Source organism: Mesoflavibacter sp. (genome assembly GCF_964226795.1).
GTDB classification, from domain to species: domain Bacteria; phylum Bacteroidota; class Bacteroidia; order Flavobacteriales; family Flavobacteriaceae; genus Mesoflavibacter; species Mesoflavibacter zeaxanthinifaciens.
Genome location: NZ_CAXQQP010000007.1, coordinates 1 through 57,671 on the forward strand (window position 1 = coordinate 1; position 57,671 = coordinate 57,671).

58 protein-coding genes (1 of these 58 running past the window's edge) are annotated in these 57,671 nt (G+C 31.4%); 34 read left to right on the forward strand and 24 right to left on the reverse strand.

All coding sequences use genetic code 11. The features are described from left to right. Positions 1 to 123: 123 nt before the first annotated feature. Together ACEQT4_RS05200 and ACEQT4_RS05205 are read right to left on the reverse strand one after the other, a co-directional pair. Positions 124 to 1,668: a ribonuclease E/G gene (locus ACEQT4_RS05200; protein WP_027880826.1), complete on the reverse strand. Its 1,545-nt coding sequence runs from the start codon at positions 1,666 to 1,668 to the stop codon at positions 124 to 126. Positions 1,669 to 1,974: 306 nt separating this feature from the next. Continuing rightward, complete coding sequence (locus ACEQT4_RS05205) at positions 1,975 to 2,265, reverse strand: HU family DNA-binding protein (RefSeq protein ID WP_019386001.1); 291 nt, start codon at positions 2,263 to 2,265, stop codon at positions 1,975 to 1,977. A gap of 139 nt (positions 2,266 to 2,404) precedes the next feature. Between ACEQT4_RS05205 and mutY the strand changes: the two genes are divergently transcribed. The 4 genes from mutY (at position 2,405) to gldD (ending at position 5,906) form a co-directional block, all read left to right on the forward strand. Next, positions 2,405 to 3,445, forward strand: a complete 1,041-nt coding sequence (gene mutY / locus ACEQT4_RS05210; RefSeq protein WP_370226390.1) for an A/G-specific adenine glycosylase — start codon at positions 2,405 to 2,407, stop codon at positions 3,443 to 3,445. 92 nt (positions 3,446 to 3,537) lie between these two features. Then, on the forward strand, positions 3,538 to 3,993 hold the full coding sequence (locus ACEQT4_RS05215) for a single-stranded DNA-binding protein (RefSeq protein ID WP_106679689.1): 456 nt from the start codon (positions 3,538 to 3,540) through the stop codon (positions 3,991 to 3,993). Positions 3,994 to 4,003: 10 nt separating this feature from the next. Further along, positions 4,004 to 5,308 carry a gliding motility-associated protein GldE gene (locus tag ACEQT4_RS05220; protein WP_370226391.1) on the forward strand — a complete coding sequence of 435 codons (1,305 nt, stop codon included), beginning with the start codon at positions 4,004 to 4,006 and terminating at the stop codon, positions 5,306 to 5,308. Between the two features lie 16 nt (positions 5,309 to 5,324). Further along, a complete protein-coding gene (gldD, locus tag ACEQT4_RS05225; RefSeq protein ID WP_370226392.1) occupies positions 5,325 to 5,906 on the forward strand; it encodes a gliding motility lipoprotein GldD in 582 nt (193 codons plus the stop codon). Between the two features lies 1 nt (position 5,907). On the opposite strand, the gene ACEQT4_RS05230 is transcribed toward gldD, so the two are convergent. The 4 genes from ACEQT4_RS05230 to ACEQT4_RS05245 form a co-directional block, all read right to left on the reverse strand. Then, on the reverse strand, positions 5,908 to 6,735 hold the full coding sequence (locus ACEQT4_RS05230) for an alpha/beta hydrolase (RefSeq protein WP_370226394.1): 828 nt from the start codon (positions 6,733 to 6,735) through the stop codon (positions 5,908 to 5,910). Positions 6,736 to 6,824: 89 nt separating this feature from the next. Continuing rightward, complete coding sequence (locus ACEQT4_RS05235; protein WP_370226395.1) at positions 6,825 to 7,676, reverse strand: HAEPLYID family protein; 852 nt, start codon at positions 7,674 to 7,676, stop codon at positions 6,825 to 6,827. Between the two features lie 62 nt (positions 7,677 to 7,738). Then, on the reverse strand, positions 7,739 to 8,137 hold the full coding sequence (locus tag ACEQT4_RS05240) for a hypothetical protein (RefSeq protein WP_370226396.1): 399 nt from the start codon (positions 8,135 to 8,137) through the stop codon (positions 7,739 to 7,741). A gap of 131 nt (positions 8,138 to 8,268) precedes the next feature. Continuing rightward, positions 8,269 to 8,781: a heavy-metal-associated domain-containing protein gene (locus ACEQT4_RS05245; RefSeq protein ID WP_370226397.1), complete on the reverse strand. Its 513-nt coding sequence runs from the start codon at positions 8,779 to 8,781 to the stop codon at positions 8,269 to 8,271. Positions 8,782 to 8,880: 99 nt separating this feature from the next. On the opposite strand from ACEQT4_RS05245, the gene ACEQT4_RS05250 reads away from it, so the two are divergent. Further along, positions 8,881 to 9,777: a DMT family transporter gene (locus tag ACEQT4_RS05250; protein ID WP_370226398.1), complete on the forward strand. Its 897-nt coding sequence runs from the start codon at positions 8,881 to 8,883 to the stop codon at positions 9,775 to 9,777. A 35-nt stretch (positions 9,778 to 9,812) separates the two neighbouring features. Here ACEQT4_RS05250 and ACEQT4_RS05255 read toward each other — a convergent pair whose 3' ends face one another. Continuing rightward, positions 9,813 to 11,891, reverse strand: coding sequence for a M16 family metallopeptidase (locus tag ACEQT4_RS05255; RefSeq protein WP_370226399.1), 2,079 nt, complete (start codon positions 11,889 to 11,891; stop codon positions 9,813 to 9,815). A gap of 49 nt (positions 11,892 to 11,940) precedes the next feature. Further along, complete coding sequence (locus ACEQT4_RS05260) at positions 11,941 to 13,263, reverse strand: pitrilysin family protein (RefSeq protein WP_027880835.1); 1,323 nt, start codon at positions 13,261 to 13,263, stop codon at positions 11,941 to 11,943. 191 nt (positions 13,264 to 13,454) lie between these two features. Here ACEQT4_RS05260 and ACEQT4_RS05265 point away from each other — a divergent pair, with 191 nt between their 5' ends. From ACEQT4_RS05265 to ACEQT4_RS05285, 5 genes are all read left to right on the forward strand, one after another. Further along, entirely contained in the window at positions 13,455 to 13,907 is a 453-nt protein-coding gene (locus tag ACEQT4_RS05265) for a DUF4199 domain-containing protein (protein ID WP_027880836.1), read from the forward strand. 97 nt (positions 13,908 to 14,004) lie between these two features. Further along, on the forward strand, positions 14,005 to 14,658 hold the full coding sequence (gene rplU, locus ACEQT4_RS05270; RefSeq protein ID WP_027880837.1) for a 50S ribosomal protein L21: 654 nt from the start codon (positions 14,005 to 14,007) through the stop codon (positions 14,656 to 14,658). A 64-nt stretch (positions 14,659 to 14,722) separates the two neighbouring features. Next, the gene (gene rpmA, locus ACEQT4_RS05275; RefSeq protein WP_027880838.1) at positions 14,723 to 14,983 is read left to right on the forward strand and encodes a 50S ribosomal protein L27; all 261 of its coding nucleotides are present in this window, start codon (positions 14,723 to 14,725) and stop codon (positions 14,981 to 14,983) included. Between the two features lie 194 nt (positions 14,984 to 15,177). Further along, positions 15,178 to 18,036, forward strand: coding sequence for a TonB-dependent receptor (locus tag ACEQT4_RS05280; protein WP_370226401.1), 2,859 nt, complete (start codon positions 15,178 to 15,180; stop codon positions 18,034 to 18,036). Then, positions 18,036 to 19,049, forward strand: a complete 1,014-nt coding sequence (locus tag ACEQT4_RS05285) for a phytase (protein ID WP_370226402.1) — start codon at positions 18,036 to 18,038, stop codon at positions 19,047 to 19,049. Before ACEQT4_RS05280 ends, ACEQT4_RS05285 begins: the two co-directional genes overlap by 1 nt. Before the next feature lie 127 nt (positions 19,050 to 19,176). Here ACEQT4_RS05285 and ahcY read toward each other — a convergent pair whose 3' ends face one another. Then, entirely contained in the window at positions 19,177 to 20,493 is a 1,317-nt protein-coding gene (gene ahcY, locus ACEQT4_RS05290) for an adenosylhomocysteinase (RefSeq protein ID WP_106679707.1), read from the reverse strand. A gap of 133 nt (positions 20,494 to 20,626) precedes the next feature. Between ahcY and ACEQT4_RS05295 the strand changes: the two genes are divergently transcribed. From ACEQT4_RS05295 to ACEQT4_RS05330, 8 genes are all read left to right on the forward strand, one after another. After that, positions 20,627 to 21,253: a 4'-phosphopantetheinyl transferase superfamily protein gene (locus ACEQT4_RS05295; RefSeq protein WP_370226403.1), complete on the forward strand. Its 627-nt coding sequence runs from the start codon at positions 20,627 to 20,629 to the stop codon at positions 21,251 to 21,253. Further along, positions 21,253 to 21,975: a geranylgeranylglyceryl/heptaprenylglyceryl phosphate synthase gene (locus ACEQT4_RS05300; RefSeq protein WP_370226404.1), complete on the forward strand. Its 723-nt coding sequence runs from the start codon at positions 21,253 to 21,255 to the stop codon at positions 21,973 to 21,975. The genes ACEQT4_RS05295 and ACEQT4_RS05300 overlap by 1 nt, the downstream gene beginning before the upstream one ends. Before the next feature lies 1 nt (position 21,976). After that, positions 21,977 to 22,237 carry a hypothetical protein gene (locus ACEQT4_RS05305; protein WP_370226406.1) on the forward strand — a complete coding sequence of 87 codons (261 nt, stop codon included), beginning with the start codon at positions 21,977 to 21,979 and terminating at the stop codon, positions 22,235 to 22,237. Then, positions 22,221 to 22,853 carry a nicotinamide riboside transporter PnuC gene (pnuC, locus tag ACEQT4_RS05310; RefSeq protein WP_370226407.1) on the forward strand — a complete coding sequence of 211 codons (633 nt, stop codon included), beginning with the start codon at positions 22,221 to 22,223 and terminating at the stop codon, positions 22,851 to 22,853. Before ACEQT4_RS05305 ends, pnuC begins: the two co-directional genes overlap by 17 nt. Further along, complete coding sequence (locus ACEQT4_RS05315; protein ID WP_370226408.1) at positions 22,814 to 23,395, forward strand: AAA family ATPase; 582 nt, start codon at positions 22,814 to 22,816, stop codon at positions 23,393 to 23,395. The genes pnuC and ACEQT4_RS05315 overlap by 40 nt, the downstream gene beginning before the upstream one ends. Next, positions 23,379 to 24,932 (forward strand): DUF4301 family protein, encoded by a 1,554-nt coding sequence (locus ACEQT4_RS05320; protein ID WP_370226409.1) that lies wholly within the window; start codon positions 23,379 to 23,381, stop codon positions 24,930 to 24,932. Before ACEQT4_RS05315 ends, ACEQT4_RS05320 begins: the two co-directional genes overlap by 17 nt. Then, a complete protein-coding gene (gene arfB / locus ACEQT4_RS05325) occupies positions 24,932 to 25,339 on the forward strand; it encodes an alternative ribosome rescue aminoacyl-tRNA hydrolase ArfB (protein ID WP_370226411.1) in 408 nt (135 codons plus the stop codon). The genes ACEQT4_RS05320 and arfB overlap by 1 nt, the downstream gene beginning before the upstream one ends. A gap of 333 nt (positions 25,340 to 25,672) precedes the next feature. Beyond that, on the forward strand, positions 25,673 to 27,805 hold the full coding sequence (locus tag ACEQT4_RS05330; RefSeq protein ID WP_370226412.1) for a TonB-dependent receptor: 2,133 nt from the start codon (positions 25,673 to 25,675) through the stop codon (positions 27,803 to 27,805). 68 nt (positions 27,806 to 27,873) lie between these two features. Here ACEQT4_RS05330 and ACEQT4_RS05335 read toward each other — a convergent pair whose 3' ends face one another. Then, positions 27,874 to 28,317 (reverse strand): hypothetical protein, encoded by a 444-nt coding sequence (locus ACEQT4_RS05335; protein WP_370226413.1) that lies wholly within the window; start codon positions 28,315 to 28,317, stop codon positions 27,874 to 27,876. A 159-nt stretch (positions 28,318 to 28,476) separates the two neighbouring features. On the opposite strand from ACEQT4_RS05335, the gene greA reads away from it, so the two are divergent. Next, positions 28,477 to 28,950 (forward strand): transcription elongation factor GreA, encoded by a 474-nt coding sequence (gene greA, locus ACEQT4_RS05340; RefSeq protein ID WP_027880851.1) that lies wholly within the window; start codon positions 28,477 to 28,479, stop codon positions 28,948 to 28,950. A 108-nt stretch (positions 28,951 to 29,058) separates the two neighbouring features. Next, complete coding sequence (locus ACEQT4_RS05345; RefSeq protein WP_370226414.1) at positions 29,059 to 29,448, forward strand: HIT family protein; 390 nt, start codon at positions 29,059 to 29,061, stop codon at positions 29,446 to 29,448. Here the strand turns inward: ACEQT4_RS05345 and ACEQT4_RS05350 are convergent. Then, entirely contained in the window at positions 29,439 to 29,789 is a 351-nt protein-coding gene (locus ACEQT4_RS05350) for a hypothetical protein (RefSeq protein WP_370226415.1), read from the reverse strand. The two genes, ACEQT4_RS05345 and ACEQT4_RS05350, sit on opposite strands and share 10 nt — an antisense overlap. 2 nt (positions 29,790 to 29,791) lie before the next feature. Continuing rightward, positions 29,792 to 30,943: a sensor histidine kinase gene (locus ACEQT4_RS05355; RefSeq protein ID WP_370226416.1), complete on the reverse strand. Its 1,152-nt coding sequence runs from the start codon at positions 30,941 to 30,943 to the stop codon at positions 29,792 to 29,794. A gap of 121 nt (positions 30,944 to 31,064) precedes the next feature. Between ACEQT4_RS05355 and ACEQT4_RS05360 the strand changes: the two genes are divergently transcribed. The 3 genes from ACEQT4_RS05360 (at position 31,065) to aat (ending at position 33,072) form a co-directional block, all read left to right on the forward strand. Then, positions 31,065 to 31,919 carry a flavin reductase family protein gene (locus ACEQT4_RS05360; protein WP_370226418.1) on the forward strand — a complete coding sequence of 285 codons (855 nt, stop codon included), beginning with the start codon at positions 31,065 to 31,067 and terminating at the stop codon, positions 31,917 to 31,919. Positions 31,920 to 31,965: 46 nt separating this feature from the next. After that, positions 31,966 to 32,340, forward strand: a complete 375-nt coding sequence (locus ACEQT4_RS05365; protein WP_370226419.1) for a DUF3127 domain-containing protein — start codon at positions 31,966 to 31,968, stop codon at positions 32,338 to 32,340. A 105-nt stretch (positions 32,341 to 32,445) separates the two neighbouring features. Beyond that, complete coding sequence (gene aat, locus ACEQT4_RS05370; protein ID WP_370226420.1) at positions 32,446 to 33,072, forward strand: leucyl/phenylalanyl-tRNA--protein transferase; 627 nt, start codon at positions 32,446 to 32,448, stop codon at positions 33,070 to 33,072. 10 nt (positions 33,073 to 33,082) lie between these two features. On the opposite strand, the gene ACEQT4_RS05375 is transcribed toward aat, so the two are convergent. Further along, positions 33,083 to 33,646: a DNA-3-methyladenine glycosylase I gene (locus ACEQT4_RS05375; RefSeq protein WP_370226422.1), complete on the reverse strand. Its 564-nt coding sequence runs from the start codon at positions 33,644 to 33,646 to the stop codon at positions 33,083 to 33,085. A 77-nt stretch (positions 33,647 to 33,723) separates the two neighbouring features. On the opposite strand from ACEQT4_RS05375, the gene ACEQT4_RS05380 reads away from it, so the two are divergent. After that, complete coding sequence (locus tag ACEQT4_RS05380; RefSeq protein ID WP_370226424.1) at positions 33,724 to 34,338, forward strand: thioredoxin family protein; 615 nt, start codon at positions 33,724 to 33,726, stop codon at positions 34,336 to 34,338. A 199-nt stretch (positions 34,339 to 34,537) separates the two neighbouring features. On the opposite strand, the gene ACEQT4_RS05385 is transcribed toward ACEQT4_RS05380, so the two are convergent. From ACEQT4_RS05385 to ACEQT4_RS05400, 4 genes are all read right to left on the reverse strand, one after another. Continuing rightward, entirely contained in the window at positions 34,538 to 35,254 is a 717-nt protein-coding gene (locus tag ACEQT4_RS05385) for a hypothetical protein (protein WP_370226425.1), read from the reverse strand. Positions 35,255 to 35,326: 72 nt separating this feature from the next. After that, positions 35,327 to 36,022, reverse strand: a complete 696-nt coding sequence (gene truB / locus ACEQT4_RS05390) for a tRNA pseudouridine(55) synthase TruB (RefSeq protein WP_370226426.1) — start codon at positions 36,020 to 36,022, stop codon at positions 35,327 to 35,329. A 5-nt stretch (positions 36,023 to 36,027) separates the two neighbouring features. Next, positions 36,028 to 36,822, reverse strand: a complete 795-nt coding sequence (locus tag ACEQT4_RS05395; protein ID WP_370226428.1) for an undecaprenyl-diphosphate phosphatase — start codon at positions 36,820 to 36,822, stop codon at positions 36,028 to 36,030. Between the two features lie 38 nt (positions 36,823 to 36,860). Then, positions 36,861 to 37,883, reverse strand: coding sequence for a LacI family DNA-binding transcriptional regulator (locus tag ACEQT4_RS05400; protein ID WP_336068476.1), 1,023 nt, complete (start codon positions 37,881 to 37,883; stop codon positions 36,861 to 36,863). A 116-nt stretch (positions 37,884 to 37,999) separates the two neighbouring features. Between ACEQT4_RS05400 and ACEQT4_RS05405 the strand changes: the two genes are divergently transcribed. The 4 genes from ACEQT4_RS05405 to ACEQT4_RS05420 all read left to right on the forward strand — a co-directional run bounded on the left by ACEQT4_RS05405 (position 38,000) and on the right by ACEQT4_RS05420 (position 44,907). Then, positions 38,000 to 40,666 (forward strand): TonB-dependent receptor domain-containing protein, encoded by a 2,667-nt coding sequence (locus ACEQT4_RS05405; protein ID WP_370226429.1) that lies wholly within the window; start codon positions 38,000 to 38,002, stop codon positions 40,664 to 40,666. 84 nt (positions 40,667 to 40,750) lie between these two features. Then, complete coding sequence (locus ACEQT4_RS05410) at positions 40,751 to 42,061, forward strand: trehalase family glycosidase (RefSeq protein WP_370226431.1); 1,311 nt, start codon at positions 40,751 to 40,753, stop codon at positions 42,059 to 42,061. 11 nt (positions 42,062 to 42,072) lie between these two features. After that, a complete protein-coding gene (locus ACEQT4_RS05415) occupies positions 42,073 to 43,779 on the forward strand; it encodes a sodium/solute symporter (RefSeq protein ID WP_370226432.1) in 1,707 nt (568 codons plus the stop codon). Between the two features lie 3 nt (positions 43,780 to 43,782). Beyond that, entirely contained in the window at positions 43,783 to 44,907 is a 1,125-nt protein-coding gene (locus tag ACEQT4_RS05420) for a glycerate kinase (protein ID WP_370226433.1), read from the forward strand. An 8-nt stretch (positions 44,908 to 44,915) separates the two neighbouring features. Here ACEQT4_RS05420 and ACEQT4_RS05425 read toward each other — a convergent pair whose 3' ends face one another. From ACEQT4_RS05425 to ACEQT4_RS05435, 3 genes are all read right to left on the reverse strand, one after another. Further along, positions 44,916 to 45,173, reverse strand: a complete 258-nt coding sequence (locus ACEQT4_RS05425; RefSeq protein WP_027880868.1) for a DUF3098 domain-containing protein — start codon at positions 45,171 to 45,173, stop codon at positions 44,916 to 44,918. A 40-nt stretch (positions 45,174 to 45,213) separates the two neighbouring features. After that, complete coding sequence (locus tag ACEQT4_RS05430) at positions 45,214 to 45,357, reverse strand: hypothetical protein (protein ID WP_155912670.1); 144 nt, start codon at positions 45,355 to 45,357, stop codon at positions 45,214 to 45,216. A 138-nt stretch (positions 45,358 to 45,495) separates the two neighbouring features. Then, positions 45,496 to 46,371 (reverse strand): ABC transporter permease, encoded by an 876-nt coding sequence (locus ACEQT4_RS05435; protein WP_027880869.1) that lies wholly within the window; start codon positions 46,369 to 46,371, stop codon positions 45,496 to 45,498. 127 nt (positions 46,372 to 46,498) lie between these two features. Here ACEQT4_RS05435 and ACEQT4_RS05440 point away from each other — a divergent pair, with 127 nt between their 5' ends. The 3 genes from ACEQT4_RS05440 to ACEQT4_RS05450 all read left to right on the forward strand — a co-directional run bounded on the left by ACEQT4_RS05440 (position 46,499) and on the right by ACEQT4_RS05450 (position 51,541). Next, positions 46,499 to 49,513: a leucine--tRNA ligase gene (locus tag ACEQT4_RS05440; protein WP_370226435.1), complete on the forward strand. Its 3,015-nt coding sequence runs from the start codon at positions 46,499 to 46,501 to the stop codon at positions 49,511 to 49,513. 512 nt (positions 49,514 to 50,025) lie between these two features. After that, a complete protein-coding gene (locus ACEQT4_RS05445) occupies positions 50,026 to 50,736 on the forward strand; it encodes a zinc metallopeptidase (protein WP_370226436.1) in 711 nt (236 codons plus the stop codon). Positions 50,737 to 50,833: 97 nt separating this feature from the next. After that, entirely contained in the window at positions 50,834 to 51,541 is a 708-nt protein-coding gene (locus ACEQT4_RS05450; RefSeq protein ID WP_370226437.1) for a Bax inhibitor-1 family protein, read from the forward strand. A 191-nt stretch (positions 51,542 to 51,732) separates the two neighbouring features. On the opposite strand, the gene ACEQT4_RS05455 is transcribed toward ACEQT4_RS05450, so the two are convergent. Next, complete coding sequence (locus ACEQT4_RS05455) at positions 51,733 to 52,203, reverse strand: Lrp/AsnC ligand binding domain-containing protein (protein ID WP_027880874.1); 471 nt, start codon at positions 52,201 to 52,203, stop codon at positions 51,733 to 51,735. 191 nt (positions 52,204 to 52,394) lie between these two features. Beyond that, a complete protein-coding gene (locus tag ACEQT4_RS05460; RefSeq protein WP_027880875.1) occupies positions 52,395 to 53,759 on the reverse strand; it encodes a saccharopine dehydrogenase family protein in 1,365 nt (454 codons plus the stop codon). A 109-nt stretch (positions 53,760 to 53,868) separates the two neighbouring features. Here ACEQT4_RS05460 and ACEQT4_RS05465 point away from each other — a divergent pair, with 109 nt between their 5' ends. Further along, positions 53,869 to 54,258 (forward strand): DUF423 domain-containing protein, encoded by a 390-nt coding sequence (locus ACEQT4_RS05465; protein WP_027880876.1) that lies wholly within the window; start codon positions 53,869 to 53,871, stop codon positions 54,256 to 54,258. Between the two features lie 66 nt (positions 54,259 to 54,324). Then, positions 54,325 to 55,941, forward strand: coding sequence for a phosphoenolpyruvate carboxykinase (ATP) (gene pckA / locus ACEQT4_RS05470; RefSeq protein WP_336129665.1), 1,617 nt, complete (start codon positions 54,325 to 54,327; stop codon positions 55,939 to 55,941). An 80-nt stretch (positions 55,942 to 56,021) separates the two neighbouring features. Here the strand turns inward: pckA and ACEQT4_RS05475 are convergent, their stop codons facing one another. Then, the gene (locus tag ACEQT4_RS05475) at positions 56,022 to 56,771 is read right to left on the reverse strand and encodes a uroporphyrinogen-III synthase (RefSeq protein ID WP_027880878.1); all 750 of its coding nucleotides are present in this window, start codon (positions 56,769 to 56,771) and stop codon (positions 56,022 to 56,024) included. Positions 56,772 to 56,793: 22 nt separating this feature from the next. Continuing rightward, positions 56,794 to 57,438 carry a DUF4271 domain-containing protein gene (locus tag ACEQT4_RS05480; protein WP_370226439.1) on the reverse strand — a complete coding sequence of 215 codons (645 nt, stop codon included), beginning with the start codon at positions 57,436 to 57,438 and terminating at the stop codon, positions 56,794 to 56,796. A gap of 108 nt (positions 57,439 to 57,546) precedes the next feature. On the opposite strand from ACEQT4_RS05480, the gene ACEQT4_RS05485 reads away from it, so the two are divergent. Beyond that, positions 57,547 to 57,671, forward strand: partial view of a polyprenol monophosphomannose synthase gene (locus ACEQT4_RS05485; protein ID WP_370226707.1) — the beginning only. Its footprint extends 601 nt past the window's final position; only the first 125 of its 726 coding nucleotides appear in the window; it begins with the start codon at positions 57,547 to 57,549; its stop codon lies beyond the right edge, outside the window.

A 57,671-nucleotide genomic window follows, 5' to 3' on the forward strand; every position in this document is an offset into this window, starting at 1 on the left:
ATGGTAGTGGCATCCTTTTTTTGCTTCCATATAAGGCAAAAAAAGATATAACGAACAGCCTGTTAAAACGCCCAAATCTTTACAATAAAAAAAGCCTCACTAATTAATTAGCAAGGCTTTGGGTTATTTTATTAAATCACCATTTTTATCGTAAAAATGATATTCTAAATATGTGTAAGCATCTCTAGGTTGTATTTTTACCCATTTTTTGTGTTCAAAAAACCATTTTGAACGTACAGATGGAAAACCTTTTGTTAAAAAGGCTGCTATAAAAGGATGTGTGTTTAAGGTCACCTTTTTATAGTCTTTTTTAAATAGTTGTTCTAAGTCATGAGTTATTTTTTGTACCAATACTATTGGTGCTTCGACCTCTTCTCCATTATCACCATTAGGGTTAACTTCTCTGGTTTTAATGTTCATTTCTGGTCGTACTCTTTGACGTGTTATTTGAATCAATCCAAACTTACTAGGAGGTAATATTTTATGTTTGGCTCTATCATCTTTCATTTCTTCACGTAAGTGATTGTAAAGTTTTTTTCTGTTTTCGGCAGAGTTTAAATCTATAAAGTCTACTACAATAATACCGCCCATATCGCGTAATCTTAACTGTCGTGCTACTTCTGTTGCAGAGATAAGATTTACTTCTAGCGCAGTATCTTCTTGTGAGTTTGATTTGTTAGATCTATTACCGCTGTTAACGTCTATTACATGAAGTGCTTCAGTATGTTCTATAACAAGGTAGGCACCTTTAGCCATAGATACTGTTTTTCCAAAAGAAGTTTTTATTTGTCGTTCTATCCCAAATTTCTCAAAAATGGGAACTTTAGATTGATAGAGTTTGACAATTGATTCTTTATTTGGTGCAATTTCTTGCAAATAATCTTTTATTTGAAAATAAAGCTCTTCATCATCTACATGTATACCTGTAAAAGTGTCGTTAAATATGTCTCTTAAAATTGAAGAGGCTTTATTTAATTCTCCTAATACTTTGGTAGGATGATGGGCTTTGTGTAGCTTTTTACACATTGTTGTCCAACGACTTAACAAATGCTGTAAATCTTTGTCTAGTTCGGCTACTTTTTTGCCTTCAGCTACTGTTCGTACAATAACGCCAAAACCTGGTGGAGTTATACTTTTTACCAATCGTTTTAAACGGTCTTTTTCTTCTCTATTTTCTATTTTTTGAGAAATAGATATACGATCAGAAAAAGGGACTAAAACAATATATCTACCGGCAATAGAAAGCTCTGAGCTTATTCTTGGACCTTTTGTAGATATTGGTTCTTTTACGATTTGTACTAAAATAGACTGATTTGATTTTAAGACGTTGTTTATTTTACCGTCTTTATCAATGTCTTTTTCAAATGGGTAATCTTTTAAAGAAAAGTCTTTTAATTTACCTGTGCTTACACGTTTTGTGAATTTTAAAAGTGAAGAAATTTTTGGTCCTAAATCATGATAATGCAAAAAGGCATCTTTTTCATATCCTACATTAACAAATGCAGCATTAAGACCTGGTACAGCTTTTCTTATTTTGGCGATAAACACATCGCCAACAGCAAACTTATTACCATCTTCATCTTTATGTAATTCAATTAGTTTTCCATCTTTTAATAAGGCAAAATCAACAGCTTCTGGACTAGACCTAATAATTAATTCTTTATCCATTTAGGTTAATTTTTATCCATACGATTAAGTATAGATGGATTATACAATTTTCACAGGATTTTTAATCCGGCTGAGTTTATTTTTACGCAAGGTTATAACGTAATTTTTTAAACTCTATTTTCAAAGAACGAAATTTTAAAAAACCAAAAAAGTAGTTAAAAAACTACTTTTTGGAATTATTTTTTCTTTTTGTGACGGTTAGCGCGTCTACGTTTTTTACGCTTATGCGTAGCAACCTTGTGTCTTTTACGTTTCTTACCACTTGGCATAGGTTAATGTTTTTAAATTAATAATTCGTTTAAATTTTTACTTTACGTCAACATTTGTCTTAACGCCTTCTACAAATACTTTTGCTGGCTTAAATGCTGGAATATTGTGAGCTGGAATCTTTATTGTTGTGTTTTTAGAAATATTTCTTCCAGTTTTTTCAGCTCTAGTTTTGATGATGAAGCTACCGAATCCTCTTAAGTACACGTTATCTCCACTCTCTAAAGATGTTTTTACTTCTTCCATAAAAGTTTCAACAGTCGCTTGAACATCTCCTTTTTCAATTCCTAATTTCTCAGAAATTTTTGCTACTAAATCAGCCTTAGTCATTTTCTTTTATTATTTGGGTTATTATATTTTTTTTAAGGGTTGGCAAATATAGGCATTTAATATTCAATATTTCAAACCTAATTCATTAAATTTTAATGCTATAAACTTTACTTTTGCATTTCTTGTAGTTTTTAGCCCTATGAATTTTTCAACAAAGTTAATTAATTGGTATACAGTAAACAAACGCGATTTACCTTGGCGTAGTACGAATAACCCTTACTATATCTGGCTTTCTGAAATTATCTTACAGCAAACGCAAGTTGTTCAAGGTACACCTTATTACCATGCTTTTACAAGTCAATTTCCGACAGTTTATGATCTTGCAAAAGCTAATGAAGAAGACGTTTTAAAATTATGGCAAGGATTGGGTTATTACTCACGCGCACGAAATTTACATTGGTCTGCAAAATATATAGTAAACGAGCTTGATGGTGTTTTTCCTGATACATATAAAGATATTTTAAAGCTAAAAGGTGTTGGAGATTATACTGCTAGCGCAATTGCTTCTATTTGCTTTAATGAAGTAACTGCAGTGGTAGATGGTAATGTTTATAGAGCTTTATCAAGAATTTTTGGAATCGAAACACCAATAAACTCTACGTCAGGACAAAAAGAGTTTAAAGCGTTAGCACAACAATTAATAGATAAGAAGGAACCTGCTATTTTTAATCAAGCTATAATGGAGTTTGGCGCAAGACAATGTAAACCTAAAAATCCAGATTGTAGTGTTTGTCCTTTTAAAACAAGTTGCTTAGCATTAAAAGAAAAAAAAATTGATGTATTACCTGTTAAGCTTAAAAAAACTAAGGTTACTAAAAAGTACTTTAATTTTATAGTTATTATTTCTAAAAACGAAAAAACTATTTTAGAACAACGTATTGGAAGCGGGATTTGGCAAAACTTATATCAATTTCCTTTAATTGAAACTGAAAAACCTTCAACTTATAATAATATAAAGTCTAAGATTGAAAATTTAGATGTTTTAGCAGATATGAATTTTGATGTTCATTTATATAATGATACAGATATAATACATAAACTATCGCATCAACATTTGTACACAAAATTTTGGATAGTTAGTATAGATAAAAGTATTGAAAATGGTATTGATATTTCTAATATAGAAGACTTTCCTGTACCTATTCTAATAGGTAACTTTATTGATAAATTTAATTTTTAAAATTTATAATTCATTCACTTCAAAAAAAATTATTAATTTTAATAACATACAGACGCAATTCTGTAATTTTGCGTCCTTAATATTAAATAATTATGTCAGGAACACTAAATAAAGTAATGCTGATTGGGCATTTAGGAGACGAAGTAAAAATGCACTATTTTGAAGGTGGTGGCTGTGTAGGACGTTTTCCTTTAGCAACTAACGAAACTTATACCAATAAGCAAACTAACGAGCGTATTAGTAATACAGAATGGCATAATATAGTTGTACGTAATAAAGGTGCAGAAATCTGCGAAAAATACTTGTCAAAAGGAGATAAAATATATGTTGAAGGTAGAATAAAAACTAGAAAATGGCAAGATGATTCTGGTAACGACCGTTATAGTACCGAAATACAAGTGACAGATTTTACGTTTTTAAGTAATAAAAACGAATCTGAAGCTATGCAAGGTAATGCACAAGCAAAACCGATGCAACAACAAGCACCAAAACCTGAAACACCAAATACACAAACAGTAGAAGACGATAATGACGATCTTCCTTTTTAAGTAATATTATATGGATCCTGAACCCTCGTGTTTTATCTTACTTTTAGCTAGTACTAATATAAATATAGTACTAGGATTTGTACTTTTAATAGTTCTTTTAATTGGTTCTGCATTAATTTCTGGAGCAGAAGTTGCTTTATTTTCTCTGTCAAGAACAGACTTAGAAGACGAAGAATTAGCTGCAAAAAACCAAATAAAAATAATTACCAAGCTTTTAGAACGACCAAAAAAACTACTGGCAACCATATTGGTGGCAAATAATTTTATAAATATTGGTATAGTAATTCTGTTTGCTTTTTTAAGTGAGTTTATGTTTAAAAGTATTACATCTACTTTAATAAAATTTATAGTTGATGTAGTAGTTGTTACCTTTCTAATATTACTTTTTGGAGAAATTTTGCCAAAAATATATGCTAGCCGTAACAATTTAAAATTTGCCACTTTTATGGCATATCCTTTACGTGTTTTAGATGTTGTTTTTTCTCCGTTAAGCCTACCAATGCGTGCTATAACGCTAACAATACATAGCCGATTAGGAAAACAAAAATCAAACCTTAGTGTAGATCAATTATCTCAAGCATTAGAGCTAACAAGCGAGCATGATACAACCAAAGAAGAGCAAAAAATACTACAAGGGATTGTAAGTTTTGGTAATACAGATACCAAACAAGTGATGCAGCCACGTATTGATGTGTTTGCATTAAGTATAGATCAAACTTATGCTGAAATTGTAGAAGAAATTGTAGCCAACGGTTACTCCAGAATACCAGTTTACCAAGATAATATGGATAACATAAAAGGTATTTTGTACGTAAAAGACTTGTTGCCTTATTTAAATGAAAAAGAATTTGATTGGACATCGCTTTTACGTGATCCATTTTTTGTGCCAGAAAACAAAAAATTGGATGATTTAATGTCAGAGTTTCAAGAGAAAAAAGTACACCTTGCAGTTGTAGTTGATGAGTATGGAGGAACTTCAGGTTTAGTGTCTTTAGAAGATATTATAGAAGAAATTGTTGGTGATATAAGTGACGAGTTTGATGATGAAGACCTAATCTTTTCTAAATTAGATGACAAAAATTATGTCTTTGAAGGCAAAACAGCATTAAAAGATTTTTATAAAATTATAAAACTTGAAGACGATACCGTTTTTGAAGACAATAAAGGTGAAGCCGAAACTTTAGCTGGGTTTATTTTAGAAAACTCTGGAGGTTTTCCTAAGCGAAATAGTAAAATAAAATTTGAAAATTACGTTTTTACTATAGAGTCTTTAGATAAAAAACGAATTAAGCGTGTTAAGGTAACTTTACCCTAACCAAAATGTAGAATTGATGATACAAAAACTAACATATTTACTTTTAGGTTTACTCTTATTAACCAGTTGCGCAGAAGATCCTGTACCAAAACCAAAAGGATATTTAAGGTTAGAGTATCCTGAAGCTACTTATAAAAGTTATAATAAACAATTACCGTTTTCTTTTGAAAGAAATAAGCTTAGTGATACCGTTAAAATTAAAACCATTCCTAATGATCCTAGTAGTTTTGGATTAAACTTAGAGTATGAAAAATTAAAAGGAACAATTTATCTTACTTATAAAACCATACACGACGAAGATGAATTAACTAAGTTTTTAAAAGACGCACAAAACTTTACACAAGAACACACACGCAAAGCTGATGAAATTGTAGAGCAAGTTTATGATAATAAAGAACGAAAGGTTTACGGAATGTTTTACGAAGTTGGTGGTAATGCAGCAAGCCAATCACAATTTTATGTCACAGATAGTACAAAACACTTTTTAACAGGTTCTTTATATTTTTACGCAAAACCCAATTACGATTCTATCTTACCTGCTGCTAACTATCTGCAAAAAGATATTAAACACATTATGGAAACTTTAGAGTGGAAATAATTTATTTTTTAGAACTATAAATTTTCTCAAAAGCATCATATACTGCAATATGTAAAGCATCTCCGTGAGTTTTGTTTTCTAAAAAGTTAAAAAACAACCTTGTGTTTTGTTTTTTATTAGAGTTTAGTTTTTCGTAAAGTTGTTTGGCTGTACGTTCCATAACTTGCCCTTCTTTACCAACTGCTATGTAAATAGCTTTATTATTGTTATAATTAATAGGTTTGAAGTTTAATAAATTTTCATCATCCCACCACAAACTAGGACTAACAATAATATAATTGTCAAAAAGATCTGGTTTTTTAAATAATATTTCTGTTGCTAATAAGCCGCCTAAAGATTGACCAATAATTGTTTTTTCTTTACTAGTTTTAAATTTAGAGTTAATGTAAGGCTGAAGTTCTGATTCTATAAAACTTATAAATTTTTCAGATTTTCCAGATGAAGGAAATTCTTTTTGATCAAGTTCATTTTTAGATGGGTAAGTAAAATCTCTTTTTCTGTCTACATTAGCAATTCCTACAACAATAGACTCTGGCAACATATTAATCCAAGAAAACGAACCAAATTGTACAATTCCTGAAATATGTATAAAATCTTCGTCTTTAGAACCGTCTAATAAATAGATTACAGGATAGGTCTTTAAACTGTCTAGATTATAAGATGCAGGTAAATAGATATTTAATTCTCTGTTTTCGTTTAATATTTTAGACTTAATTTTTACTGTTTTACCAATTGTAAAAGTTGTATCGCTAATGGTTTGAGGTAATGTTTGAGCTTTTATAAAATAAGCACACAAAATTGTAATGAATAAGAGAATTTTATTTTTCATCTTTAATAAATTTTATCCAAAATATGAATATTTAATGATTTTAAAGCATAAAAAAGCCTCGAATAATCGAGGCTTTTTTTAAATATTGATTAATGGCTAGGTTCCCAAATAAGTCTTAGAAAAGAACTAAATCTTTCATTTTCTCTACTAACAGGTATACCTGCAATAATTCCTATTAGTAAGTTGTCTGCAACGCTTACACGCATTTGAGGTCTAATAGTCATATCAAAATCTTTATGATCTAAAGTCTTATTAAACTCGACACCAATAAAATTTCTAGTATCACTAATCATATAGTGGAAACTTGTGTTTATATCATAAGTAGTATGAAATTTATTGGTTATAAAGTTTTGTTCAATCATTGGTCCAGTATAAATTAAGGAATGAAAATTACTGCCTAATCTTTTCGCTACAACTAAAAACGGATTGTATACATTGCCTTTTATAAGAGGTTTACCGAAGTCTCTAAAACTAGATAGTTCAAACTCGTTGATATATCCAATAGCCATAGATGTTGCTGCTACTTCATTAACGTAAAACGACCATTGTGCTGCTACTTTTATACTATTTAATTGGTTGGAAGGGATATCTGCTTTTTCTGTTCCATTAACTGGAGAATAGAAGGTAAAAGGTAATTCTACTTCTAAACCTAATCGATCTGCAGGAGCCCATTCGTATTCAATTAAAGCTTCATAACTATCAAATTGTAAATTGTCTGTTAGACCTAATCCTAAGTTCCATTCTTTTTCGCCTTTTCTTGCACCGAGATCCCTTATGAGGTCAATATATAATGGTTCTGCATGTAGTACTTTTGCAGGTTTTTTATCATTTTCTACTTCTTTAATATATAAACTGTCTTTTTTTATATTTTTTATTTGAGCATTAGCATGCTTGCTCAATACTAATACAAGTATTAGTATTAATATTTTTTTGATATTCATTTTTGATTTGTTTTATAGATTATAAATCATCCAGTATCTATTTTAAACTGGATTTTAAAAGTCTAGGAGAACAAATCTAATTTAGGAGGAGGAGAATCAATTTCTTTAAAACCAGAAGTAAGTTGGTCTTTGGACCTTATAAATAATTGTTTTTTATTTTTAAGGTATTTTATAATACTTTCTGTTTTGTTAGATTGATAAACTAAAAAATCTATTTTTACGTTTTTCTTTTTGTTATGATCTTCGGAATCATGATCATCATATTCTTCAATAGCATTTTCAAAACCTAAAACTTTTTCAATAATTATCTCAACTATACTTTCTTGATCATTATATGACAAGTCTTCTGGTATATAGTCTGGATATGGGTCTGCAGTGTCTACGCTTATATTTAGTAGGTAGATGCCCATTAACCCAAAAAGGACTTTGGTAAAAATACTATTTCTTAATTGACCAAGCATGTGTCCAAAAGTAGTTTTTTAAAACGTGTAAATTATATAGTTTGTGTTTAATTTAACTTTAATTATTAGGTTTTTGTGTATTAAAAAAGCCTCGACTAATCGAGGCTTTTAATTATGAATCTTTAAATGTCTTAGGCTTTTTTAGCTTTTTCTGCACAAGTTTTTTTGCATGCTTCTTTACAAGCCATTTTTTCTGCATCTGTTTTGTTTGCACATTTTTCTTTACATGTTGCAGAACATTCTTTTTTGTCTTTAGTAAAATTTTCTACAGTTTTCATGTCTTTTACACTGTATTGATCTGCAACACTTGTAACTGTGTTTTCTAAACTTTCTGGTGTTACTTTAGCGTCATCATATTCTACCATTGCTAATTTTTTGTCAAAATCTACTGTTGCAGATTTTACACCTTCCATTTTAGCCATTTTCTTCTCGATAGTTTTTGCGCAACCCATTGCACAAGTCATTCCTTCGATAGTGAATTCTGCTTTAGCATAATTAGCGTTTGGATCTAATTTAGCTACTTCATTATTAGTTGTAATTTCAGAGTTTGGAGAAGTTACTACTTCTGGCTTAGCTTCATTTTTACAACTAAACGCAAAAAGAGTGATAATAGCTAAGGCTAATATATTTTTAAATAATTTCATTTTATATAGTATTTAATTATTACTGAATAGATTACAAAACTAAGAAATATTGTTAATTATTGTATTTATTATTCCATTTTTGTAGTGTAAAAATTGACTATGCAAAATAATGATTATTTAAAATGGGTTTACCTATTGGTGTTGTCTTTAATTTGGGGTACATCTTTTATCCTGATAAAAAAGGCATTGATAGGATTAAATGCTTATCAATTAGGAGCTTTACGCACGATTATTACCGGTGTGTTTTTGTTTATTGTTGGTTATAATAAATTGAAGCTTATCAAAAAAGAAGACTGGAAATGGATAGCGCTTTCCGGTTTTGTAGGTTCATTTTTTCCTGCGTTTTTCTTTGCTATAGCAGAAACTGAAATTGATAGCGCTGTGGCTTCTATTTTAAATAGTTTAGTGCCTTTAAATACGGTTTTGTTAGGAGCTGCTGTTTTTAAAATAGCGACAAATACTAGGCAAGTTATTGGGATTATAATTGGTTTTGTAGGAACTTCTATTTTGATCCTTGAAGGAGCTGATCTAAATCCAAATCAAAATTATTGGTATGCAGGTTTTGTTATTGCATCTACAATTATGTATGCAATTAATGTAAATGTTATAAAAACTTATTTGCAACATGTTAAACCATTAAGTATTGCAGCAGGTAATTATGTTATAATTTTTATTCCTGCATTATTGGTGTTGATTTTGACTGACTTTTTTAATGTTGAAAACTTAGACCAATCAGAATTTGTAAGTTCTATTGGTTTTGTAGTTGTTTTATCTTTTTTTGGTACCGCTTTAGCTAAGGTTTTATTTAATAAGTTAGTGCAGATGTCAACACCTGTGTTTGCATCTTCTGTAACTTATATAATGCCAATTGTAGCATTAATTTGGGGACTATTAGATAATGAAACCTTTAGTTGGACACAAGGTTTGGGAAGTTTGATAATATTATTTGGTGTGTTTTTAGCAAATAGAAAGCAAAAAAAAATCCGAAGTAATTAAACTTCGGATTTTTAATAAATATCATAAACAATTAATTATTCAAAGTCTGCTTCTGTAACACCTTCGTTAACTTTAATTGCTTTAAAATTCATAGATATAGTTTGAGGTCCAGAAACAATTGTTTGACCATACGGTAACTGTACTCCGTTAACAGGAGAATAGTTGTTGTATGATACAACTGTTTTAATTTCTTGACCTTGTGCTTCGGTAGTGCTTTCTACTTGAGTTAATAAGTTAGTAGACGTATTGTAATAACGGAAGATTTCATTATCTCCATTCACTACTTTTACTTTGTAGTTATCCTCTCCGTTAATTGAAACAATACTTTCTAAGCTTACATTGCTCATGTCCAAATCAGTTTCTGGGAATAATGCTGGGCTAGCTTTTTTCTCTGCAATTTGATCTTCTGTCATATCTCTTTTCATTCCTTGTTGCTCCATATATCCAGTTGTTCCATTCCACTTTTGCTTCATTAAAGTACCCATACCTTCAGCGTTCATTTCTAAAGATTCTTTGTTAGGCATCATGTATTTTACTTCTGCAGTTAAAGGGATTGGCACACCTTCAATTTTTACATCTCCACTCATGTGTACTGTTTTTACAGACTTAATGTTCTCTAATCCACCAACAGCTGTTAAATAATTATCAACTACTGTTTTTGCAGTAACACCATCAGGTATTGGTTTAGAAAATACTGGCTTTTCTACAGGGTTTGCAAATTTGTCAAAATACTTAATAGGTAATCCTGTTTTTTCTAAGTTAGGTATTACTTCGCTTCCTTTACCAACTATAATAACTCTTGCATTTTCAGGCTTAAAATATTTATTAGCTGCATCTTTAATGTCTTGAACTGTAAGTGCATTAATTCTTGATAAATAAGTCTTGTAGTAATCTGCAGGAAGGTTGTTTAGTTTAATATTTAGAGCATTTCTTGCAATAGTTTGAGGTTGTTCTAAAGACATGATAAAGCTACCTACATACTTAGCTTTTGCATTTTTTAAAGCTTCTTCAGTAATCGTTTCGTTTTTAATACGGTTTACCTCTTTAAGCATTTCTACTACAGAGCTATCTGTAACCATATTTCTTACTTCTGCAGTAGCTTCAAATCTTGATGCACCATATTTATTTGCTCCTATACTAGAATAAGATCCATAGGTATAACCTTTATCCTCACGAAGGTTTAAGAATAAATAACCTTCACCACCACCACCAAGGATGTAGTTAGCAACTTTAGCAGCTAGGTAATCGTCATCATTCATTTTTAAGTCTACATTGTTAGTTAAAGCAATGTTAGATTGAACTGCGTTTGGCATATCAACAAAATTGATTTGCGTAGCAGGTACATTAGGATTTGGTTTAATTACATTAGTTGTAACATCTATACCTTTTTCCCAATTTTTAAAATATTTCTTTACGTTTTTTTCAACGGTTTTAAAATCTACATCTCCAACAATTACAAGGTAAGCATTGTTTGGGTTAAAGTATTTTTGGTAAAAAGCTCTAACATTATCTAACGTAATATTATTTACAGTTTCTTCTGTAATAAATTCTCCATAAGGATGTTTTTTACCGTAAGCAAGTGCAGATCCAACTCTACCAGCTACAGCAGATACGCTTTTTTCTGAGTTTTTAAGTCCTTCTAAAACTTTAGTTTTTTCTTTGTCAAACTCTTCTTGTGTAAATAATGGGTTAATTGCTGCATCTGCCATTAACTCCATAATACGCTCAGAATATTTAGATAAACCAGAAGCGTATGCGCTACTAGATCCAAAACTTAATCTTGCTCCTAAAAAGTCAATTTCATCATTAAATTCGTCTTTAGATATATTTGTAGTTCCATTGCCTAACATAGCTCCAAGCATACTAGATACTCCAGCTTTGTCTCCTTCTACAATTGGATTGTTGTCAATTGTTAAAGAGTAAGATACGCGTGGTAATTTGTGGTTTTCTACAACTAAAACTTTAAGTCCATTTTTAAGTTGAAATTCTCCTGGTACTTCTAGAGTAATGGTTGGAGCAGGACCTGGTTTAGGTTGTACAGATCTATCAATTTGAGCTGTTGCAGAAATTGATAAGAACAATACGGCTAATAAGGCTGTTATTTTTGTTTTCATTATGTTTTATATTTTAAATTGAAAAATTGCCGAAGCTAATCTTCATTTCTTATTTGTTATCTTTTTCCTCTGGTAAATACTCTAATACAAGACGCTTATTAGGTTGTAAGTATTTTTTAGCTACTTCTTGCATGTCTTCTCTAGTAATAGATCTGTAGATTTCAATTTCTGAATTGATTAAATCTGTATCACCGTAAAGCATGTAGTATCTAGCTAAAGAGTTAGCAATACCTGAGATACTAGAATTAGAATTTACAAATTGATTTTCAAATTGATTTTGAAGTTTTTGATAATCTCTTTCTGAAATTAATTCGTTTTGAACTTTAACAATCTCTTCATCAATTTCTTTAATTAGATCAGAAAGTTTTACATCTCCTAAAGGAAGACCAAAAAGGATATAAGTACCGTAGTCTTCTTGGCTGTTGTTAAAAGCACCAACTTGTAAAGCCATTTTCTTTTCGTCAACTAACTTTTTGTAAAGTACAGAAGATTTTCCGCTACTTAAGTAAGTAGATAACATATCTAAAACGTAAGCGTCTCTATCTTTCATAGATGGTGTACGATAAGCAGCTACAACAGCAGGTATTTGGATGTTAGCGTCGTAAGCTTTAGCATTTATTTGTTCTGTTATTGGGTCTTCTTTTGGGAAGTTTCTTGTGATTTCTTCACCTCTTGGAATTGGTCCAAAATAATCTTTAATCATTTTTTTAACCTGAGGTACATCTATATCACCAGCTACAACTAAAACAGCGTTGTTAGGCACATAGAATTTTTTGTTAAATGCTTGAAACTCTTCTAAAGTTGCTGCATCTAAATGTTCCATCTCACCAATTGTAGTCCAACGGTAAGGATGTTTTTTAAACATGTGTTTTTTTACGTTTTCAAAAAACTTACCATAAGGAGAGTTATCTACACGTAAACGTTTTTCTTCTTTTACAACTTCATTCTGTGTATCTACACCAATTTGATTAATTACAGGATGCATTAAACGCTCAGATTCCATCCATAAACCTAATTCTACTTGGTTAGAAGGAAAAACTTCGTAGTAGTACGTTCTATCATCTGTAGTATTAGCGTTGTTGCTACCACCATTTGATGATACTATTTTAAACCAATCTCCACGAGGAATGTTTTCTGTACCTTCAAATAAAAGATGCTCAAAAAAGTGAGCAAATCCTGTGCGTTCTGGGTTTTCGTCTTTAGCACCAACGTGATACATTACAGAAGTAGTAACAACAGGTGCAGAATTGTCTTGATGTAAAATAACGTGCATGCCGTTATCTAAATCATACTCTTCATACTTAACTTCTTGAGCATTAGCGGTAAAACCAGCCAACACTAAAGCTGCTAATGAGAATAAACTTTTTTTCATGTTTAAGATATTTAATTGTCTATTTTTTGGTATTAGTATCAAATCTTAAAGATTTGTTACACTTTTTAACAAAAATAACAATAGAAATGGCTTAACATCCTTTAAATCAGAAAAATTAACATCAAATTATAAAAAAACAGTTTTTTTTTCACGAAATTAAATGGACTATTTAACCAATAAAATAAAAAACTATGAAAAATATCTCATTACCTATTAAATATGGGTTTGCCATAAGTGCAGCCCTTATTGCTTATTTTTTAATTTTAGCATTATTTAATTTACACACAAATCCTTTTTTTAGTTTGTTTAATGGCTTTATAACGGGATTTGGTATTTACGAAGTTATTAAGCATCAAAAACTAAAACAAGATGAAGACTTTACTTACTCTAATGGATTTACATCAGGCTTAGTAGCAGGATTCTTAGCTGCTATTGTTTTTACAATATTTTTTACGTTATATGCTACCGAAATTAATCCTGATTTTTTAAGTCAACTACTTACTGTATTTAAACAAGATTACAACGTGCACATAGGATTAGTGGCTTTTGTAGTTGCAATTATGGGATTTGCTACAACAGTAGTCTTAACCTTAACTTGCATGCAAATGCTAAAAAAGAGCAGAAATATGCTTCAAAATGCCTAAAACGTTTGTAGATTAATTAATTAGAAGTATATTTGCATCCGCTTTCTGAGAAAACAGAAGCAAATAGTAATAATTAAATTAATAAAAACGTTACGCTATGTACGCAATTGTAGAGATAGCAGGGCATCAATTTAAAGTTGAAAAAGACCAAAAAGTTTTTGTTAATCGTTTAGCAGTAGAAGAAGGTAAGCAAGTTGATTTTGACAACGTACTTTTATTAGCAGACGGTAGCAATGTAACAGTAGGCGCCCCAGCTATAGATGGAGCACAAGTAAGTGCAAAAGTCTTAAAGCACCTTAAAGGTGATAAAGTTATTGTTTTCAAAAAGAAAAGACGTAAAGGTTACCGTGTAAAAAATGGTCATAGACAAGCCTTAACTGAAATCGTAATTGAAAACATAGTAGCATCTGGAGCTAAGCCAGCAAAAAAAGCTGAAAAAGCTGCTCCTAAAAAAGAAGCTAAAGCAGAAGCACCAAAAGCAGCTGCAAAAAAGTCTACTGCTAAAGCAGACGATTTAAAGAAAATTGAAGGTATTGGACCAAAAATTGCTGAAACTTTAGTAGAAGCAGGTATTGCAACTTACGCAGACTTAGCAAAAGCTAAACCAGCAAAAATTTCTGAAATCATCGAAGGTGTTCGTGGTAATCACGTACCAGACACTTGGCCACAACAAGCTCAGTTAGCTGCTGATGGTAAGTGGGATGAATTAAAAGAGTTACAAGACAAATTAGACGGTGGAGTAGAAAAATAATCTACAACACTTAAGTATAACACAACGTTACTGCGTAAAGCAGAAACTTTAAAACCTTAAAATTATGGCTCATAAAAAAGGAGTTGGTAGTTCTAAAAACGGTAGAGAATCAGAATCGAAACGATTAGGTGTTAAGATTTTTGGTGGTCAAGCAGCTGTTGCAGGAAATATCATTGTAAGACAAAGAGGTAACACACATCATCCAGGTGAAAACGTATACCAAGGTAAAGACCATACGTTACACGCTCAAGTAGATGGTGTTGTAAAATTCACAAAGAAAAAAGATAACAAATCTTATGTTTCTATAGAGCCTTTTCAGGCTTAAGAATTTTTAGCCCAAAAAACAAAAAACCCTTTCTAAAATTAGAAAGGGTTTTTTGTTTCTTTAATATTACCTCAAAGTTTTGTTAATATTAAAAAGCTTATTTTTTCATTTAAAAATAACTCAACCTTTAAGTTTATCTAAATTCACTTAGATGGGTATTTTATTATTTAGCGTTGAACAAAAATCAACAAAATATGAAATACTTTTACACCTTATTACTGCTGCTAACTATCTCTTTTAGTGGCTATTCTCAGTCAGGAAATATTCAAGGAACATTAACCGATGAAAATGGTATATCTATACCAGGAGCTACTATTTTAATAGAGACATTAAATAAAGGAGCAATCTCTAACTTTAATGGTAAATATACTCTAGTAGATGTACCAGAAGGAAATTATACTGTATTGGTTAAATATTTAGGGTATTCTGATGTTTCAAAACCTGTACAAGTAACAGCTAATACAACTACAACGCTAAATATAAATTTAAACTCAGAAAATACCGAATTAGAAACGGTTGTATTAACTGGATACGGTATTGGTAGTCAAGCAAGAGCTTTAAATGCTCAAAAAAACAAACAAAACATTACAAATATTGTATCTACAGACCAAATAGGTAAGTTTCCGGATGCCAATGTAGGAGATGCTGTAAAGCGTATACCAGGTATTACAATGCAAGTAGATCAAGGAGAAGCAAGAAATATTATTGTTAGAGGTTTATCACCTCAATTAAACTCGGTAACTCTTAATGGAAGCAGAATTCCTTCTGCAGAAGGAGATAATAGAAACATACAAATGGATTTAATTCCTTCTGATATGATTCAAACTATTGAAGTTAATAAAGCAGTTACACCAGATATGGATGCAGATGCACTTGGAGGATCTGTAAATTTAATTACAAGAACATCGCCACAAGGATTTAGATTGTCTGCAACAGCTGGTTCTGGTTTAAACTTTATTACAGATAAGCGTATTTTAAATGGTTCATTTTTAGTAGGAGACCGTTCTAACGATGGTAAATTTGGTTGGATGGTTTCTGCATCTATCAATGATAATGATTTTGGAAGTGATAACGTAGAAGCAGAATGGACAGATGAGTTTGAATATAATACAGGAGTCCAAGACATAGAAGGTGATGATATCCTTGAAGAAGTAGATGTAAATCCTTACGCTAATGTTTTTGAAATTAGAGAATACTTAGTACAACGTGTTAGAAGAAGTTTTTCTGCAAATTTTGATTACGAGTTAGATAAAAATAATACGGTTTACTTCAAATCAATTTACAACTGGAGAGATGATCGCGAAAACAGATTTAGATTAGAACATGAAATATTAGATGGAGAAGATATTGGTTTAGGCGATTTTAATGTTGATAGCAATGGAAATTTAACCATGTTTCCGGTTGAGGCAAAAAGACAATCTAAAGGCGGAATTGATAATAATAGAAATAAAAACAGACGTTTAGAAGATCAACGTATGTTTAACTTTAGTTTAGGTGGAGATCATTTATTAGGTAATGTAGAATTTGATTGGATGGCTTCATTTGCTAAAGCATCTGAAGAAAGATTAAACGAGCGTTATCTAGAATACGAAAGCGAGTACATGGTTAACTTTAATAACAATCAAGATAAACCAAACTATTCACCAGTAAATGCTGCTAATTCTGATTTTTCAATTTTTACGTTTAATGAGTTATCAGAAGAAAATCAATATACAGAAGAAGAAGATTTTAACTTTTTTGTAAACGCAAAATTACCAGTTTCTATTGTTGAAGATAGAGATGGGTTTTTGAAGTTTGGAGTAAAAACTAGATTAAAAAATAAAAATAGAGATAACGATTTTACAGAATACAGTGATGCAACAGGAATGTTAGATGAGTTAGGAATGATTCCTACAAAAAACTACTCTGATTCAGATTTCTTAGCTGGTAGTCAATATCAAATAGGGACATTTGCTTCAGAAGAATTTTTAGGAGGACTTAATCTTAACAACACAAACCTATTTGAAAGTGAAGATTTGCCAGAAGAATATATTACAGCTAACTACGATGTTAATGAAAACGTATACGCAGGATATGTTATGTTAAATCAAGATTTTTCTGATAAATTTAGCGTGTTAGCAGGTGTTAGGTTAGAGCATACTTCTATTGATAGTGAAGGTAACGAGTTAACTTTTAATGAAGATGGAGATGTAGATGGTATTCAAAAATTAACAGATAAAAATTCTTACACAAACCTTTTACCAGGTGTTCATTTAAAATATAACGTAACAGATAATACTGTTTTACGTTTTGCTTGGACAAATACTTTAGCGCGTCCAAACTATGTAGACTTAGTGCCTTATCAAGAAATTAATAATGAAGATGAAGAGATTTTCTTAGGTAATTCAGAGTTAGACCCAACTACATCTATGAACTTTGATATTATGGCAGAGCATTACTTTAAATCTGTTGGTATAATTTCAGGAGGTTTATTTTATAAAGATATTCAAGATTTTGTTTACGTAAGACAAACAGAAAACGAAAATGGTTATGAAGTTTACCAGCCATTAAACGGAGATGGAGCATCAGTTTTTGGAGCAGAATTTTCATTTCAACGTCGTTTAGATTTCTTACCAGGTTTTGCTAAAAACTTTAATATTTATTTAAACTACACGTATTTAACTTCAAATACAGATGGTATTTATAACGAAGACGGAGAAGAGCGTACAGATTTAGATTTACCACAAACAGCTCCAAATATGTTTAACGGATCTTTAAGCTATGATGCTAAAAAATTCAGTTTACGTTTATCAGCAAACTTTTCAGACGATTATATAGATGAAATAGGAGGAAATGCTTTTGAAGACAGATACTATGACGAGCAGTTTTTCTTAGACTTTAATGCTAATGTTGCATTAAGTAAAAATCTAACCTTATATGCTAATTTAAATAACATTACTAACCAACCATTACGTTATTATCAAGGTGTAAAAGGAAGAACCATGCAAATGGAATACTACGAGAAGCGTTTAACCTTTGGATTAAAGTACGATCTATTTAAAAGCAAAAAATAATGAAACAATTTTTAATACTATGTTGCGCAATTACAATGGTAGCTTGCAAAACTAACTTACCAGAAATACCGCCAACATTAAAAACAGATAAAGTACCTCACGATAGTGATGATCCAGCAATTTGGGTAAACAAACAAAACCCAGAACAAAGCATAGTTTTTGGTACAGATAAAGACGAAGTTAATGGTGGTGTTTACGCTTTTGATTTAAACGGAAAACTAATTAAAGACAAAGCAATTACAGGTGTAAGTTATCCAAATAATGTAGATGTAGAATATGGTTTTAAGTTAACAGATAGTACAGAAACAGATATATTGATGTTTACAGAAAGAGAAAAAAATCAAATACGATTATTTTCTGCACCAGATTTAAAACCACTTGATAATGGAGGTTTTAAAGTATTTGAAGATGAAACTGATAAGCTTCAAAAAAGACCAATGGGAATTTCAATTTATAAAAACCCAAAAACTAATGAAGTCTCTGTATTTGTTAGCCGAAAAGCTGGTCCAAGAGAAGGTTATTTATACCAGTATGGATTAGAATCTGACTCGACAGGAGTTTCTGCAAAATTACTTAGAAAATTAGGCACATTTAGTGGTCAAAAAGAAATCGAAGCCATAGCTGTAGACGACGAGTTAGGTTTTGTATATTTTTCTGATGAAGGTGTAGGTATAAGAAAGTATCACGCCAACCCAAAAGATGGGAATAAAGAAATATCCATGTTTGGTTCTGAGTATTTTAAAGACGACATAGAAGGTATTGCTATAGCAACTTATCCAAACGGAGAAGGTTATATAATAGTATCTAACCAACAAGATCATACGTTTAACTTTTTTACAAGAAGTGATAATGCTTTCGTAAAAACTTTAAACTTAGGAACTTTAGAAACCGATGGTTGCGATATTACGACACAAGCATTGGGTGATAAATTTCCCAACGGATTATTTGTTTCAATGAATGATGAGCAAGATTTCTTTTATCATGCAGTAGATTCATTACAATTGAATAAATAATAATTTTTTCATAAATTAAGAAAACCCTTTCTTTTACAGAAAGGGTTTTTGATTTTTAAAATGTACAATAAAAAAATCCCAAACATTTCTGCTTGGGATTTGTAATTTTTCTGCTGTTACAGAAATTTTAGTATCTATAGTGTTCAGGTTTAAAAGGACCTTCAACTGTTACACCAATATATTCTGCTTGATCTTGCTTAAGCTCGGTAAGTTCAACACCAATTTTCTCTAAGTGTAATTTAGCTACTTTTTCATCTAAATGTTTTGGTAGCATATATACTTCGTTTTCATACTTGTCAGAATGATTCCAAAGCTCGATTTGCGCTAATGTTTGGTTGGTAAAAGAGTTACTCATTACAAAACTTGGATGACCAGTTGCACAACCTAAATTTACTAAGCGTCCTTCTGCTAAAACAATAATATCATTACCATCAATAGTATATTTATCTACTTGAGGTTTAATTGTGTTTTTAGTGTTGCCATAGTTTTCGTTTAACCAAGCCATTTGTATTTCGTTATCAAAATGACCAATGTTACATACTATGGTTTTATCTTTCATTGCTTTAAAGTGCTCTGCACGTACAATGTCTTTGTTACCAGTTGTAGTAATTACGATATCGGCATTACCAACAACAGTTTCTAATTTTTTAACTTCAAAACCGTCCATTGCAGCTTGTAACGCACAAATTGGGTCAATCTCAGTAACTGTTACGATACTTCCTGCACCTTTAAAAGACGCAGCAGTACCTTTACCAACATCTCCGTAACCACAAACAACAACGCGCTTACCAGCTAACATCACGTCCGTTGCACGACGTATAGCATCTACAGCACTTTCGCGACAACCATATTTGTTATCAAATTTAGATTTTGTTACAGAGTCGTTTACGTTAATTGCAGGCATTGGTAATGTTCCGTTTTTAACACGCTCGTATAAACGGTGTACACCAGTCGTAGTTTCTTCAGACAAACCTTTAATACCAGAAGCTAATTCTGGGTATTTATCTAAAACCATATTAGTTAAATCACCACCATCATCAAGAATCATGTTTAAAGGCTTACGATCTTCTCCAAAAAATAAGGTTTGCTCGATACACCAGTCAAACTCTTCTTCTGTCATATCTTTCCATGCATAAACAGCAGTTCCTGCGGCAGCAATAGCAGCAGCAGCTTGATCTTGTGTAGAGAAAATGTTACAGCTACTCCAAGTAACCTCTGCACCTAAAGCCTGTAAAGTTTCAATTAAAACAGCAGTTTGAATGGTCATATGTAAACAACCAGCAATACGTGCGCCTTTTAATGGCTGCTCATTTTTATACTCTTCACGTAAACTCATTAAACCTGGCATTTCTGCTTCGGCTAATTCAATTTCTTTTCTTCCCCAATCTGCTAGAGACATATCTTTTACCTTATTAGGAACGTATGGGACTGTTTTTGTACTCATTTCTAAATTTTTTCTATGTTTATTAAAGGGCTAAACTTTGGTTTTAGTGTTTTAAAATAACTAAATTCGCTATATAAAATGCCAAAATCGCCTTAGGCGTTGCAAAGATAACTAATAACATTTAGAATATTAAATGCCTCTTTACAAATCCATTACTCCTAATAGCCAAACTACTGTTAAAATTTGGAAAATTGAAGAATCTTATGACGATTTACTATCGGCTTTAGACTTAAAACCAGAAAGTTTAACCAGAGTTTTAGGAATGAAAAGCGAATTACATCAACGTGGTTTTTTAAGTGTTAGACACTTGTTACGAGAGTTTGGTTATACCGATCAAGATTTATTTTATGATGAAAATGGCAAACCACATTTAAAAGACGGAAAGCATATTTCTATCACGCACAGTTTTACATTCTCTGGAGTTATTATTAGTGATAATAAAGTTGGTATTGATATAGAAATGCAGCGCGAAAAAATTACGAAAATAGCTAAGAAATTTGTCGAATATGAGTTTGAGTATTTAGATACTGAAGCTAAAGATTATATTAATAAACTAACCGTAATTTGGGGCATAAAAGAGTCTTTATATAAACTATTTGCAACACCAGGAATGTTGTTTAGAGAGCACTTTTTAGTTATCCCTTTTTCTATTAAAGATGAAGAAACAGTGTGTTGGATTGATTACAATGGGCTAAAAAAAAGATACAACTCACACTTCTTAGAATTTGAAGGATTTACTTGCGCTTACGTTATTGAATAATGAACATTTACAACCATATATTACAAGCTAAAAATGACGGAAATAAGCTATTAGCAGTGTTAATAGATCCAGATAAATTTCAGCTTAAAAATGCATTGCAATTTATAGATAAAGTCAATAATTCTATAATAACACATGTTTTTATTGGCGGTAGTGAAGTAGGGCAAAACGTAACACAAGCGTTAGTAGAAGTGATTAAAATGCTTACCGATTTACCAATAGTTTTATTTCCTGGTGATGTCACACAAATTTCAAAAGATGCAGATGCTATTTTGTTTTTGTCTTTGCTTTCAGGACGTAATGCCGACTATTTAATAGACAAGCAAGTGCAAGCTGTACCTTTATTAGAAAAAACACAATTAGAAGTCATTTCAACAGGATATATTTTAATAGAATCTGGCAAAACAACAGCAGTACAGCGCGTTACAAAAACGTTACCTTTAAATAGAACAGATGTAGATGCTATCACAAACACAGCAAAAGCAGGAGAATTACTAGGCAAAAAGTTGATTTATTTAGAAGCTGGTAGCGGTGCTACTTACGAAGTACCGGTTGAAGTAATTGAATCTGTAAAAAATAAAATAGATATTCCGTTAATTGTTGGTGGCGGAATTAGAACAAAAACACAAATAGAAAATGCTTTTATCGCAGGCGCAGATATGGTAGTTATTGGTACTGCTTTTGAAGAAGACCAACAGTTTTTTGAACTATTAAAACATTAATATGCAAATTTCAGTAGATTTAACCTTGTCGCCGTTACAAAACGATTATGAGGCACACATTATAGACTTTATAAAAACACTTAGAAATTCTGAATTTAAAGTACTTGAAAATCCTTTAAGTACACAAATATTTGGTGACTTTGATACGCTTATGCCATTTTTAAATCAAGCTATTAAAACATCTTTTGAAAATACAGATATTAGTGTATTAACCATGAAAGTTGTAAAAACAAACAGAAGCGATTATGAACCACATTTTTGATTTCTTTTTTGGTCAATATGCAACTTATAATACCGTAGATGTTGTTTTAGAAATTATTGCAGTAATCTTTGGGTTTTTATCTGTTTGGTATTCTAAACAAAACAAAATTCTTGTCTTTCCAACAGGTATGATTAGTACACTAATTTTTGTGTATTTATTACTAAAATGGGAACTTTTAGGCGATATGATGATAAACGCTTATTATTTTATAATGAGTGTTTATGGATGGTATTTTTGGACAAAAAAGGTAGATCAAACTCATGTAACACCAATTTCTACAACAACCATTAAGGAAAAACAAGCTAGTATTGTTATATTTATTGCAACTTTAATTTTTGTTTTTATTGTTTATAAAACCTTTGATAAATGGACAGATTGGGTTGCTTATGTAGATGCACTAACTACTGCAATCTTCTTTGTTGGAATGTGGTTAATGGCAAAACGAAAAATTGAAAATTGGATTTTTTGGATTATAGGAGATATCATTTCTGTACCTTTATATTTCTATAAAGGATTTACATTTACCAGTTTACAGTATTTAGGATTTACGGTAATAGCAATTTATGGATATTTAGCATGGAAAAAGCTCTTAAACAACAACCAAGCAATTGTATAAAAGTTGTGCTTTTTGGACCAGAAAGTAGTGGTAAAACGACCCTTTCTAAGCAATTAGCGCGATATTATAATTCTGTTTGGGTACCAGAATATGCACGCGAATATCTTCAAAATAAATGGAATAACGAGCGTAAAACTTGCGAGCCTAAAGACCTTTTGCCAATAGCTATTGGTCAAATGCAATTAGAAAATACATTAGCCCAAAAAACAGATTCAGTTTTAATTTGTGATACCGATTTATTAGAAACTAAAGTGTATTCAGAAGAATATTATTCAGGTACATGTGATCCATTATTAGAAAAATATGCTTTAAAAAACACCTACGATTTATACTTTTTAACGTATATTGATACACCTTGGGAAGCAGATGATTTAAGAGATAAACCAGAAGAAAGACAAGAAATGTTTGAAGCGTTTGAAGCAGCTTTAATAAAATATAACAAACCCTATGTTTTATTAAAAGGCGATAAGCAAACACGTTTAGCATTAGCCACCAAGCACATTAATCAATTATTAGCAAAGAAAAATGAAGTTAAGCCCTAAAGACCAAGAGTTATTAGAAAAAAAAGGAATTACTGTAAAAAAGCTAAAGCAACAATTAGAAACTTTTAAAACAGGTTTACCTTATATAAATTTAAAACGTGCAGCAACTGTAGGAGATGGTATTTTAAATTTAAACGATACAGAAAAAGAACAATTAATCTCGTTATATGATGCTTCTAAAGATAATATTGATGTAATTAAGTTTGTTCCTGCGTCTGGCGCAGCAACACGTATGTTTAAATTCTTATTTCAATTTTTACAATCATACCAATCTAATGACGAGAGTATTAATGCATACATTAACCGTAAAAAAGCATTAGATATTTCGTTATTTTTTATAGGTCTAGAAAAATTACCGTTTTACAACGATGTTATTCAACATTTAAAAAATACAAAACCGCATTATTCAAAATTAACTCTAGAAGAACAACGTATCGAGTTTGTAAAAGCTTTATTACAAGAAAATCAGCTTAATTATAGCTTTTACCCAAAAGGATTATTACCATTTCATAAATACAAAGATCATATTGCAACTGCTTTTGAAGAACATTTATACGAAGCAGCGTTATATGCTTCTTCTAATAAAAAAGCAAAAGTACATTTAACAATTTCAGACAAGCATCTAGAACTTTTTGAAGCAGAGTTTGAAAAGATTAAGGATAAAGTAGAACAAAACACAGAAACCAAATTTGATATTTCATTTTCTTATCAAAAGCAATCAACAGATACTATTGCAGTAAATAGTAAGGACGAAATTGTAAGAACAAAATCTAAAGAGTTATACTTTAGACCATCTGGTCACGGAGCTTTGATAAACAACTTAAACGATTTAAATGCAGATGTTATTTTTATAAAAAATATTGATAATGTTGTGGTTCCTAAAAGCAAAGAACAAGTTTGGAAACATAAAAAAGTCCTTGCAGGATTGTTGTTAGATGTAAAAACTAAAGCGTTTGATTATGCCAAAGCATTAGACGAAAAGGATCTAACCGAAGAAGAGTTAATAGAGATTGCAACGTTCTTACAAAATAAACTTAACGTAGTAATTTCTCAAGAATTTGAAAAGTACGCTAAAAAATATCAAGTAGAATATTTACAGAAAAAACTAAACCGTCCAATTAGAGTTTGCGGTATGGTAAAAAATGAAGGAGAACCTGGTGGAGGACCATTTTGGGTAAAAGATGAAGCTGCTAATATTTCGCTTCAAATTGTCGAAACAGCTCAAATAGACACCAAAGCAAAGTCACAGAAAAAAATACTTAAAAAAGCAACTCATTTTAATCCTGTAGATATAGTTTGTAGTATTAAAAATTATAAAGGTGAAGTGTATGATTTACAAAAATTTTTAGATCCAAAAGCAGCTTTTATAACAGAAAAAACCGTTAACGGTAAAAGTATAAAAGCATTAGAATTACCAGGATTATGGAATGGAAGTATGTCTAACTGGAATACTATTTTTGTAGAAGTACCATTAGCAACATTTAACCCAGTAAAAACGGTAAACGATTTGCTTAAATCATCTCATCAAGTAGACTAATGTTGCCTTATCAAGAATTAGAAAAAGAATTTAACTTTAAAGCCATTCGTAGCTCAGGTAGTGGTGGGCAACATGTAAATAAAGTTGCTACAAAAATCGAATTAAGTTTTTCCGTTTCAGAATCTTTAGTATTAAATCAACACCAAAAAGCAATAATAATAGAAAAGCTTTATAATAGATTAACAAAAGATCAAGTGTTAATTCTGCAATGTGGAGAAACACGAAGCCAACTTAAAAATAAACGAATTGCAATAAGTAGAGCATTTTCGATTTTAGAAGCAGCACTAAAGGTTAAAGCAGAAAGAAAACCTACAAAAGTGCCAAAGTCAGTTATTAAAAAGCGACTAAAAAACAAAAAAATACAATCCGAAAAAAAAGCAAATAGACGTAAACCTAATATTGATTAGTTTGATGTTATTTTAAAAAAGAGCAATTTTATTTTTCGGCTATTTTTAAATTAATTCTATAAAAGTTAGAATTCTTATTTTTATTTCAAAAAACCTATTTATCTTTGCGCCGTTCTCAAAAAAGGGGTGCTTTTTTGATTTAAGATATACTAGTCAAACTTAAATCATACAGGCTGAGATCATACCCAACGAACCTAGAACAGGTAATGCTGTTTAGGGACAAAGAATGGACAATCTTACAAGTAAAAACGTATGATTAACATTCAACAAATTAATTATTAATAGTAAAGAATAATTACCTCTTTTTATTCGATTATAAATTTCATAATCGTAATGAAAAATTTATTTCTTTTTTTAACACTTTTAGTGTTATCAGTCAGTGTTAATGCGCAACAAGAAAAGCAACAAGACACAACAAAAACCCAACAATTAGACGAAGTTTTAGTAAAAGCCGTACGTGTAGATGCAGACTCGCCAATCACGCACAGTAATGTTTCTAAAGCAGAAATACAAAAGCGTAACTTGGGTCAAGATGTACCTATATTACTTAATTATTTACCGTCTGTTGTTACTACAAGTGATGCTGGAGCAGGTATAGGATATACTGGTATTAGAGTACGTGGTACAGATGCAACACGTGTTAATGTAACTATTAACGGGATACCTTATAATGATCCAGAAAGTCAAGGTACTTTTTGGGTTAATTTAGGTGATATAGCATCATCAACAGAAAGCATTCAGTTACAACGTGGTGTTGGTACATCTACCAATGGTTCTGGAGCGTTTGGAGCAAGTTTAAACTTGTTAACGGATGTGTTTTCTGAAGAAGCTTCTGCCGAAATTTCAAACAGTTTTGGAAGTTTCAATACAAGAAAACATACGGTAAAATTAAGTACAGGATTATTAAATGATCATTTTGAATTCTCAGGAAGGTTATCAAAAATAGATTCAGATGGATATATAGATAGAGCTTTTACCGATTTAAAATCTTACTTTTTACAAGGAATTTATAAAGATGAAAATACGTTAATTAAAGCCTTAACTTTTGGTAATGTAGAAAGAACTTATCAAGCATGGTACGGTTTAACTAAAGAAGAGTTAGAAGAAGATCGTCGTCAAAATCCATATACTTATGATAACGAAACAGATAATTACTGGCAAGATCATTATCAATTACACTGGAACCAACGCTACAATAATAATTGGTCAACAAACCTAGGATTAAACTATACAAAAGGGAAAGGATATTTTGAGCAATATAAAGAAGAAGAAGCTGCAGCAGATTTTTCTAATTTAATAGAAGACGACTCAGATGTTATTGTACGTCGTTGGTTAGATAGCGATTTTTATGTGCTTAATGCCAATGTAGTTTACAAAAAAGATGCTTTAGAGGTTATCTCTGGTACCTCATATAGCAGTTTTACAAATGACCATTTTGGTGAAGTAATTTGGGGAAGCGATTTAGCACCAAACACACAAATTAGAGACCGTTATTATGATGGTGATGCTACAAAAAACGACTTTAGTGTATTCTCTAAAGCTACATTTAAACTAGCACCTAAATTTACAGGATTTGTAGATTTACAAGGACGCTTTGTAAGCTATAAAACCAACGGTATAAATTCAGATTTAAATGAATTTGTTACCGATGCAGATTTTAGTTTTTTCAATCCTAAATTAGGATTAACCTATAAATCTTCAGAAAAAAATAGCTACTACGTATCTTATGCAAGAGCTAACCGCGAGCCAAATCGTGACGACTTTAAAGCTGGTGTAACAGAAAACGAAACATTAAACGATATAGAGTTGGGTTGGCGTTATGCGAATAATAAAGTTAATGTAAATACTAACTTATATTACATGTTTTATCAAAACCAGTTAGTATTAACGGGCGAATTAGATGATGTTGGTAGCCCAATAAGAGTTAATGTGGATGATAGTTATAGGTTAGGTATTGAAATAGATGCCAATATTAAGCTTTCAAGTATGTTAAATACATCTACTAATGTTGCTTTAAGTAGCAATAAAATTAAAAATTTTGGAGTAGATATAGACGGACAATTTGTGGATTTAGGAGATACAAATATTTCTTTCTCTCCAGAGTTAGTTATTGGTAACGCTATTAATTTTACACCTATAGAAAACCTACAAGTATCCTTTTTAAGTAAATATGTAGGAGAACAATATATGGGTAATATTGATAATGAAGATTCTATTTTAGAAAGTTATTTTATCAACGATCTAAATGTTAACTATGAGATCAAACCGAATAAATTATTTAAGTCAATAATATTTTCTGGTTTAGTTAATAATATATTCAATAAAGAATATGTTTCCAATGGTTATTTTGGATCTTATGATTATAATGACCCAAGTAGCCCAACAGGAGTTACAACAGGTTACTACACAGGATACTATCCTCAAGCCACAACAAACTTTTTATTAGGAATGACTTTAAAGTTTTAATTAGTAATTAATTACAAAAAAAAAGCACCTTTTTTTAAGGTGCTTTTTTTATTTTTCAATAAGTTTTTTTAATTGTTATAAACACGTATTATGCTGCCATTTACTTCTACAAAATAAGGTTTTAAACTAAAATTGCCGTCAGTACCATCAAAAGGAGCACCAGTTACAATGTTGTAACTATTTCCATCCTCACAATTACAAGTTGCAGTAATACCTTCAACACTTAATCTAGAACAATCAGAAGGCGCATGGTTTGGATCTGTTAATTCAAAAGAAACATAATTGCCATTACCAACATTGTAAATAACAATAGCATTGTAGCCAAAAGCGTTTAAAACTAAGTGGTTTCCAGCAAACTGTAAATCGTTGTATTGAGGCAAAGATGTATCTATAGAGTTTTGGGTGTCAAAAGCAATATTAGGGATATAATTATTGTTGTTATTATCATCATCTTTTTGACAAGAAACACTAATAATAATAAGCGACACAAGTGCTAATAATTTGATTTTCATATTCTAAAATAAAAGTCTAAATTCTACACAAATTTACAACAATAAGTAGCGTAAAATAAATATTTTGTATATTTGCTTAACAAAATCTCGTGCATGCGAGATTTTTGCGTTTTACGCTGAAATTTTTTTCAGCGTCTTTTTATTTAAAACGAAATAATTATGAGTAAAGTATCTTATTATACAGCAGAAGGTTTAAAAAAACTAAGAGATGAGCTTAAGCAACTTAAAGATGTAGAACGCGTAAAAGCATCTAAAGCAATTGCCGAAGCAAGAGATAAAGGAGATTTAAGTGAAAATGCAGAGTATGACGCCGCTAAAGAAGCGCAAGGTATGTTAGAGATGCGTATTTCTAAATTAGAAGAAGCTTTAGCAGGAGCACGTTTAATAGACGAGTCTCAATTAGATACATCAAAAGCATTGGTGTTATCTAAAGTAAAAATTAAAAACCAAACCAATGGTATGGAAATGGTTTATACGCTAGTAGCAGATGGCGAAGCCGATTTAGCATCAGGAAAAATCTCTGTAAATAGTCCAATTGGTAAAGGATTGTTAGGTAAATCTGTTGGTGAAGTTGCCGAAATACAAGTGCCAAGTGGTATTATGAAATTTGATATTATCGAAATTTCTAGATAAATAATATTTCGCTTTCGCGGAAATTAAAAACAAAATTCCTGTGTATTCTGAAATATGTTTTCAGTTTGGCAGGAATCTTTTTTATATTTAAATTATAAATTAATCAATATGGCTTCAATATTTACAAAAATTATAAATGGTGAAATACCGTGCTACAAAATTGCAGAAACAGAAGATTTTTTCGCCTTTTTAGATATCAATCCTAATGCTAAAGGACACACACTTTGTATTCCCAAAAAAGAAGTTGATAAGATCTTTGATTTAGATGAAGCTACATATACAGGCTTAATGCAATTTTCTAGAAAAGTTGCTATAGCTATAGAACAAGCAATACCATGTAAGCGTGTTGGTGTAAGCGTAATTGGTCTAGAAGTACCACATGTGCATGTACATTTAATTCCCTTAAACACTATGGAAGATGCGCGCTTTATTAGTAAAGAAACACTTACTAAAGAAGATTTTGATGCAACTGCAAAAGCAATACAATCTTACTTATAAGAGCTGATTAAAAACGTAACTAAAGCAGCAATTAAAACTATAGCTACAACTATTAAAATCAATGCAAATGGTTTTAGTTTTAAGTAGCTTTTTTTTGGCGTAAATGCTTTTAATTGATACTCATAAACACGCTCAATGTCGTCAGTCCATTGTACTGGGAAGATTTCAGTTTCACAAGTGTTACAATATAAGCTATGACTTATTTTTTGAGTCAAAGTTTTGTGAAGTGTCGTTTCTAAAAACTCTTGTTTAAAAGTAAGTTGTAATCCAGAGTTGTTATAACATTCTGGACAGTTATTTTTTAAAACTACTTGTTTTATTGTAGCATAACTTTTACGCATAATTAAACTGTTTTTAGAGAAATTAACATGGTTGTTCCAACACCAATTTCTGATAATTGTACTTTTATTTTTCCGTCATGAAAATCTTCAACAATTCGTTTTGTTAAAGATAATCCCAATCCCCAACCACGTTTTTTTGTGGTGTAACCTGGTTCAAAAATAGTTTTAAATTCTTTTTTAGAGATGCCTTTACCAGTATCGCTAACTGTAATATCTACATATTTTTGATGTGGTGTAATTTGTACCTTTAGATTTCCTTTTCCTTTCATGGCATCTATCGCATTTTTAACCAAGTTTTCAATGCTCCAACCGTATAATTGTCTATTTAAATTTACATAAATTGGTATGTCTGGAGCATCAATACTAAAGTTAATTAATTTTGAAGATCTAGACTTTAAATAACTATAAGCATCTTTAGTTTCTTCAACAATATCTAATCGTTCTAACGTTGGTAAAGAACCTATTTTACTAAAACGTTCAGTAATAGTTTGTAGTCTATTTATATCTTTTTCAATCTCTTTGATATATTCTGGATTGGTATTTTCGGTCTTTAAAATTTCTGTCCAACCAATTAAAGAAGATAGTGGTGTACCAATTTGATGAGCTGTTTCTTTTGCCATTCCAGACCACAATTTGTTTTCGGTTGCATTTTTAGAGCTTTTATAAAAAAAGTAAACAACTGCACCAAATAGTAAAATGATTAGTAGTAGCGCTAATGGATAGTATTTAAGTTTGTTTAATAAAGGGGAATTTCCGTAGTAAAGCGTAGATAAAACTTTGTCTTTGTATTTAATTTCGATGGGTTTATTTTCTCCTTTAAATTGTTCTATTAAAGATTTAAGGTAAGTTTCGTCTTCTGTTTCCTTTTCGTCTATGTTATTAAAGTCCATCGTTCCATCTTCGTTAACTTTAATCATTGGAGTAGTGTTATTACTTTCTAAAATTTTTAGGGGTAAATTGCCAATATCTCCATTTAAATCCATGTTCTGGATAATGTCTTGTTGAGCAAAAGACCAAATCTCCATTTTTTTGCGTTCTTCTTCTTTAAATTTTTGAAAGAATACGTAGGTATTCCATAAAATCAAAGAGATAATTCCAAAAGACGCAATAATAATAATCCAACGTACTAGCTGACGATGTTTAGTAAAAAACATGATGGTTAATTTTTGTTGTTAATATAATGCAATTCTGTTAATAATATTGTGAGAGTTACCTATTAAATTGCTTTTAGTTGCGTGCCAGATTATGTACTTTTGTACAAAATAAACAAGTAGTATGTTATCATTTTTGCCAAAGGATTTAGAAACACCAAAACTACACAGTTACCTGCTTAGCGCTGTGGCACCAAGACCAATTGCTTTTGCAAGTACTGTAGACAAAGACGGAAGACCCAACCTATCACCGTTTAGTTTTTTTAACGTTTTTAGTGCAAATCCACCAATATTAATATTTTCTCCTGCAAGACGTGTTAGAGGCAATACCACAAAACATACTTTAGAAAATGTAGAAGTTACAAATGAAGTCGTAATTAATGTGGTAAATTATGATATTGTACAACAAATGTCATTAAGTAGTACAGAATATCCTGAAGGTGTTAACGAATTTGAAAAAGCAGGGTTAACCATGCTAAAATCGGACATTGTTAAACCTTTTAGAGTGGCAGAAAGCCCAATACAAATGGAGTGTAAGGTTAATGAAATTGTTAAGCTAGGTACAGAAGGTGGTGCAGGTAATTTAGTAATATGCGAAGTGGTTAAAATGCATATTAATGATGAGGTTTTAGATAAAAATGGAGCTATCGATCAAGTAAAATTAGACTTAGTATCAAGAGCAGGAGGTAGTTTTTATAGCAGAGCAAAATCTGGTTTTTTTGAAATACCAAAACCTTTAAGAACCTTAGGTATTGGTGTAGACGCTTTACCAGAACATGTTAGAAATAGTAATATATTAACAGGTAACGATTTAGGTTTATTAGCAAATGTAGAAACATTACCAACAGAAGATGCTATATTAGCATTTAAACAAAAACATGATTTATCAAAAATAAATCTAGAAGAAAAACACAAAAAAGCACAAGATTTTTTAAGTTATAATGATGTAGAAAGTGCTTGGAAAATGCTATTATTGTAAAATAGCAATATAAATTTAGACGAATATTTAATAATTATAGAGAGAAATGGAAGTACAAGGAAAAGTAAAATTAATTGGAGAAACACAGACTTTTGGAAGTAATGGGTTTAGAAAAAGAGAAATAGTAGTAACTACTGAAGAGCAGTACCCACAACATATTATGATAGAGTTTGTTCAAGATAAAACAGATTTATTAAACAACTACCAAGTAGGACAAGATGTAAAAGTTAACATTAACTTACGTGGTAGAGAATGGGTAAATCCTCAAGGTGAAACAAAATATTTCAACTCTATTCAAGGTTGGCGTATAGAAGCTGTTCAAGCAAGTGCACCACAAGGCATGCCAGAAGTGCCACCAGCACAAGCTTTTGAACCAGCAAATAATGTAAACGAAGAAGAGCACGACGATTTACCGTTTTAAACATATTTCGCTTTCGCGGAAATAAAAACCCTCAAAACCTATTTGGTTTTGAGGGTTTTTTGTCAAATTCATTTTAAATATTTATTTTAAGTAAAAATAATTGCATTGAATTTTCTAAATAAACATCACTTTTTTCCTCCAGTATCTCAAGCAACAGAAGATGGTCTTTTAGCTTTTGGTGGCGATTTAAGTCCAGAACGACTTTTAGCAGCATACCAAAACGGAATTTTTCCTTGGTTTGAAGATGATAATACTATTTTATGGTGGTCACCAGATCCTAGATTTGTGCTATTCCCTTCAAAATTAAAAGTTTCTAAAAGCATGAAACAAGTGTTGCGTAATTGTAATTTTGAAGTGACCGTAAATAAGGATTTTAATGCGGTTATTACCGAATGTGCTAAAGCAAAACGACCAGGTCAAGACAGTACATGGATTACCAACGGAATGGTAGAGGCTTATAACACATTACATCAACTAGGTTTTGCTAAATCTGTCGAGGTTTGGCAAGATCAAAAACTTGTTGCTGGCTTATATGGTGTCGATTTAAATAATGGTGTGTTTTGTGGCGAAAGTATGTTTACCAAAGTTAGTAATGCTAGCAAAGCTGGTTTTATCACTTTTATTCAAAATAGTAATTACAAATTAATAGATTGTCAAGTTTATACTAATCACCTAGAAAGTTTAGGCGCAGAAGATATTTCTAGAGATGAGTTTTTAAAGTATATAAAGTAACTACATTTTACTAAACTTGATCATACCTAAAACAATCAACCTCATGGTCGTTAACCATACCAGTTGCTTGCATATGTGCATATATAACTGTGCTACCTACAAATTTAAAACCACGTTTTTTTAAATCTTTACTTAAAGCATCACTTATTGGTGTATTTGCTGGAGCTTCTTTATAATTTTTTACTTTGTTTTTTATAGGTTTTCCGTCTACAAAAGCCCAAATGTATTTACTAAACGATCCAAATTCTTCCTGCACTTTCATAAAAGCTTGTGCATTGGTAACTGTAGCTTTAATCTTTAGTCTATTGCGTATAATACCTTCATTTTGCATTAATTCTTCAAGTTTCTTTTCATTATATTTTGCTATTTCTCTGTAGTCAAAATTATCAAAAGCAACTCTAAAATTTTCGCGTTTACGCAACACAGTAATCCAACTCAATCCAGCTTGAAATGTTTCAAGAATTAAAAACTCAAAAATGGTGTCGTCATCATAAACAGGTTTTCCCCATTCTTGGTCATGATAAGCTTCGTATAGTGCATCACCAACGCACCAACCACATCTGTGTTTTGTCATTGTAAGGTTTTTAAAAATATACTACTAATGTAACAACAGTTACTAAATTATCCTAAAAGTTGCTGTAATTTTAGACTATGGAAACAACACAATTAGACTTAGCAAATGTTATAGAAGAGAGCTTAAAAAAAAGTCTTTCTTATCAAGATTATAGAACTTTATTAAGCAGGTTAGTAGAAGAGAATGCTACTACAGGTACTAATCAATCTGAAGCATTAATTAATTATACTGCGCTTAACGATAGACGTATGAAGCGCTGGGATAAAACGGTAAAAATTAGTGAAGCCGATAAAATAACTATTAAAAATGCAACAGTAAATCAAACATGGATTGTTCTTACCGAAAGTTGGTGTGGCGATGCAGCACATGTAATACCTGTAATTAATAAGGTTGCCGAGTTAAATACTGGTATTAATTTGCAATTGGTTATGCGTGATGAAAATGAGCAATTAATAGATTTGTTCTTAACCAACGGAGGTAAATCAATACCTAAACTTATTCAATTTGATAATACATCAAAAACAGTTTTAAATAGTTATGGACCTAGACCAACAGAAGCTACCAAGCTGGTTAATGATTTTAAAAAGAAACACGGTACGTTAACTGCCGAATTTAAAGAAGATTTACAACGTTGGTACAATAAAGATAAAGGTCAAAATGTGATTAATGACTTGTTAGAATTAATCAATTAACTATGACAGTTCAGGTTATTTTTTAGTATTTCTCAACTGTGCTTTTAGCTACTTATATGATGTCTCACATACGCTCGACATGACTTAGGATTGTCATTTCGACGGTAGGAGAAATCGCATTACATTAGTATTAAACCGTTGAGTATTTTGAAATATAAAAACTTTATTTCGAAAAGCTCAATAGAGTTTTTGAGAACTTTTATTGAAATTCAAAAGTAATAGTACCAATTTGTGAAGTTTTATTAGCACTGTTAAATCTAGCTTCTTTTGCATACTTTAAAGCGTAGTCTTTTAAACAAGCATTATTAGAAGTTGATGCAGAATTGGTGCTAACTTTAACCACATTTCCGTTTTGATTTACTGTAATATTTACTACTATTTTTCCTCTTGCGTCACATAGATAAATAGGAACAGGTAAATATTGATCTATACGACCTTTTAAAGAATAATAGACATTACTGTTGGTATTTGCGACATTGCTTTGTGCTGCACTTTGATTTTGGCTACGTTTAGAAAGCACACTATTTACACTATTAAAACTGGTTATGGTTTCTTCAGAAATTGAAGAATTACCATTGTTTTTAGATGTTGAAGTCTCTTTAATTACTTCATTTTTATAAGTTTCTAGTTTAGGGTTTTTATAATCTTTTGGTGGCGCTATAGGTTTGTAAGCTTGTGCGTAATGTTTATAATTTTCGGTTGTATTAAAAGCTTTATTTGTAGTGTTAGAACTTTTGTTTTGTGATTCAATTTCAGGTATTTGTTCTTTTATATCTTCAATAGTTTCTACTTCATAAAATGTTTCAGCTTGCGCGTTATCTAACTTAAAAATAGTTGTATTAAAAATTGAAAGTACCAATGTACCAACAATTAAAAAAGTTATAGCTAATGCCTTATGTGAATTGTTAAACTGCATGCAAACAAATTAATAATTAAGCTTGATTTGTTAGTAATTAATATACGCAGCTATATATTGAAAAGACGTTTTTTATTCCTTTTTTGGCAAATTTTTAATAAAATCTTCGATAGAAAGTGCATTCTTCACATCAAAATCACCAATTTTTGTACGTCGTAATACTGAAAGATGAGCGCCAGAATTTAAAGCTTTTCCAAAATCGTTTGCTAAAGACCTAATGTAAGTACCTTTGCTACAAACTACTCTAAACTCTAAGCTTAAACCGTTAATTTTAGTGATTTCAAAAGCTTCAATGGTTACTTTTCTAGACTTAATTTCTACATCTTCACCAGCACGAGCAAATTCATAAAGACGCTTTCCGTCTTTTTTGATTGCAGAAAATACTGGTGGATATTGATCAATTTCACCAATAAATTGTTTGGTTGTTTGGTGTATTAATGCTTCAGTAATATTATCGGTTGGATAGGTGTTGTCAATTTCAGTTTCTAAATCAAAAGAAGGCGTTGTGCTTCCTAAAACAAAAGTACCAGTATATTCTTTAATTTGACCTTGAAACGTATTTATTTGCTTAGTCATCTTTCCGGTACAAATCACTAATAGACCAGTTGCTAATGGATCTAAAGTACCAGCATGACCAACTTTAATTTTTTTTATGTTAAAGGCTTGCCTGATTTCCCAACGTAGTTTGTTTACAACTTGAAAAGACGTCCAATTTAAAGGCTTATCTATTAATAAAACTTGTCCTGCTTTGTAATCTTCTCCTGTCATTTTTTCTAGTTTAAAATTGAATATATTATAGCAATTAATCCAACAATAGCACAGTAGATAGCAAAGTAAGATAGTTTACTTTTTTTGACTAAACGTATCATCCAAGTACAAGCAAAAAAACCAGAAATAAATGCAGCTATAAATCCAATAGATAATGTGGTGAAGTTTTGAGATTCTAAACTTAAATCACCACTTAACACATCTTTAGCAATTTTACCAAAAATTAAAGGCACAACCATTAAAAACGAAAAACGTGCAGCTTTTGTTTTGTCATTACCCAACAAAACAGAGGTCGAAATTGTTGCGCCACTTCGAGAAATACCTGGAAGCATTGCTATTGCTTGAGAAACACCAATGATAAAAGCATTACCAAATGAAACATCTTTATTAGTGTTTTTAGCTTTATCTGCAAAATATAAAAGCATAGCTGTAATTAATAACATAAAACCAACTAATAAGATGTTTCCTCCAAAAAGTTGCTCTAATTGCTCTTCAAAAAATAGACCTACAATTACTGCAGGCAACATAGATATTGCAATTTTTGAAGCAAATTGTAGATCGTCGTTCCATTCAAATTTTAAAATGCCTTTTAAAAGCGACCAAATGTCTTTTCTAAACACAACAATGGTACTTAAAGCAGTAGCAAAATGAAGTACAACAGTAAATAATAAGCTTTCTTCAGGAATACTTTTATCACCTAAAACAGCTTTTCCTAACTCTAAGTGACCACTTGACGATACCGGTAGAAACTCGGTTAAACCTTGTATAATTCCTAATAAAATTGAATCTAAAACCTCCATTTAAATAAATTAATTGGCCAAAAGTAAACATTTGTTTTTTAAATTTTGAAGCTAGAATCTCTAATAATCAAGTTTGTTTTTATTTCTATAGTTTTATTAACATTAATTTGATTAGTGCTGTTTATTTCTTCAATTATTTGTTTTACTGCTGTAGATCCTATTTTTTGTCCAGGTTGGTCTATTGTTGTTAATTTAGGCTCTATTATCTGTGAGTTTGTAGAATTACTAAATCCTACTACAGCTATATCTTCTGGAATTTTTATACTAAGTTTTTTTAAAGTTTTAATTACTCCAATAGCGGCACTATCCGTTATAGCAAAAATTGCATCTGGTTTTTCTTTTAAGGATAGTAATATATTGGTCATTCTTTTTCCTTGATGCATAGAAATGTCTTCTACACTTAAAACTATTTTACTATCTAATGGAATATTATTTTCTTTTAAAGCTCTTAAATAACCATGATACCTTTTTTCAGAAGTAAAAGAATATTCTGTTTCTTTAATAATTGCAATTCTTTTTTTTCCAATGTTAATTAAATGTTCAACTGCATTAAAAGCAGCTTCTTCTTCATTAATAACTACTTGTGTACATGGTATTTTGTTAGAGGCTTTGTCAAATAAGATAAGAGGTACAGTATTTAATACTTTAAGAATATCATCAACATCTTTTGTCATCTTAGAGATAGACATTAGTACGCCGTCAACACCAAATTGTAACATAGTATTTAGCATTTCGGTTTGCTTTTTTACATCATTATTAGATTCTGATATAATCACTTTATAACCTTGAAGATTTGCTTCTTCTAAGATTCCTCTAATTAAAGTAGTCGTAAAATAATGAGTAATATTAGGTACAATTACCCCTAAAATGTTACTTCTGTGAGATCTAAATCCTTTAGCAAATAGATTGGGAACATAATTTAAATTTCTTGCAAGGTCTTTTACCTTTTGTTTAGTTTCTATACTTATATCTGGATGATCATTTAAAGCTCTAGAAGCTGTAGAAGGAGAAATATTTAGACGTTTAGCTAGGTCTTTTAAGGTAATTATCTTTTTTTTCATGTTTATTTATGCAATCGTTACCGCAATCGTTTGCGTGCGAATCTATTAATTTTTTTGATAAAAATTTAACTATTTGATAATATTTTAGCCTCACTAACACAAAATATATAACTAACATGAAAAAATTTTTACTTACATCTTTAATGATGATTAGTATTATTTCTGCCTTTTCTCAGACTGTCATTAAAGGAAAAGTTTCAGATGCAAATAATACGCCTATAATGGGAGCAAATATTATTATTAAGAATAGTGACTTTGGAGCTGTTACAGATTTTGAGGGTAATTTTACGTTTACTACAAGTTTGACAGGTCAACAGACTTTACAAGTGTCTTACGTTGGTTTTGATACTTTTGAACAAAGTATTGATTGTAATAACAGTGAAGTGAATATTAACGTTGTTTTACAAGAAGGAGAAAATGCATTAGAAACAGTTGTACTTACAGCGTCTTCTACTTTTAGATCTCAAAAAGAGACACCAATGTCTATAAGCTCTGTTAAACAAAAAGACATTACAAAGTTATCTGCAAATAGCCAAGCAGATGTTTTACGTAGTATTCCTGGTATTACTGCAGAAGGTGGTGGAGGAGAAACAGCTACTAACCTTTTTGTAAGAGGTTTACCTTCTGGCGGGCAATACGTATTTAATCCATTACAATACGATGGTATGCCATTAATGAGTACGTTTGGTCTTAACTCTTCTGCTCATGATGTGTATGCTAGACCAGATTTAGGATTTAAAGGCGTAGAATTTGTTAGAGGTGGAGCCGCAGTTTTATACGGTGCTGGTTCTGTAGCAGGTATTATTAATTACACTAGTAAAACAGGAGATTCTAATGATGAAAATATCCTTAATTTAGAGTATGGTACAGATGGAAGATTAAAAACTGAATTCTACTCAGGAGGACAATTAGGAGGAGAAGACTCGAATACTTACTATGCAGTAACTGGTTTTGTTAGAAAAGACGAAGGTCCTATAGATACAGGATTAGATACTAGAGGGTTTCAATTAAGAGCTAATATTAAACAAAAATTTGATAAAGGATTTTTTACAGTACATGGTCAGTTTATAAATGACCGCGCACAATTTTTTATGCCTTTACCTCTTCAAGGAGGATCAAGAGAGCGATTAAATGGTAATGATGGTGATGAGGTACAATCTTTATTAACAGGAGAATTGGCTAACACATCTTTTTTAACACCTGGCGGAAATTATGACAGCCCTATAGGAGATGGTGTTTACACTAAAGGAGGATATATTTTAGCAGACTTTAATTACGATTTAACAGATAATTTAAAATTTAAGTCTAAAGTAAAATATGCTAATTATCAACACAATTTTGCTTTATATGTTGGAGGTAACGGTAATTATGGTAACCCAATTACTTTATCAGATTATGTGTCTGCTGTGGCACCAAATAACATAGATTATACTGCAAAATATTTAGGTGGATCAGGACAACAAATTAATGGTAATGATTTAGTAATTGAAAATTTACACATTGATAGATTAAGACCAATGACAGACTATTCTGGAGAGGCTAATTTAGTTTTTAAATCAGAAAACGGTATACATACTTATACAGCGGGTACATTCTTGGCACGTACAGAAGCAGAAGATGTTAATTATCAATATAGAGTACTTTCAGAATTTAATAATAATCCACGTCTTATAAACTTAAGTTATACAAATGCTGGTGGAGATAATGTTATTTACTCTCAAGGAGGTTTATATAACAGAATAGGTATGACAACTAATAACTTTTTAAACCAAAGTAGAACAGCATTTTATATTACTGACGAGATGGTTTTAGATAAATGGCGTTTTGATGTTGGTTTTAGAATAGAATCTACAAAGGGAACATTTAGAAGAGGAAACTTAGCAGAAAGCCAAGTTTATGATGATGCTAATTTAACTTCAGATCTTCAAAACGTAAGATATACAGACGGTACATTTACAACAGGTGAAATTGAAGCAACAGATTGGGCTGTATCACTTGCAGGTTTATATAAACTAACAGCAACTACAAATTTATACGCTAACTTCTCAAGAGGATTCTTTTTCCCACAACAACGTGGTTTTGCACCAAAACCAGGAATTAGAGACACAAATTATGACGCTGAAACAATTTTACAAGGAGAAATAGGAGCAAAATTTGGTACATCTAAGTTCTCAGGTTCTGCTGCAGCTTATTACGTAGGGTTAAGTGATCGTATTAGAATTGATCAAGCAATTGTTAACGGAGAGTTAGTAGACCAAGGTCGTAGCGAACAATCTACAAAAACATTAGGACTAGAAGCAACTGGTAACTATAAAATAACAGATGCATTTACAGCATCAGCAACATTAACGTATCAAAATCATGAAATTACAACAAATCAAACTGAAGATTTAGTTAATGGAGGCATCACTACAATTAACGAAGGAAATGAAATAGGAAGGCAACCTAACTTTTTAGGATCGTTTGCTCTAAATTATGACAATAGCCAGTTTGACGCTTTATTTTCACTTAACCATACTGGTGCAAAATTTACAGACGATACTAATAACGTAGAGTTAGACGCAATTACTATAGCAAGATTAGGTGCAGGATATACTTTTAAAACTAAAGACAATAGCAATTTAAGAGTAGGATTCTCTGTATTTAACTTATTTGATAGTTCTGGACTTACAGAAGGAAATCCAAGAGCTGGTATTGCAGGACAATCTGCAGATGGTGACTTCTTTTACGGAAGACCAATATTACCAAGACGATTATTTATTACCACTACATTTAATTTCTAAAATTATTTAATTATGTCTTAAAGCATTGGTATTATTTATCGTAATGCCGATGCTTTTTTTACAATTTTTATATTAAACCAAACTATGAGTAAAGACAACCTACAAGAAAAAGCAAAACATATTCTTGATGCTAATTTTAATGAAGATAAAGGATTTACAATACCTTGTGAAGGCTTATATCCTTTTCAATGGAATTGGGATTCAGGCTTCATAGCTATCGGATTTGCCCATTACGATAGTAACAAAGCAAAACGAGAAATAGAAGCGTTATTAAGCGCACAATGGGAAAATGGATTTATTCCTCACATCGTATTTCATAACGATAGTGACACCTATTTTCCTGGTCCAGATTTTCACTTATCAAAACTTCATCCATTAGCATCTAAAAGTCATAGAACAACTGGTATGACGCAACCGCCAGTACTGGGATTTGTGCTTAAAGAAATTTATGATATTGTAGATGATAAAGAGGATATGCTAAATTTTATCAAGCAAAACATAGATAAAGTTTTTTTTAACCATCAACATTTTTACAACCACAGAGACCCAAATCAAGAAGGATTAGTCTTCATATATCATAATTGGGAATCTGGTACAGACAATTCACCAATTTGGGACGATATTTGGGAGACTATGGATCCGCCAAACTATAAGTTTGAAAGACGAGATACCACACACGTCGATGCAGCACAAAGACCAACAAATAGAGAGTATGATTACTATCTTCATTTAATTGAAATTGCAAAAGCGCATAACTATGATGACGCAAAAATTGCAGAATTATCACCATTCTTAGTACAAGACCCATTATTTAATGCTATGCTTATTAAATCTAACGAAGCATTAATTGAGTTGTATGAAATGATTGGCGATTCCGAAGATAAAATAAGTACATTAAAAGCTTGGCAAGAAAAGGCAATAACAAGATTTAACGAAAAGCTTTATAACGAAAAATTAGGAGGTTACGTACACTACGATTTAAGAAACGAAAAGCAGATAGAACATCTTTCGTCTTCATCTTTTGCACCTTTATTTTCCAATATACCAACAAAAGAACATGCTGAGGTAATGGTAAAAACGCTAATTAAAAAGTTTGGAGGAGAAGACCGTTATCTTTGTGCATCTTTCGACCCAGAAAGTGATAGGTTTAATCCTAAAAAATATTGGCGTGGACCAATTTGGATAAATCTTAATTGGATGCTTTATAATGGCCTAAATAATTATGGGTTTACAGATATTGCTAATCGTGTAAAAGAAGATTCTATTACGCTAATCGAAAAATATGGTTTCTACGAATATTTCGATTCTAGAAAATCTGTAACAGAAAATGCTGGTTACGGAGGGAATAACTTTTCTTGGAGTGCAGCATTATTACTAGATTTATTAAAAGACTAAAAAGCAACTAAATGAATTGGCTAGATTACACCATTATTATTGTTTACCTCATAGGTTTTGTGGCTATGGGCTATTTCTTCAAAGAAAATAAAGATTCTAAAGATTATTTTTTAGGAGGAAAAAGCTTAGGTTGGTTTCCACTAAGTTTATCAACTATGGCAACCCAATTATCTGCCATTAGCTTTATTTCAGCACCAGCTTTTGTTGGTTTAAAAGCTAACGGAGGATTAAAATGGTTAACCTTTGAGTTTGGTGTTCCTCTAGCTATGATTGGTATAATGTTTTTCATAATTCCACCTTTATACAAATCTGGTATTGTTAGTATTTATGAATATTTAGAACGTCGCTTTTCTAAATCCACTCGAAAATTAATTAGTGTTGTTTTTCAAATTAGTAGAGCTTTAGGAACAGGTGTAATGGTATTTACTATGGCGTTAATTATACAAGCTGTAGTAGGTATAAGTTTTCATTGGACGTTAATTATTATAAGTATTGTAACACTTATCTATTCGTATCAAGGTGGTATGAAAGCTGTTGTTTGGGGCGACGCAATACAAATGATAATTCTGTTTTCAGGATTAATAATTTGCCTTATTGTTGGTTATTCTTTAATGGAAGATACCGGAACATTTACAGGTTTTAATACCGAAAGATTACAGGTAATAGATCTGTCTAATTTAGGAATTTTCCAAGGTGAAGAATATGGCTTTTGGCCAATGCTTTTAGGTGGTTTGTTTTTGTATTTATCGTACTACGGTACAGACCAAACCCAAGCACAACGCTTATTATCTGCAAAAGACGAAGGTACAATTAGAAAACTTTTAATGGCTAATGGACTGCTAAGATTTCCTGTAGTATTGGTATACTGTATTATGGGATTAATTATTGGCTATTTAGTTAGTAATATTCCAGAGTTTTACCAAAGCATACAAGAAACAACGCGTGTGCATTATCCTGCAGAATATGCAGCTTCTGGTATAAAACCAGATTTAATGATGCCTGTATTTATTACCAAATATTTGCCAAACGGACTAATCGGTATTTTAATGGTTGGTATCTTATCTGCAGCAATGTCTTCGTTAAGTTCTACCATTAATTCGTTAAGTGCTGTAACTATCGAAGATTTTTTTAATAGCGGAAAAAACAAGCTGTCCGAAAAACGCTATATGGTGTTATCTAAAGGGCTTGTTGTTTTTTGGGGTGTAGTTTGTATACTTGCAGCATATCTTTTTGGTAATAGCCAAAGCACAGTTATAGAGCTTATTAATGCTATTACATCCTTGTTTTATGGACCAATATTAGCCGCTTTTGTTATTGCAATATTCTTAAAAAAAGTTAATCATATTGGTATGAATGCTGCCATTATAACATCGGTAGCAGTTAACCTTATTTTTAAATACTTACCAGAGTTAGTCTACTTTTTTACACAAGGTCAGTTTTATTCGGGTCAAGATTCTATTCATTTAGCATTAGCAGATTTAGGATATAATAATGTGCCTGATATTTTTTGGATTTGGTACAATCTTACAGGATTTATAATAGCAATTTTAGTTGCGATTTTAGTGAGTAAATTAACCCATAAAGTACCTGTAAAACAAATAGAGATGGACTATAAAGTTAGCTTTAAAGACCTATTTAAAAAGGAAAGTATTATACTAATTTCATTCTTTGTTTTTATACTTATAGTAAGTTCATTTCTACCTAATATTTTAAGCTAAAAAATGAAAATTATATTAGCACCAGATAAATATAAAGGCTCATTAACAGGCTTAGAGTTTTGTAACATCGTAGCACCAATTTTAAAGCAAACCGTCAATGCAGAGGTCATTAACGTGCCTTTAGCAGACGGAGGAGATGGTACTATTGAAGTTGTTAATTATTACCTTAACGGAAACAATATAGAAGTTGAAGTTAATAATCCGGTATTTAATAAGGTAAAGGCAAACTATCTATATGCCGAAGAGTCTAAAACAGCTTTTATAGAAATGGCTGAAGCATCAGGTTTAAAGCTTTTAAAACCAGAAGAGCAAAATTGTATGAATACCACAACCTTTGGTACCGGACAATTAATTCTCGATGCGATTAATAAAGGTGCAAAACACATCATTTTAGGAATTGGCGGAAGTGCTACTAACGATTGCGGAATTGGTATGGCAACCGCTTTAGGATATCGTTTTTTAGATGAAACTAATAACCAAGTGAAGCCAATTGGTAGAGAGCTAATTAATATTAAATCTATTGATGATACGCATGTAGATTCACAATTAAAATCAGTTAGCATACAAATAGCATGCGATGTCACAAATCCGCTTTTTGGTACAAATGGTGCAGCGCATGTATATGCAAAACAAAAAGGTGCTTCAAAAAATGATATTGAATTTTTAGATCAAGGTCTTCAAAGTTTTTCAAAAGTTTTAGACGCTCATTTCAATACAAATGTTCAAGACATTTCTGGAGCAGGAGCAGCTGGCGGAATGGGTGCAGGTTGCGTAACTTTTTTAAACGGAACACTATCACCAGGAATAGAATTAGTAAAACAAATAGCCGATTTTGATAATAAAATAAAAAACGCAGATTGGATTATTACAGGAGAAGGCAAGCTAGATAGTCAAACACTTTCAGGTAAAGCAATAGATGGTATCTTAAAATCTGCAAAATCAAAAGGGATTAAAGTAGCAACATTTTGTGGTAGTGTAGATTTAAGTCAAGAGGCACTTCAAAAAATAGGCATACAATACAGCGCATCCATTATGGATAAAGCAAAAAACTTTGAAGATGCTTTAGCAAATACAGAGACTTATTTAAATCAAATCACTAAAGATTTTATACTTAAATCAAAATTATAAAGGGTAGATTAATTTTTAGGCTTAGATAGTATTGCATAAACCTGTACGCCAAGACCAATAATAACCAATGTTGGTGCTAGTCTAATGCGTCTCCAACTAAAAATTTCTGGGTTAAACACATTAGGGTCATCACTTCCACCGCCAGACATAAGTATAAATCCAAGCGCCATAAGAGCAAGACCTATGAACATAAACTTATAATTGTGCTTTTTAAAAACCAATTCGGTTTTAAGATTGTTTTTGTTCTTGTTTTTACTTTCGCCCACGATGATTTATTATTTATAAGACAAATTTAAACTTTTTAAATTAATCATATATATGTTTAATGGTATGTTTTTTTGGACTTACCTTTTCTACTTGTGCTACTTTATTATTAGCTTCTGGTTTTGCTTTGGCAATGTAAATTACAATTGCTATAAGACCTATCAATACAAACGTTACTCTTTTCATAACCGTTAATTTTAGGGATTAATTAAATTTGTTAATGTAATGGTATGGTCAGTCGCACTTAATTTTTTGGTTAAGTAAAGATAACGTGCTATTGTGTGAAGTATTGTTAACGCTAACGTTAAAAGCTGTTAAAGTTGTTTAATACAACTGGTCAGTTTTTAAATTTAAAAAACGTTGTGTAGCAAAATGTGTACTTATCCAAGTGATTATAATCCCTAATAAGAAAACGGCTAAAAATAAACCACCAATTAAGACTAAACTTTGTCTAAGTGCTAATTCTGGAAACATTTTATCGACGTAGTAAACAACAAAACCAAGTCCTATTAATGCTACAACAGCACCAAGAATACCAAGTTTTATGCTTTTCCAAACAAAAGGTCTGCGTATAAAGCTTTTTGTAGCACCAACCATTTGCATGGTTTTAATAGTAAATCGTTTAGAGTAAACAGATAATCTAATAGAACTATTAATTAAAAGTACAGCAATTAAAGTGAAGATAGCACTAAGTAACAACACCCAAAAGCTTATTTTTTTAACGTTGCTATTAATAAGTTCAACAAGACTTTCGTCGTATTTAACTTCGTCTACAAAGCTTTTTTCTTGTGCTAAAGCAGTTAATTCTTCTAACTTTTCGTTAGTTAAAAAATCGGCTTTCAACTTTACATCAATACTATTTTGTAAAGGATTATAACCAACTAGATCCATAAAATCGTCACCAAATTCAGATTTCATTGCTTCTGCAGCGTCGTCTTTAGATACAAAATCGGTTGTTTTTACATAGTCTGCAAGCGCTAGACTTTTTTCAAGTTGTTTTATTTCAACATCCTTAGCAGTGTCTTTTAAGTATACCGTGACGTTTACGTTTTCTTTCATAAAATCGGTTACTTTTTTCGCGTTAAGCAATAAAAAGCCAACAATTCCTAATAGAAAAAGTACTAAAGCGATGCTAATTACAACTGAAAAATAAGACGAAATTAAACGTCTTTTTTGATATCTGTCAAAAGATGAACTCATAAAACGATGTTAGATTATACCGTAAAAATATAAATATTTTGGATTGCTTAATGTTTACAACGTTTAAACTTTCAACATTGTTATAATAAGTTTAAATTTGCCCTTTTATAAGCCGAAAAACAACAAGATGCAATACGATTTTAAAAAGATAGAAGACCATTGGCAACAGTATTGGGCCAAAAACGAAACTTTTAAAGCCGAAAACAACAGCGAAAAACCTAAATATTACGTGTTAGACATGTTTCCTTATCCGTCTGGAGCAGGATTACATGTTGGACATCCGTTAGGGTATATTGCTAGTGATATTTATGCACGCTACAAACGCCATAAAGGTTTTAATGTATTGCATCCGCAAGGTTATGATAGCTTTGGCTTACCGGCAGAACAGTATGCTATCCAAACAGGACAACATCCTGCAATTACAACAAAAACCAACATTGCTACTTATAGAAAACAGTTAGACAAAATTGGATTTTCTTTTGATTGGAGTAGAGAAGTACGTACCAGTAATCCAGAGTATTATAAATGGACGCAGTGGATTTTCATTCAACTGTTCAACTCTTGGTATAACGTAGATACAGATCAAGCTGAAGACATTTCAACATTAGAAGCACTTTTTTCTTCAGAAGGAAATACAACAGTTAACGCTGTTTGTGACGAAACAGTTGAAACATTTTCTGCTGAAGAATGGCAAGCCTTTTCATCTGAAAAACAACAAGACATATTATTAAAATACAGATTAACGTATTTAGCCGAAACCGAAGTAAATTGGTGTCCGGCTTTAGGAACCGTTTTGGCTAACGACGAGATTGTAAATGGTGTGTCAGAACGAGGCGGTCATCCTGTTGTGCGTAAAAAAATGACACAATGGTCTATGCGTATTTCGGCGTATGCAGAGCGATTATTACAAGGTTTAGATAGCATCGATTGGACAGATGCGTTAAAAGAAAGTCAGCGTAACTGGATAGGTAAATCAGTTGGAGCATCTGTAACTTTCAACGTAAAAGATCATGATGAAACTATCGAAGTGTTCACCACAAGACCAGATACTATTTTTGGCGTAAGTTTTATGACCTTAGCGCCAGAACACGATTTGGTTTCAAAAATTACAACACCAGAACAAAAAGATGAGGTAAACGCTTACATCGAAGCAACTGCAAAACGTAGCGAACGCGACCGTATGGCAGATGTAAAAACCATTTCTGGTGCATTTACAGGTGCGTATGCAGAGCATCCGTTTACAAAAGAACCAATCCCAATTTGGATTGGAGATTACGTACTAGCTAGTTATGGTACTGGAGCAGTAATGGCTGTACCTTGTGGCGACCAACGTGATTACGATTTTGCTAAACATTTTAATATCGAAATCCCAAATATTTTTGAAGGTGTAGATATAAGCGAAGCAGCGTTTGCAGATAAAGAAAAAACCGTGATAGCTAATAGCGATTTCCTTAACGGAATGAACTACAAAAAAGCAACCAAACGCGCTATTTTTGAGCTAGAACAAATTGGACAAGGACAAGGAAAAACCAACTACCGTTTACGCGACGCAGTATTTAGTCGTCAGCGTTATTGGGGAGAACCTTTCCCGGTGTATTATGTTAATGGTATGCCACAAATGATAGACCAAAAACACTTGCCAATTACCTTACCAGAAGTAGAAAAATATCTACCAACCGAAACTGGCGAGCCACCATTGGGTCGTGCAGATGTTTGGGCTTGGGATATGCAATTAAACCAAGTGGTTAGCAACGATAAAATAGACGATAAAACGGTATTTCCTTTAGAGCTTAACACCATGCCAGGTTGGGCAGGAAGTTCTTGGTATTTCTTTAGATATATGGAAGAACAAGCCAATCGTGGTAACGCATTTGCAACCGAAGATGCACTTAACTACTGGGAAAATGTAGATTTATACATTGGCGGAAGCGAGCACGCTACAGGACATTTATTATATGCACGTTTTTGGACTAAGTTTTTAAAAGATAGAAATTTTGTAAACGTAGACGAACCTTTTAAAAAGCTAATAAACCAAGGAATGATTTTGGGAGAAAGTGCTTTCTTATATGTTATTGAAGGTAGATTTGTCAAGAATGATAAAAATGAAAATGGTTTTGTTCAGTTAATAATCACTAAACAGTTTTTTGATGAGCTAAAACACAAGTCAGGAAAGATAGAATATTTATCTCCTAAATTAAAGGAATTTTTAAAAGAGAAACTTGAGTTTCACAAAGACTTTAACTCTAGGTTAAAAGGGTATGATTTATACTACAATGCTTTTAAGACAACAAATATTGATATTAGTTATGTGACTTTAAATAATCAATTGAATTTAACAGAAATGACTAATGACAATAGATATGAATTGCTGAGAAACGCAAATTATTTTGACGGAGAGAATATTGTTGAAAGTAATGATATAAATGAAGAAACTATAATTAAAGTTTATCGCGAAGTCGAAAAAATGTCAAAATCAAAATACAACGTGGTTAATCCAGATCAAATCTGTGAAGATTACGGCGCAGATAGCTTACGTTTGTATGAGATGTTTTTGGGTCCGTTAGAACAAGCAAAACCTTGGAATACTGCTGGTATTACAGGTGTGCATGGTTTCCTTAAAAAATTATGGAAGTTATACGTAGACGATAACGGTTTAAAAATTACCGATGCAGAACCTACAAAAGACAACTTAAAAACCTTACATAAAACCATTAAAAAGGTAGAAGAAGATATTGAGAATTTCTCTTTCAATACATCGGTATCTACTTTTATGATTGCAGTTAACGAGCTGACGGCGCAAAAATGTACAAGTCGCGATATTTTACAACCATTACTAATTTTAGTATCGCCATACGCACCACATATTGCAGAAGAGTTATGGCATCAATTAGGTAATGAAATGTCAATTTCTACAGCGCCTTTCCCAGTTTTTGAAGAAAAACATTTAGTAGAAAGCAGTAAGAATTATCCAATTTCATTTAACGGTAAAATGCGTTTTACACTTGAATTACCATTGGATATGAGCAAAGACGAAATAGAAAAAACCGTTATGGCTCACGAAAAAACACAAGAACAATTACAAGGTCGTACACCTAAAAAAGTAATTATTGTACCAGGTAAAATTGTGAATATCGTAGGATAAATTTCTGCAAAAGCAGGAATCTCTTTTGGATAAAATATCACACTGAGTTCATAGGAGTTTTAAATAAGAAAACGTTGAGTCATTTCGACGCTAGGAGAAATCACATAATTATTACATATCGTGTGCGATGTCTCACGTGAGTTCGACATGACATGATTAAAAATACCACAAAAGCCTTCAATAATTTTTGAAGGCTTTTTTTATACTTCTCGATACAATTTGCTCGTACCTCACAAATCACTCGAAGTGACGGATAGTTTTAATTCCAATGCGTCAGTTCGAGTGGCGCGACGTAAGGAGCGTTGTATCGAGAACTTTGAGCAATAGATGAGGTTATTTTTATTAAAACCTAAAACCTAATAGGTACAATAATTCACTGGAAGTGACAAGTTATCCTGTAATGGTAATTCAGAAAGCAAAGTTGATAAAGCAAAAATCTGACAAAATTACCTAACATTAAATTGGCTTACTTTTTGTTATATTTAAATCATTAATATTAAAAAGAGAAAAACATGTTTACAGGATATATGGGTTACTACATACTAATAGGTGTTATTGCATTAATAAGTGGTATGGTAAGTAGTCAATTAAAACGAAAATTTGCACATTACTCTAAGGTACATTTACGCAACGGAATGACAGGCGCACAAATAGCAGAAAAAATGTTAGCCGATCATGGTATACAAGATGTAAAAGTAATTTCTACAAGAGGACAATTAACAGACCATTACAATCCAGTAGATAAAACCGTTAATTTAAGTGAAGTAGTATACAGTCATGCCAATGCAGCAGCAGCAGCAGTAGCAGCTCACGAAGTTGGTCACGCTGTACAACATGCTACAGCGTATCAATATTTAACGATGCGATCTAAACTAGTGCCAATTGTGCAAGTTACATCAAGTATGTCACAATGGGTTGTAATTGGTGGTATAGTATTAATGGCATCTAATGCTTTAGGCGGTAGTGGTTTTTATGTAGCAGTTGCTGGATTAATTATGATGGGATTTGCTACCTTATTTAGTTTTATCACTTTACCTGTAGAGTACGATGCAAGTAACCGTGCATTAGCATGGTTAAAAGCTAAAAATATGGTAACTCCAGAAGAATATAAAGGTAGTGAAGATGCTTTAAAATGGGCAGCAAGAACCTATTTAGTTGCAGCAATTGGTGCTTTAGCCTCATTACTATATTGGGCATTACAAGTATTTGGAAGTCGAGATTAAACAAATAAGTATTAGATTATAAATCAAGCCGAAGAGTAAAACGATTTCTTCGGATTTTTTGTTTATATTTAAAATCTAATTAAACAATAATTTTTATATGGAAAATCAAATTCAAGGTCCAATATTAGTTGGCAATTTAGAAGATAGCGAAAAAGCTATTTTTTATCGTAAAACTTATACTCACGTTGCATTGGCAATTTTAGCCTTTATACTACTAGAGTATATCTTTATAGGTATGTTTGAAGATGCAGTTATTTCATTAATTAACCTTATGTTTGGAAGTAGCTTTTCTTGGTTAATAGTCTTGGGTCTTTTTTGGTTTGGAAGTAGTATGGCAGATAAACTTGCTCATAATCCTTCAAAACAAACCCAATACTTAGGATTAGGACTCTATGTGCTTTTAGAAGCAATCATTTTTTTACCAATGATATATCTTGCGGCATATCATTCTACAGGATCAGAAATGTTAACTCAAGCAGCAATAATTACACTTTGCCTTTTTGCAGGTTTAACAGCTACAGTATTCATGACAAATAAGAATTTTTCTTTCCTTAAAACAGGTTTGGTTATAGGAAGCTTTGTAGCAATTGGATTAATCGTTGCAGGAACTATTTTTGGTTTTGATTTAGGACTGTGGTTTTCTGTAGGAATGGTTGTGTTTGCTGGAGCAGCAATTTTATATCAAACATCTAAAGTAAAATATGAATATACTGGTGATCAATACGTAGGTGCAGCTTTGGGTATATTTGCTTCAGTAATGTTATTATTCTGGTATATACTTCAATTATTTATGTCCAGAGACTAGATTAATGTTTGGGCGTTACACACTTTTGCTTTTAATGGCAAAAGTGCGTCAGGCTTTCGCAAGTCGCAATCAAAGATGTGCTCCGACAGTTGCTCAATCCTTAACGCAAAAAAACACCTCAAAATTTTAAAATTTTGAGGTGTTTTTTTTTGTTCTTTTCTCTTTATTCTAAAAGCGTAGCGATCTAGAATCTAGATTTTAATTTGTCTTTCTATCTGTTGATCTAAAGAAATAAATGTTTCTGTTCTAGATACGCCTTCTATAGATTGAATTTGACTATTTAATAAGTGCATTAAATGCGAGTTGTCTTTACAAAGAATCTTAATTAAAATACTCCAATTACCTGTAGTATAATGACACTCGATAACTTCAGGTATTTTTTGTAATTGTTTTACAGCTTGCGGGTTACTAATGGCTTTATCTAAATAAATCCCAACAAACGCCATAGTAGTATAGCCTAAAACTTTAGGATTTATGACAAATTTAGATCCAGCAATAAGTTTAGATTTTTCTAGCTTACGTAAACGTTGGTGTATTGCAGCGCCCGAAATACCAACTTGTCTAGCAATTTCTAATATAGGTGTACGGGCATCTTCCATAAGTGCGCGTAATATTTTCTTGTCAATACCGTCTATGATAATATTGTTATTTGAAGTTTTCAAAAGATTTAAGCTTATAGTTTAAAAGATAAAAGTAAGTATTTTGTTTTAAACTAAAACTTTATTTTGTGTAATTACCTTTGGCTAGCGCGTTAGGGATAGTAATGTAAATCCCACAGCGAGGTACGAGCGAGGAATTGCAATGAATAGCCCGACCGTACCGATGTTTTCGGTACGGTAACGCTATAATAATCTTAAATATTTAAAGGGTTATACCCTAAATAAGGTACTTCGGTTTCTTTAAAAATTATACCATAATTTTCTAATTCTTCAAGAATTGGTGTGTACACTTCTTTGTTTATTGGAAGTTGTACACCTGGTGTTGTAATTTTTTTATTTAATATGGCTAATGTAGCTATTGCAACGGGTAAGCCTACTGTTTTTGCCATAGCTGTGTAGGTTTGATCCTCGCCTAAACAAACCATTGTCGAGTCTATTTGGTGTTTTTTACCATCTAACTCGTATCCAAATTTGTGATACATCACTAGCATATCTTTGTCTTCTTGTGCTAGTGTCCAGCTATCCATTAATATTTTTTGAAGGATTTGCGCTGGTGTTCCTTTTTTAAGTTCGACCATTTTATTAGGGTTAAAAATATCAAGCTCTACAAACTTGTCCCAAACCATATCATCCTGGTCTATCTTTAATGCGTGTCTAAATTTAAGCTCTACAGAGTCTGTTGGACTGTATGGTAAAAAAGAGTTTACAAAGTCGCGATAGCTCATGTTTTCACTATCATCTATGGTATAGCTATCGTCTGTCATGCCTAATAAAACAAAAGCTTGCCAAGCACGAGAAAATCCTACACGACGCATTGTACCTCTGTATAATGTCCTGATATTATCTAATCCGTAAACGCTTTGGTATTTTAAAGAATCGCGATTAGCATAAGCTTCAAAGCGTCCAAAACCTTCAATTTCTAAAAATTCGGTACGTCTAAATAATCTGTGATAAGGAATATATTTATAGGTGTTTTCTTGTAAAAATTTAGCAGCGCCACCTTGTCCTGCAACAACAACATTTCTTGGATTCCAAGTAAATTTGTAGTTCCAAAGATTGTTATCACTTTCTGGCGCTACAAGTCCGCCACAAAATGATTCAAATAGTATCATTTTTCCGCCTTTATCACGAATACGGTCTATCACTTGCATAGCGCTCATGTGGTCAATACCAGGATCTACACCAATTTCGTTCATAAAAACTAAACCTTTATCCTTAACTTGTTGGTCTAAAGCTTGCATCTCGTCACTTATGTAAGATGCTGTAACCATATTTTTACCGTAGGTCACACAATCTTTAGCAACTTCTATATGAAATCTTGCAGGTAGCATAGAGATAACAATATCTGCTTTTTTAACAGCATCTTCTCTAGAGTTTTTATCAAAGACATCTAGAGTTATAGCTGTAGCATTTTTATGATTACCAATCATTTTTTTAGCATTATCAATGTCTAAATCACCAACGGTAATGTGCAGATTTTCAGTTTCAGATTGTTCTAATAAATATTTGAATAAGTAAGAGGTTGATTTTCCGGAACCTATAACTAATATATGTCGCATAAAGGTTATTAACTATTTTTAATTTTTATGTAATATTTTTAAAGTATCTTATATTTTTATACGAATTTAATAAATACTTACTGTATTTTTGTGTTAAGATTAAATTATTATGAATAAAAGAATTCTAATTTTAGCTTCATTTTTAGGTTTAACAAGCGTAATAATCGGTGCTTTTGGGGCTCATGGATTAAAGGAAGTTTTAGATGCAGAGCAATTGCAAACTTTTGAAGTTGGTGTACGTTACCAAATGTATCACGCATTATTCTTGTTATTTATAGGGCTTATTGATAAGATTTCAGAAAAAACAAAATCAACAATATTCTATTTAGTATTTGTAGGTGTTATCTTTTTTTCAGGCTCAATATATGGTCTAGCTACAAATGATTTAACAGGTTTTGATTTTAGCAAAATAGCACTAATAACACCAATAGGTGGCGCTTTATTAATAGCAGCTTGGGCTATATTGTTAATAAACTTTTTAAAATATAAAGAGAATTAACAAGTTTTACTTAGCGTTAATTTATATTAAATTTTACCTTTGCACTTTAAACAACACAAACAAATTATGGTAAACCATACACAATCCACGAAAACGATTTCGTTAGAACAGTACGGAATCAAAAATGCACAAGTACAATATCAACTAACACCTGATCAATTACATGATGTAACTATAGAAAAAGGTTTAGGAGTAGAAGCATCTTCTGGAGCTTTAGCAATTAATACTGGAGAGTTTACAGGTCGTTCTCCTCAAGATCGTTTTATTGTAAAAGATAGTATTACCGAAGATAAAATTTGGTGGGGAGATATTAATATTCCGTTTGATTCGGATAAATTTCAGAAATTATATGATAAGGTAACCGCTTACCTTTCTGATAAAGAAGTTTTTGTAAGAGATGCGTATGCTTGCGCAGATGATAATTACAAACTAAATATTAGAGTAATTAACGAATTACCTTGGAGTAACATGTTTGCTTATAACATGTTTTTAAGACCAACAGAAGAAGAGTTAAATAACTTTACTCCAGAATGGACTGTAGTAAATGCACCAGGTTTTATGGCAGATCCAGAAGTAGATGGAACACGTCAACATAACTTTGCTATTTTAGATTTTACACGTAAAATAGCCTTAATTGGCGGAACAGGTTATACTGGTGAAATCAAGAAAGGTATTTTTTCTGCTTTAAACTTTATTTTACCAGTGTTTAAAAATACGTTGCCAATGCACTGTAGTGCTAACGTAGGTGAAAATGATGAAACAGCTATCTTTTTTGGTTTATCAGGAACAGGAAAAACAACACTGTCTGCAGATCCAAATAGAAAATTAATTGGAGATGATGAGCACGGTTGGACATCAGAAAACTCTGTGTTTAATTTTGAAGGTGGATGTTATGCTAAAGTGATAGATCTTTCTGAAGAAAAAGAACCAGATATTTTTAGAGCAATTAAAAGAGGTGCAATTTTAGAAAATGTTATTATGGATGATAATGGCGTTGTAGATTTTGCAGATACTTCAATCACACAAAATACACGTGTTAGTTATCCAATTTATCATATTGATAACATCCAAAAACCATCTATTGGTAAAAACCCTAAAAACATATTTTTCTTAACAGCAGATGCTTTTGGTGTATTGCCTCCAATTTCAAAATTAACACCAGCACAAGCTGCTTACCATTTTATATCAGGTTACACAGCTAAAGTAGCAGGTACAGAAGCAGGTATTACAGAACCAGTACCAAGCTTTTCAGCGTGTTTCGGAGCTCCTTTTATGCCTTTACATCCTACAAAATATGCAGAGATGTTAAGCAAAAAAATGAAAGAAGCAGGTGTAAACGTTTGGCTAGTTAATACTGGATGGACTGGCGGATCTTACGGTGTAGGAAGCAGAATTAAACTAAAATACACTAGAGCTATGATTAATGCGGTATTAAATGGTGATTTAGGTTTATACAATTATAACGATTATCACATTCATTCTGTATTTGGTGTAGCGCAACCAAGAAGTTGTCCAGGTGTACCAACAGAAGTTTTAAGTCCAAGAGCAACTTGGAATAATGATAAAGAATATTACAAAACAGCATTTAAATTAGCTAATGCGTTTAGAACTAACTTTGAAAAGTTTGAATCTTACGCAAGCGAAGAAATTAGACGTGGCGGACCGCAACGTTATGCTGAGTAATACAAACCAAGTGTTAAAGTAAAAAAGCGCTATCTAAATAATTAGATAGCGCTTTTTTTATACTGCTTAAAGAGAAGTTTTTACTTTCCTTTATTTACTTCTTTAATGTATTTTTCTAAAGCCATAGTCATAGAAGGTGTTTCTGGTGTTGGTGCAGAAATGTCTACACGTAATCCTTTTGCTTCAACAGCTTTAATTGTAGTATTACCAAACACAGCAATTCTTGTATCGTTTTGCTTAAAGTCAGGAAAATTATGAAATAAAGACTCGATACCAGATGGACTAAAAAACACTAATATGTCATAGTACACGTTGGCTAAGTCTGATAGGTCACTAATTACAGTTCTGTAAAAAATAGCTTCTTTCCAATCTACACCAAGTCCATCTAATATGGTTGGTACTTCTGGTTTTAACTTGTCTGTTGTTGGTAATAAAAATTTTTCGTCTTTATACTTTTTGATTAATGGCGAAAGCTCTGCGAAAGTACGTTTACCCACATAAATTTTACGTTTTCTGTAAACAACGTATTTTTGTAAGTAAAAAGCTACAGCTTCAGACTGGCAAAAGTACTTCATTGTATCTGGTACTTTAAAGCGCATTTCTTCGGCTACTCTAAAAAAGTGATCTACTGCATTTCTACTGGTTAGGATAATTGCAGTGTATTTAGTCAAATCTACTTTTTGTTGTCTAATTTCTTTTGTAGATACACCTTCTACGTGAATAAAAGGTCTAAAATCAATTTTAACTTTCTGCTTTTCTGAAAGATCAAAGTATGGCGAATTTTCAATTTTAGGTTCTGGTTGCGAGACTAAAATGGTTTTCACTTTCATAAGTATCTTTAAATTTTTAGGCCTATTTTATTGCTATAAATTGATAAACAATAAGGTAAGGTGCGATTTCGAGAGCGCAAAGATACAAAATAAAATAAAACATACTTCTTTTAAATACATTAAGATTAGCTTTAAAAAAAGTTAATAAACCTAAACTAAAAACAGTTAATCCTAATAAACTTATAATAATCAGTGTGTTAAGATTTGGAGTGACCGAGTATATTAATATTGCATTAATTGGTAGTAATAATAAACCTAGATAATTTCTATAACTAGTTTTAGTAAACAGGTAATCTTTAATAAGCAATTCTATCTCAAAAATGCTAGATAATAAACGTTCTAAAAGTACTTTTACTATAAAAAAGCAAGCTATCAAAAGTGCATATTTTAAGATTAGTAATTGCGAAATTGTCTCGCCAACCAAGCTGTTTATAAACAAGTAAAAAAAGATAGCGGCATTAAGGCACAAGTTTATAAACAGTATGCCATCAAAAAGCTCAATAAAATGCTGATCTTTTGAAAATAACTTTGTGTATCGGTTATTAACAACTAAGTAAGAAAAAGTCTCAAAACGTTTTGTGTAGATTAATTTACTTAAGGCAATACAAATTAAGCACACTATAAATATTAGTGTAATAATATCTGTATTTATAATTTCTCTAATCACGTGGTAAAATTATTACTTTTTAAAGCAAAAAAATGGCAATTATTAAGGTTTTTTTATAAACATTTAACCCTATAAAATGTACATTTGCCTAAATTTTTAAAAGAATTAATGCAAGACGCCATTGTCATTATACCAACGTATAACGAAGTTGAAAACATAGAAGCAATTATAAAAGCTGTTTTCAATTTAAAAAAAGAGTTCCATATTTTAGTGGTAGATGATAATTCTCCAGA

Excerpts from the sequence above, each read along its gene's own strand:
- ACEQT4_RS05200 (WP_027880826.1), bottom strand. The coding sequence starts at position 1,668 with ATGGATAAAGAATTAATTATTAGGTCTAGTCCAGAAGCTGTTGATTTT.
- ACEQT4_RS05205 (WP_019386001.1), bottom strand. The coding sequence starts at position 2,265 with ATGACTAAGGCTGATTTAGTAGCAAAAATTTCTGAGAAATTAGGAATT.
- mutY (WP_370226390.1), top strand. The coding sequence starts at position 2,405 with ATGAATTTTTCAACAAAGTTAATTAATTGGTATACAGTAAACAAACGC.
- ACEQT4_RS05215 (WP_106679689.1), top strand. The coding sequence starts at position 3,538 with ATGTCAGGAACACTAAATAAAGTAATGCTGATTGGGCATTTAGGAGAC.
- ACEQT4_RS05220 (WP_370226391.1), top strand. The coding sequence starts at position 4,004 with ATGGATCCTGAACCCTCGTGTTTTATCTTACTTTTAGCTAGTACTAAT.
- gldD (WP_370226392.1), top strand. The coding sequence starts at position 5,325 with ATGATACAAAAACTAACATATTTACTTTTAGGTTTACTCTTATTAACC.
- ACEQT4_RS05230 (WP_370226394.1), bottom strand. The coding sequence starts at position 6,735 with ATGAAAAATAAAATTCTCTTATTCATTACAATTTTGTGTGCTTATTTT.
- ACEQT4_RS05235 (WP_370226395.1), bottom strand. The coding sequence starts at position 7,676 with ATGAATATCAAAAAAATATTAATACTAATACTTGTATTAGTATTGAGC.
- ACEQT4_RS05240 (WP_370226396.1), bottom strand. The coding sequence starts at position 8,137 with ATGCTTGGTCAATTAAGAAATAGTATTTTTACCAAAGTCCTTTTTGGG.
- ACEQT4_RS05245 (WP_370226397.1), bottom strand. The coding sequence starts at position 8,781 with ATGAAATTATTTAAAAATATATTAGCCTTAGCTATTATCACTCTTTTT.
- ACEQT4_RS05250 (WP_370226398.1), top strand. The coding sequence starts at position 8,881 with ATGCAAAATAATGATTATTTAAAATGGGTTTACCTATTGGTGTTGTCT.
- ACEQT4_RS05255 (WP_370226399.1), bottom strand. The coding sequence starts at position 11,891 with ATGAAAACAAAAATAACAGCCTTATTAGCCGTATTGTTCTTATCAATT.
- ACEQT4_RS05260 (WP_027880835.1), bottom strand. The coding sequence starts at position 13,263 with ATGAAAAAAAGTTTATTCTCATTAGCAGCTTTAGTGTTGGCTGGTTTT.
- ACEQT4_RS05265 (WP_027880836.1), top strand. The coding sequence starts at position 13,455 with ATGAAAAATATCTCATTACCTATTAAATATGGGTTTGCCATAAGTGCA.
- rplU (WP_027880837.1), top strand. The coding sequence starts at position 14,005 with ATGTACGCAATTGTAGAGATAGCAGGGCATCAATTTAAAGTTGAAAAA.
- rpmA (WP_027880838.1), top strand. The coding sequence starts at position 14,723 with ATGGCTCATAAAAAAGGAGTTGGTAGTTCTAAAAACGGTAGAGAATCA.
- ACEQT4_RS05280 (WP_370226401.1), top strand. The coding sequence starts at position 15,178 with ATGAAATACTTTTACACCTTATTACTGCTGCTAACTATCTCTTTTAGT.
- ACEQT4_RS05285 (WP_370226402.1), top strand. The coding sequence starts at position 18,036 with ATGAAACAATTTTTAATACTATGTTGCGCAATTACAATGGTAGCTTGC.
- ahcY (WP_106679707.1), bottom strand. The coding sequence starts at position 20,493 with ATGAGTACAAAAACAGTCCCATACGTTCCTAATAAGGTAAAAGATATG.
- ACEQT4_RS05295 (WP_370226403.1), top strand. The coding sequence starts at position 20,627 with ATGCCTCTTTACAAATCCATTACTCCTAATAGCCAAACTACTGTTAAA.
- ACEQT4_RS05300 (WP_370226404.1), top strand. The coding sequence starts at position 21,253 with ATGAACATTTACAACCATATATTACAAGCTAAAAATGACGGAAATAAG.
- ACEQT4_RS05305 (WP_370226406.1), top strand. The coding sequence starts at position 21,977 with ATGCAAATTTCAGTAGATTTAACCTTGTCGCCGTTACAAAACGATTAT.
- pnuC (WP_370226407.1), top strand. The coding sequence starts at position 22,221 with ATGAACCACATTTTTGATTTCTTTTTTGGTCAATATGCAACTTATAAT.
- ACEQT4_RS05315 (WP_370226408.1), top strand. The coding sequence starts at position 22,814 with ATGGAAAAAGCTCTTAAACAACAACCAAGCAATTGTATAAAAGTTGTG.
- ACEQT4_RS05320 (WP_370226409.1), top strand. The coding sequence starts at position 23,379 with ATGAAGTTAAGCCCTAAAGACCAAGAGTTATTAGAAAAAAAAGGAATT.
- arfB (WP_370226411.1), top strand. The coding sequence starts at position 24,932 with ATGTTGCCTTATCAAGAATTAGAAAAAGAATTTAACTTTAAAGCCATT.
- ACEQT4_RS05330 (WP_370226412.1), top strand. The coding sequence starts at position 25,673 with ATGAAAAATTTATTTCTTTTTTTAACACTTTTAGTGTTATCAGTCAGT.
- ACEQT4_RS05335 (WP_370226413.1), bottom strand. The coding sequence starts at position 28,317 with ATGAAAATCAAATTATTAGCACTTGTGTCGCTTATTATTATTAGTGTT.
- greA (WP_027880851.1), top strand. The coding sequence starts at position 28,477 with ATGAGTAAAGTATCTTATTATACAGCAGAAGGTTTAAAAAAACTAAGA.
- ACEQT4_RS05345 (WP_370226414.1), top strand. The coding sequence starts at position 29,059 with ATGGCTTCAATATTTACAAAAATTATAAATGGTGAAATACCGTGCTAC.
- ACEQT4_RS05350 (WP_370226415.1), bottom strand. The coding sequence starts at position 29,789 with ATGCGTAAAAGTTATGCTACAATAAAACAAGTAGTTTTAAAAAATAAC.
- ACEQT4_RS05355 (WP_370226416.1), bottom strand. The coding sequence starts at position 30,943 with ATGTTTTTTACTAAACATCGTCAGCTAGTACGTTGGATTATTATTATT.
- ACEQT4_RS05360 (WP_370226418.1), top strand. The coding sequence starts at position 31,065 with ATGTTATCATTTTTGCCAAAGGATTTAGAAACACCAAAACTACACAGT.
- ACEQT4_RS05365 (WP_370226419.1), top strand. The coding sequence starts at position 31,966 with ATGGAAGTACAAGGAAAAGTAAAATTAATTGGAGAAACACAGACTTTT.
- ACEQT4_RS05375 (WP_370226422.1), bottom strand. The coding sequence starts at position 33,646 with ATGACAAAACACAGATGTGGTTGGTGCGTTGGTGATGCACTATACGAA.
- ACEQT4_RS05380 (WP_370226424.1), top strand. The coding sequence starts at position 33,724 with ATGGAAACAACACAATTAGACTTAGCAAATGTTATAGAAGAGAGCTTA.
- ACEQT4_RS05385 (WP_370226425.1), bottom strand. The coding sequence starts at position 35,254 with ATGCAGTTTAACAATTCACATAAGGCATTAGCTATAACTTTTTTAATT.
- truB (WP_370226426.1), bottom strand. The coding sequence starts at position 36,022 with ATGACAGGAGAAGATTACAAAGCAGGACAAGTTTTATTAATAGATAAG.
- ACEQT4_RS05395 (WP_370226428.1), bottom strand. The coding sequence starts at position 36,822 with ATGGAGGTTTTAGATTCAATTTTATTAGGAATTATACAAGGTTTAACC.
- ACEQT4_RS05400 (WP_336068476.1), bottom strand. The coding sequence starts at position 37,883 with ATGAAAAAAAAGATAATTACCTTAAAAGACCTAGCTAAACGTCTAAAT.
- ACEQT4_RS05405 (WP_370226429.1), top strand. The coding sequence starts at position 38,000 with ATGAAAAAATTTTTACTTACATCTTTAATGATGATTAGTATTATTTCT.
- ACEQT4_RS05410 (WP_370226431.1), top strand. The coding sequence starts at position 40,751 with ATGAGTAAAGACAACCTACAAGAAAAAGCAAAACATATTCTTGATGCT.
- ACEQT4_RS05415 (WP_370226432.1), top strand. The coding sequence starts at position 42,073 with ATGAATTGGCTAGATTACACCATTATTATTGTTTACCTCATAGGTTTT.
- ACEQT4_RS05420 (WP_370226433.1), top strand. The coding sequence starts at position 43,783 with ATGAAAATTATATTAGCACCAGATAAATATAAAGGCTCATTAACAGGC.
- ACEQT4_RS05430 (WP_155912670.1), bottom strand. The coding sequence starts at position 45,357 with ATGAAAAGAGTAACGTTTGTATTGATAGGTCTTATAGCAATTGTAATT.
- ACEQT4_RS05435 (WP_027880869.1), bottom strand. The coding sequence starts at position 46,371 with ATGAGTTCATCTTTTGACAGATATCAAAAAAGACGTTTAATTTCGTCT.
- ACEQT4_RS05440 (WP_370226435.1), top strand. The coding sequence starts at position 46,499 with ATGCAATACGATTTTAAAAAGATAGAAGACCATTGGCAACAGTATTGG.
- ACEQT4_RS05445 (WP_370226436.1), top strand. The coding sequence starts at position 50,026 with ATGTTTACAGGATATATGGGTTACTACATACTAATAGGTGTTATTGCA.
- ACEQT4_RS05450 (WP_370226437.1), top strand. The coding sequence starts at position 50,834 with ATGGAAAATCAAATTCAAGGTCCAATATTAGTTGGCAATTTAGAAGAT.
- ACEQT4_RS05460 (WP_027880875.1), bottom strand. The coding sequence starts at position 53,759 with ATGCGACATATATTAGTTATAGGTTCCGGAAAATCAACCTCTTACTTA.
- ACEQT4_RS05465 (WP_027880876.1), top strand. The coding sequence starts at position 53,869 with ATGAATAAAAGAATTCTAATTTTAGCTTCATTTTTAGGTTTAACAAGC.
- pckA (WP_336129665.1), top strand. The coding sequence starts at position 54,325 with ATGGTAAACCATACACAATCCACGAAAACGATTTCGTTAGAACAGTAC.
- ACEQT4_RS05475 (WP_027880878.1), bottom strand. The coding sequence starts at position 56,771 with ATGAAAGTGAAAACCATTTTAGTCTCGCAACCAGAACCTAAAATTGAA.